Consider the following 42,500-nt stretch of genomic DNA (forward strand, 5'->3'; position numbering starts at 1 on the left):
GAAACAGCCCAGACCGCCAGCTAAGGTCCCGAAATCACGGCTAAGTGGGAAAGGATGTGGGAAGGCCATGACAACCAGGAGGTTGGCTTAGAAGCAGCCATCCTTTAAAGAAAGCGTAATAGCTCACTGGTCTAGTTAAGCCGGCCTGCGCCGAAAATGTATCGGGGCTCAAGCCGTGTACCGAAGCTGCGGATGTGATCTCTGATCACGTGGTAGCGGAGCGTTCCGTAAGCCTGCGAAGGGTCCCCGCGAGGGTGCCTGGAGGTATCGGAAGTGAGAATGCTGACATGAGTAGCGACAAACAGTGTGAGAAACACTGTCGCCGAAAGTCCAAGGGTTCCTGCGCAAGGTTAATCCACGCAGGGTGAGCCGGCCCCTAAGGCGAGGCCGAAAGGCGTAGTCGATGGGAACCACGTTAATATTCGTGGGCCAGCGGGTGTGTGACGAATGGGAAAGCGTGTCGGGCCTTATCGGATTGGCCCGGCTGGGGACCCGTTCCAGGAAACAGCCCCCGCATCAGACCGTACCCCAAACCGACACAGGTGGACTGGTAGAGTATACCCAGGCGCTTGAGAGAATGGTGTTGAAGGAACTCGGCAAATTGCCCTCGTAACTTCGGAAGAAGAGGGCCCCGTCGCGGCGCAAGCCGGGGCGGGGGGCACAGACCAGGGGGTGGCGACTGTTTACTAAAAACACAGGGCTCTGCGAAGCCGTACAAGGCGACGTATAGGGTCTGACGCCTGCCCGGTGCCGGAAGGTTAAGAGGAGGGGTTCACGCTCCGAATTGAAGCCCCGGTAAACGGCGGCCGTAACTATAACGGTCCTAAGGTAGCGAAATTCCTTGTCGGGTAAGTTCCGACCTGCACGAATGGCGTAACGACTTCCCCGCTGTCTCCAACACCAACTCAGCGAAATTGAACTCTCCGTGAAGATGCGGAGTACCCGCGGTCAGACGGAAAGACCCCGTGCACCTTTACTACAGCTTTGCAGTGGTGCTAGGGATCTCATGTGTAGGATAGGTGGGAGGCTAGGAAACCCGGGCGCCAGCTCGGGCGGAGCCATCCTTGAAATACCACCCTTGAGGTCTCTGGCATCTAACCGCGCTCCGTCGATCCGGAGCCGGGACCCTGCATGGCGGGTAGTTTGACTGGGGCGGTCGCCTCCCAAAGTGTAACGGAGGCGCGCGATGGTGGGCTCAGAGCGGTCGGAAATCGCTCGACGAGTGCAATGGCATAAGCCCGCCTGACTGCAAGACAGACAAGTCGAGCAGAGACGAAAGTCGGCCATAGTGATCCGGTGGTCCCACGTGGACGGGCCATCGCTCAACGGATAAAAGGTACGCCGGGGATAACAGGCTGATGACTCCCAAGAGTCCATATCGACGGAGTCGTTTGGCACCTCGATGTCGGCTCATCACATCCTGGGGCTGGAGCAGGTCCCAAGGGTTCGGCTGTTCGCCGATTAAAGTGGTACGTGAGCTGGGTTTAGAACGTCGTGAGACAGTTCGGTCCCTATCTGCCGTGGGTGTCGGAGTTTTGCGAGGATCTGTCCCTAGTACGAGAGGACCGGGATGGACATACCTCTGGTGCACCGGTTGTCACGCCAGTGGCATGGCCGGGTAGCTAAGTATGGACGGGATAACCGCTGAAAGCATCTAAGCGGGAAACCCACCTCAAAACCAGAACTCCCTTGAGAGCCGTGACAGACCATCACGTCGATAGGAGGCATGTGGACGGGCGGCAACGCCTGAAGCTGAGCCTTACTAATCGCTCGATCGGCTTGATCCTTCCCAGCAGGATGCCCGCGCGCAGCGGCAAGCCCTGGGCGCACGAGCCAACACCGCAAGACCAAGAACGCAGACGTCCTCACTTAACGAAACCCGCCCGTCCGGTCCGGATGGTTCGCGTGTGCCTTGGTGACCTGGTGGTCATGGCGAGGCTCCCAACACCCGATCCCATTCCGAACTCGGCCGTGAAACGCCTCAGCGCCAATGGTACTGCGTCTTAAGACGTGGGAGAGTAGGTCGCCGCCAGGTCACCACGGCACACGCCAAGCCATCAAGGACTTGGATGGATGGGTTTCAACCACACTCGACAATCGTCATTGCACTGCCGGTTCCCAGCAGCCCAACACCCGCGGGGTGGAGCAGCCCGGTAGCTCGTCAGGCTCATAACCTGAAGGTCGCAGGTTCAAATCCTGCCCCCGCAACCAAATCACCTGTTCGCCAAGGCCGGTTCCCATTCGGGACCGGCCTTTCGCGTTTCCTGGCCGCAGGTCCGATCAAGGCGCTTCGGGTCGTGAGGCCGCATCGCCAGCCTCGTCGACAATTTCCGATGCTTGATCTGGCTTGAGGGGCGGACTGCACCCGGATAGCGCCAAAGCCGCCGCATATTTCCGCCTTCTCAGCCAAAACCGAGAGTCCAGCCCCTGAAATGCGCGGCTTTTCCACCCGCGCGGCCCCTCATCGGCATGAACCCGCTCTCAGGGGCGGTTTATCGAGGTGCTCATATGGCCGGCGCAGGGCGAACCAAACCGTTGGACAAAAGGACAGAGCGCCCCGCACAGTGTCCACCATCATGATTGGATTGCGTGCTTTTGCCAGGCACCTCGTTGCCGCTCTTGTGCTGGTCCCGTTCCTGCCGCCGGGTATCGCGGTGGGGCAGGACACGGATGCCGCCGTCACCGTGCTGACATCCTTTCCCGCGGCCTTTTACGAACCTGTGCGTGAAGCGTTCGAGGCGACCCACCCGGATTGGCGCCTGCGCATCGTCAACACGAAGACCACCGCGGCGATCAGCCAGTTGCAGGAGCGGAGTGACGGTGGCGTTGACGTCTTCTGGGCGTCCGCTCCCGACGCCTTCGAGGTGCTGAAAGCGGCCAACCGTCTGGAGCCGGTCGCCCCGCCGCCGACGGGAGCACCGCCAACCATCGGGAACCAGCCCATCAACGATCCGGACGGGGCCTATCTCGGTTTTGCGCTGTCGGGCTATGGGCTGCTGTGGAACCCGCGTTATCTCGACCGGCACGGCCTGCCGACGCCGAAGCGGTGGGAGGATCTTCGCCACCCCATCTATGCCCGGCATCTCGGCATCACCGCCCCGTCGCGCTCCGGCACCATGCATCTGATGGTCGAAACCGTGCTGCAGATGCAGGGATGGGAACGCGGATGGGCGACTTGGCTGGAGATCGCCGGGAATCTCGCCACCGTGACGGCGCGCAGCTACGGCGTGGTGGACGGCATCGTCAAAGGGCGCTTCGGCGTCGGGCTGAGCATCGATTTCCTTGGGCAGTCCGCCGGGTTGGAGGAGGACGATCTGCGCTTCGCCTATCCCGCCGATAGCCTGTTCCTTCCCGCCAGCGTGGCACTGCTGCGCGGCGCGCCAAACCCGGACGGAGCGCGCGCCTTCATCAACTTCCTGCTGTCCCCGGCCGGTCAGGCGCTGCTCGTCCGCCCGGACATCCAGCGGCTGCCGGTGCGGCCCGACGCCTACGCCGCAGCCCCCGCCGGCTATCCCGACCCCTACCGTACGGAGACGGGGGACGACCTGTTCCTGTTCGACCGCGCCCTGTCCGGCGCCCGCTACGAGCTGGTGAATCTGCTGTTCGACGAGCTGGTGACCTTTCGGGTCAAGACGCTGAACCGGGTCTGGCTGCTGATCCACGAGGGGGAGGCGCGCCTGCACGCGCTCTACGGTTCCGCAAATCATGAGCCGGTCGCGGCGGACCTGCTGCGCGCCGCGCGGGCGGCGGCCACCGCGGTCCCGGTCTCCGCGGCGGAGGCCACCGACCCCACCTTCTCCATGGCGTTGCGCCGCCCGGTGCGTGGCCTTCCCGTGTCGAGCCGGCAGGCGGAACAGGAAGCCGCATGGCGCACCTTCTCCCGGCAACGGCTGGACGAGGCGCTCGCCCTGGCGGAGCGCGCGCTGATCATCCTGCGCGTGGCCGGCGGCGAAGGGGTCTGGCCGTGAGCGCGGACGCCGTCGCCGGGCAGGCTCCCGGTCCCGTGCGGTTCGGCATCCGGGCGCGGCTGCTGCTGGCCTTCGTCGCGGTGGCGGCGCTGTCGGTGGTCGCCTGCGGGCTGGGCTGGCTGTCCTACGACCGGCTGGGCGGCACGCTGGACGAGTTCGCGGAGAGCCATCTGCCCGCCTTGGGCCTTGCCGCGCGCTTGGCGGAGGAGGGCGGCAGCATCATCGCCACCGCGCCGATCCTCGCCAACGCCCTGACGGAGCAGGAGCTGGGCACCATCCGCGACGCTCTGGGCCGCCGGCTCGCCGCGCTGCGCCTGCTTGCGGCGGAGGGGGAGCGCGGGGTCCCTGGGTTGCGCCCAATGGTCGACGCGCTCGGCCACAACCTGACCGACCTCGACGCGACCGTGCGGCACCGGCTGGCGCTGGCCCGCCGCAACCAGGAAAGCATCGAGCGGCTGCGCTGGCTGCACGCCGATTTCCTCGACGAGATCGAGCCGCTGGTCACCGACGCCCGCTTCAACATCCAGAGCGCGCTGGGCTCCGTGGAAACCGGCACCCGCTCCGCCGAGGCGGTCCGCGTGCTGCGCGAGGAGAGCCGTCGCAGCGAGGCGGTGCTTCAGATCGGCGCGAACGGCAACCTCGCGGTCGGGCTGATCGCGCGGGCCGCGACTCTCGCCACCACCGAGGCGCTGGACGACAACGCGGGATTCCTGGAGGAAACGGCCGACCGGTTGCAACATGATCTCGCCACGCTGAAGGACTGGGCGGACGGCGTGTCGCTGGGGCAGGTGGTCGCCCGCCTGCTGGAGCTGACCCGCGGCGAGGGCAGTGTCCCGGAACTGCGCCGCGCGGAACTGGCTGCGGCCGACCAGGGGCAGGGCCTGCTGGCCGAGAACCGGACGCTGGTGGCCCGGTTGAACGGCCTGATCGCCCAGCAAGTGCAGTCGGTGGAAACCACCTCGCGCGCCGCCGCGGCGCGATCGGCCCAGGCCATCGCCGAGGGACGGTCGGCCTTGCTGGCGAGCGCGCTGGTCAGCCTGCTGGTGGCGGTGCTGGTGGCTTGGCTGTACGTCAACCGCAGCATCATCTCCCGCCTGACGCGGCTGGGCAGCGCGGCACACGAGATCGCCGCTGGCAACCTCCAGGCCGACATCCCGCTGGGCGGCAACGACGAGCTGTCGCAGATGGCCGCGGCGCTGCTGGTCTTCCGCGACACCGCCATCGCGGTGGAGGAGGCCAACGCCCAGGCCATCATCGACAACGCCCAGGCCGGGCTGGCGACCACCGACGCCGACGGGGTGATCGAGTTCGTCAACCCGCTGGCCGCCGCCCTGATCGCCGCGCCGGAGGGCGGCGCGGACGGGCGGCTGGCGGACCGGCTGGAGCCCGCCGGCGCGCGACGCGTGGAGGACTTCTTCCGCGAGGTCCGTGAGGTACCGGACGAGGCAGCGCCATCCCTCTCCATCCTGACCGCCGGGCGGCGGCCGAACGGTCGTCCGGTGCCGGTGCAGGTCGGTATCCGCCCCTTCCGGCGGCGCCAGCAGCAGCGCTTCATCGTCACCCTGACGGACATGACGGAGCGGGTGGAGGCGCAGCAGCTTCTGGAACGCACGGTGGCGGAGCGCACCGCCGACCTGCGCACCATCAACGCGCGGCTGGAGCGGTCCATCGCCGAGCATCAGCGCGCCGAGCGCGACCTGCGCGATACCCAGGCGGAGCTGGTGCAGGCCGGCAAGCTGGCGGCGCTGGGCCAGCTGGCCGCCGGGGTGGGGCACGAACTGAACCAGCCGCTGTCGGCCATCCGCTCCTACGCCCACAACGGGCGCAAGCTGATCGCGCTCGGGCGGGTCGCAGAGGCGGAGGGCAACCTCGGCAAGATCGCCGACCTGACCGCCCGCATGGCCAACATCACCAACCATCTGAAGCGCTTCGCCCGTCGCCCCGACACCCGGTTGGGTGCGGTGGAGCTGGCGCCGGTGGTGCAGGGCGCGCTCTCCCTGTTCGGCGACCGGCTGCGCGAGGAGTCCGTGGAGCTGGCCGTGGCACTGCCGGAAGAGCGGTCCAGCGAGCCGCTGCGCGTCCGCGCCGAGGAGGTGCGGCTGGAGCAGGTGCTGGTCAACCTGTTGAGCAACGCGCTGGACGCTGTGGCCGGCGCCCCGCAGCGCCGCGTCGCCATCGCCGCGGAGGCGGCGGACGACACCGTCCGCATCACGGTGCGCGACAGCGGCCCCGGCATTCCCGACGCGGTGGCCGGGCAGGTGTTCGACCCCTTCTTCACGACCAAGCCGGTGGGCGCCGGACTCGGCCTCGGCCTCTCGATCTCCTACAACATCGTGCGGGACTTCGGCGGAGCCCTGTCGGTGGCTGACAGCGGCCCCGGCGGAACCGCCTTCCTGCTGACCCTGACCCGTGCCTGAGCGACATCGCATGACCGTTCTTCTGATTGACGACGACGACGAGGTGCTGGACGCCAGCCGCCAGACGCTGGAGCTGGAAGGCTTCGCGGTGGAGGCGACGACCCGGCCCGAAGACGCCTTGGACCGGCTCGGCCCGTCCTGGCCGGGCGTGGTGGTGACCGACGTGCGCATGCCCGGACTGGACGGCTTCGCCCTGCTGGAGCGGGTGCGCGCCGCCGACCCGGAGGTGCCGGTGGTGCTGGTGACCGGGCACGGCGACATCGCCATGGCGATGCGGGCGGTGCGCGGCGGCGCCTACGACTTCATCGAGAAGCCGGCCGAGCCCGGCCATCTGGTCGAGGTGGTGCGCCGCGCGCTGGAGCACAGGCGGCTGGTGCTGGAGAACCGCAGCTTGCGCGCCCAGCTGGCCGGCGGCGGCGGCTCGCTGGAGGCCCGCATCATCGGCCGCTCGGCCGCCATCGAACGGCTGCGCGCCGCCGTGGCCGGGCTGGCCGACGCGGAGGTGGACGTCCTGCTGTTCGGCGAAACCGGAACGGGCAAGGAGCTGATCGCCCGCAGCCTGCACGACGCCGGGCGGCGGCGGTCCGGCAACTTCGTCGCCCTGAACTGCGGCGCGCTGCCCGACACCATCATCGAGAGCGAGCTGTTCGGCCACGAGCCCGGCGCCTTCACCGGCGCGCAGGGGCGGCGCATCGGCAAGCTGGAACACGCCGACGGCGGCACGCTGTTCCTTGACGAGATCGAGAGCATGCCGATGCATCTCCAGGTCAAGCTGCTGCGCGTGCTGCAGGAGCGGGTGATCGAGCGGGTCGGCGGCAACCGGCCGATCCCGCTGGACCTGCGCGTGGTCGCCGCCACCAAGGTCGATCTGCTGCGGCTGGCCGGGGAGGGCAAGTTCCGCGAGGATCTCTACTACCGCCTGAACGTGGTGACCGTTCCGCTCCCGCCCCTGCGCGAGCGGCGGGAAGATGTGCCGCTGCTGCTGCGCCATTTCCTCGACGCCGCCTCGGCCCGCGCCCGCCGCCCGGCGCCGCCGGTGGACGCGGCGGCGTTGGCCCGTCTGGCTGCCCATGGCTGGCCGGGCAACGTCCGCGAGCTGCGCAACGTCGCCGAGCGCATGGCCCTGGGCCTGGGAGATGGTCTGGCGGGCGGAGCTGTGACCGGGGCGGGCGGCAGCGGGATCGAACCCCTGGCCGAGCAGATGGACCGCATCGAGAAGCAGTTCATCGAGGAAGCGCTGGCCCGCTGCGGCGGGCGGGTCGGCGAGACGGCGGACAAGCTGGGCATCACCCGCAAGACCCTGTACCTGAAGATGCGCCACCACGGTCTCCAGCGCGGCGACTTCACCGAGGAATGAGGGTGGGCAGAGGCGGTCAGTTGGGCTTCGTCTTGCCGTCCGGTGTCTTCCCGTTCTGCCGTTGCGTTTTGAACTCCTCGTAGGACTGGTCGGCCATCCCGCGCAGCGAGCGCCCGATCGCCGCGTACTCGTACTCGTTCAGATTGGCCAGCGAGACGCGGGCGGCCGGCTGCTGGGTGCCGAAGCCCTTGCCCGGCAACAGGACGATGCCGGTCTCTGCGGCGATGCGGAACAGCAGATCGTTCGGAACGAAGTTCGCTTTCACCCAGGCAGCGTAGTCCGGGCCGTAGAGCTTGAGCGCGATCTCCTCCAGATCAAGGAGGGTGTAGTAGTCCACCGCGTTCGGGTTGGGCTGCGTCGGCAGGCCCAGCTCGCGGTACAGGGCGGCCTCGCGCCGGTGGATGACCTTCTTCAGCTCGGCCTTGTAGCCGTCCTGCTCGTCCATCAGGGCGAACAGGGAGAACAGCACCATCTGCACCTGCTGCGGCGTGGACAGTCCGGCAGTGTGGTTCAGCGCCACGGTGCGGCTGTCGGCGACCAGCCGGTCGACGAAGCGCAGGCCACGCGCGTCCGGCACCAGCGAGCCGTACCGGCGATCAAGCGCCGCCTTCCGTTCCTCCGGCAAGCCGGCGATCCGCTGGTCGCAGACATTCTGCTTGTGGGTGGCGATCACGCCCAGGCGCCATCCCGTCGCTCCGAAATATTTTGAGAAGGAATAGACCAGCATGGTGTTCTCGGGGCAGACGGCGAACAGCGACCGGAAATCGTCGGCGAAGGTCCCGTAGACATCGTCCGTCAGGATGATCAGGTCCTTTCGCTCGTTCTTCACGATGGCGGCGATGCGGTCGAGGCTGCGGTCATCCATCTTGACCGAGGGCGGGTTGCTGGGGTTGACGCAGAAGAACACCTTGATCGCCGGGTCCTTCAGCTTGTCCAGCTCGGAGTCCGGATACTGCCAGCCCTTGGTCGGGTCGGCGTTGATGGCGACCTCTGTCAACCCGTACTCGTCGAGTTCCGGGATCTCGATGTAGGGGGTGAAGACCGGCAGGCCGATGGCGACCTTGTCGCCGCGCTCGACCAGCCCGTTCTGCTTCATCGTGTTGAAGATATAGGTCATCGCCGCGGTGCCGCCCTCGACCGCGAACAGATCGACGCTGCCGGGCGGCAGGAAGCCGCCGACCATCTCCTTCACCAGATAGTGCCGGACGACGTCCTCGCTGATCGCCAGCATGCGCGGCGGCACCGGGTAGTTCGCCCCCAGCACCCCCTCCACCATCTCGTGCAGGAAGCCGGAGCCCGGCAGGCCGAGCTGGTCGCGCACGTAGCTCAGCGCGCGGCCGAGAAACACGACGCCCTCCTGGTCGCGGTGTTCCGAGACGTAGCGCTCGAACCGGCCCTCGATGCCCTCGATCCGCGGCAGGCCGCCGACGCCGTTCGGCATGTAGGAGAAGGACAGCTCGGCCTCGGCGACGGCGAACAGGCCCAGCCGGAAGAAGGCCCGGCGCGGCAGGGTCGCCAGAAAGTTCGGGTTGCCGCGCCCCGCGTTCAGCATCAGCCGGTTCTCGCGGCCGGAGGCGAGCTTGATCAATTCGTCCTTCAGTTCGAAGGGACTGAGCTTCGCGTATCGGCTGTAATCGACAGAGTCCATCAGGGGATCTCCTCGCATGGATTACACGAAGGCCACCACCAGCGGCCCCAGCAGGGTCAGGAAGACGTTCGCCAACGCGTAGGTGATGGCGAAGGGAACGGTCGGGATGGAGTTGCCGGCCTTGTCGAGCACCTCGCCGAAGGCGGGGTTGGCGCTGCGCGACCCGGAGAGCGCGCCGGCGAAGATGGCCGCGTTGTCGTAGCGCAGCAGGTAGCGCCCGACGAACAGGGTGATGATCATCGGCACCAGCGTCACGACCACGCCGACCAGGAAGATGCTCAAACCGCTCTCGGCCACGGTGCTCACGGCCTGCCGGCCCGATTGCAGGCCGACCACGGCGACGAAGCCGGCCAGACCCAGGTCGCGCAGCAGCGTGGAGGCCGGCGTCGGCATGTTGCCGATGGCGAGGTTGCGGGTGCGGTACCAGCCGAACAGAAGGCCGGCCAGCAGGGCGCCGCCGCCGCTGCCCAGAGTCAGCGGGATGTCGCCGATGCGGATGACGGTCAGACCGACGAGCAGGCCCAGCGCCAAGCCCAGCCCGTGGTAGATGAAGTCGGTCTTGTCGCTCGCGATGACCTCCGTCCCCACCGAAGTGGCGACGCGCTGCACGTCCTCGGCGGTGCCGTAGAGCGTGACGACGTCGCCGGCCTCGATCACCGTGTCGGGGGCGAGCGGCAGTGGCCGGTCGCTCCGCTTGAGGCCGGTCACATAGACGCCGTGGTACAGGTTGGCGGAGGACAGCTTGCGGATTTCGGCGACGGTGCGGTGCACGAAGGCGGGGTTGGTGATGGCGACGTCGCGCACCAGCATGATGAGGTCCATGCCCTGTGAGGATTGAAGCTCCGGGCCGAGCGTGTCGGCAAGGCCGACGACCCCGGACCGCCGTCCGACCAGCAGCACGACGTCCCCGGCCTCCAGCCGCAGGGCCGGCTGCATCCCGATCAGCGCGTTGTTGCGCTTCACCCGCTCCACGCTGACCGGACCGTCGGCGGAGTCCGCCTCGATCTGCGCCACCGTCCGCCCGGCCGCTCGCTCGATCCGGTACAGGCGCCCGACCAGGGGCGGCATGGCGTATTCCTCGCCCCGTGCCAGGAAATGGGCGCCGGCCAGCATCGCGGTTTCTGCCTTGATGGCGTCGTCACGGATGCCGCGCTTCATGATCCAGGGCAACAGGTTGACGCAGACCAAAATGGCGCCGAACGACCCGAAGATATACGTGACAGCGTAGCCGACCGCGACGTTGCCCTGGAGGCGCTGCACCTCCTCCGCCGGCAGCCCGAGCTTGCCGATGGCCGAACTGGCCGTGCCGATGATCGCCGACTGGGGCAGCCCACCGGACGCGATGCCCGCCGCCAGACCTTTGTCCAGGCCGGTCAGGCGGGCCATGATCACGACGGTGACCAGACCGCTGATCGCCAGAACCGCCGCCAGGATGATTTCGCGGATCGACTGCCGGCCGAGCGATTGAAAAAACTTCGGACCGCTTTCAAAGCCGACCGCATAAATGAACAAAGCGAACAGAACGGCTTTGACGCCATTGTCGATGGACACGCCGATTTGGCTGATCACCACGGCGACCAACAATGATCCAGCGACGCCGCCAAGCTGAAATTTGCCAAATTGAAATTTACCGATCCAATAGCCGCCGGCCAGGGAGAGAAATAACGCAATTTCTGGGGATTGATTGACGATCGAATGGAGCCATGACATGGGGATTCCTTCAAAAATTCATTTTGTGCGCGCATCGTTGATCGGAAAGGCCGTCAAGTGAAATAGCAATCGCAATCGGCGGTCAAGGTGCGAAAATCTGCTCCATAAATGACAATATTTTTTGGAATACGATTGTGTTTTAATTGGGTGGGTGAGTTCTATTGTTTGGTATCAGCGGTTTGCGGGCTGTGTGCCATTAGATTTTGTTTTAAATATTCTGTTGGGTCACTGATGCGCCGCACAATCCCATTCAAGGAGAGGCTGGATACTTTGAAAGGCGGTAACGCTTTTGGCCGCGGCGTCGCCTTCTTCGTTGCCGGGCTTTGCCGCCGTGCGGGGCTGATCTCCGAGCCAAGGTGACGAGGCCCTAAGACCGGGCCTCGCTGTTCCCGTCGTTACCCATCGCAACCGCCCGATGTTACCGGCTTTACCCATTCTTCCAGCGCGGCCCCAGTGAATTCGCCTGCGAACGGTCTGGCACGCGGATTGCTGAAAGATCACGCAGAAAAACACTGGGAGGAACCATACCTATGTCTCGCACGCTGCACGGCGTCGCGGCCGCCCTGGCCGTCCTGCTCGCTTCCAGCACCGCCGCCTTCGCCCAGGACCCGTCGGGCAAGCTGGTCGTCGTCACCTCCTTCCCGAAGGACCTGACCAGCGCCTTCCAGCAGGCCTTCCAGAAGGCTTATCCGAAGGTCACGCTGGAGGTTCTGAACCGCAACACCAACGCGGGCGTGAAGTATCTCCAGGAGACGGCGTCGAACAACGGCACCGACCTGTTCTGGGCCTCCGCCCCCGACGCCTTCGAGGTCCTGAAGGGCGCCAACCTGCTGCAGGCCTACAAGCCGAAGGTCGAGGGCATTCCGGAGAAGGTCGGCGCCTACCCGATCAACGACCCGGAAGGCATGTACGCCGGCTTCGCCGCCTCGGGCTACGGCATCATGTGGAACAGCCGCTACATGAAGGCCAACGAGCTGCCGGCCCCCAAGGAGTGGTCGGACCTCGCCAAGCCGGTCTATTACGACCACGTCGCCATCTCCGCCCCGTCGCGCTCCGGCACCACGCACCTGACCATCGAGACCATCCTCCAGGGTGAGGGTTGGGAGAAGGGCTGGCGGACCAACAAGGAGATCGCCGGCAACTACCGCACCATCACCGAGCGCAGCTTCGGCGTGCCGGACGGCGTGAACTCCGGCAGCTTCGGCATCGGCATCGTGATCGACTTCTTCGCGCTGTCGTCCCAGGCCTCGGGCTTCCCGGTGGAGTTCGTCTATCCGACGGTCACCACCATCGTGCCGGCCAACATCGGCATCGTGAAGAACGCCCCCAACAAGGCCGCCGCCGAGACCTTCGTCGACTTCATCCTGTCGCCGCAGGGCCAGGAGGTCCTGTTGCAGCCGGCGATCCGCCGCCTGCCGGTCAACCCGGCGACCTACGCCAAGGCGCCCGCCGACTACCCGAACCCGTTCAAGGACACCTCGCTGGGCTCGCAGGTGAACTTCGACGTCGAGGTGTCGCAGGCCCGCTACAACGTGGTGGACGCGCTGTTCGACCAGCTCATCACCTTCCAGCTCGATGGGCTGAAGGCGGCGACCCGCGCCATCCACCAGGCCGACGCCGCGCTTGCCAAGAAGCCCAACGACAAGGCCAAGGCGCTGCTGGCCGAGGCGCGCGACCTCGTCGCCGCCATGCCGGTGACCGCCCAGGAGGCCGCCGACCCGCAGCTTGCCGGCGCCTTCACGGTGGAGCGCAAGAGCGCCACCGACGCCGTGCCGGAGCGTCAGGCCCAGGTCGAGCAGAAGTGGGCTGCCTTCGCCAAGGACAACTACGCCGCCGCCCGCAAGAAGGCCGAAGAGGCCCTGGCGCTGGCCCGCTGATCCGAGCGTGACGGGAGGGGCGCCCCGCGCGGGCGCCCCGCCTCGCCTTCCCCCGATACCATTGGGCTGAACCATGACGTCTCTTGCGCTCACGCGCGAAAGCATCGCGCGCGTGCGGCCGGGGCCGGCGGTTGCGGCTGTGCTGATCGCGCTGTTCCTGCTGCTGTTCCTCGTCGTGCCGGTCGTCCAGGTCATCTTCGTCGCCTTCCAGGACAAGACGACCGGGTCCTTCACCCTGATCAACTTCGCCGACTTCTTCCGCAACGACCTGTTCATGCGGTCGTTCTGGAACTCCTTCTACGTCTCCGCCATGTCGGTGGTGGTGGCGAGCGCGCTGGCCCTGCCGCTGGCCTATCTGACGACGCGCTTCGAGTTCCGCGGCGCCGTGCTGATCCAGAGCCTGGGCATCATCCCGCTGATCATGCCGCCCTTCATCGGCGCCGTGGCGATGCAGCTCCTGTTCGGGCGCAACGGCACGGTCAACCTGCTGCTGCGCGACCATTTCGGCATCTCCATTCCGTTCATGGAGGGGCTGAACGGCGTCATTTTCGTGCAGAGCATCCACTATTTCCCGTTCATCCTGATCAACCTGTCGGCCAGCCTGAAGAACATCGACCGGGCGATGGAGGAGTCCGCGCAGAACCTCGGCTGCCACGGCTTCCGGCTGTTCCGCCGCATCGTCTTCCCGCTGGCCATGCCGGGCTACGTCGCCGGCGCGTCGCTGGTCTTCATCAAGGTGTTCGACGACCTCGGCACGCCGCTGCTGCTCAACGTCAACGACATGCTGGCGCCGCAGGCCTACCTGCGCATTTCCTCCATCGGCATCGCCGACCCGATGGGCTACGTGATCTCGGTGGTGCTGATCGTCTGCTCGCTGCTCGCCCTCTGGGTGTCGGCGCTGGCGATGAAGGGCAAGGACTACGCGACCGTCCAGCGCGGCGGCGGCGGTCTGGCGCGGCGGCGCATGAAGCCGCTGGAGCTGGTCGCGGCCTACGCCGTCGTTCTGCTGATCCTGGTGCTGGTGCTGGCGCCGCACATCGGCCTGACGCTGCTGTCCTTCGCGACGATCTGGTCCTTCAGCCCGTTCCCCGACGCCTTCACGATGAAGCATTACGGGACGGTCTTCCTGGAGAGCGGCCAGTACATCACCAACACGCTGCTCTACGCCTCGCTGGCGGCGCTGCTCGATGTGGTGATCGGCACGGCCATCGCCTATCTGGTGCTGCGCAGCAAGCTGCCGGGCCGGCAATGGCTGGACTACATCGCCATGGCGGCGCTGGCGGTTCCGGGCGTAGTGCTGGGCATCGGCTATCTGCGCAGCTTCTACGACGTGCCCATGCCCTTCACCGGGCAGCCGCTGTCCGGCTTCTGGCTGATCCTGGTCTTCGCGCTGGCGATCCGCCGCCTGCCCTACGCGCTGCGCGCCTGCACCGCGGCCCTGCAGCAGGTCAGCAACTCGCTGGAGGAGGCGGCCGAGAATCTGGGCGCCACCAAGCTGCGCACCATCAGCCGGGTGGTCGTGCCGCTGATGTCCGGCGGCATCCTGGCCGGCTTCGTCACCAGCTTCGCCACCGCGGCGGTCGAGCTGTCGGCGACCATCATGCTGGTCCATTCACAGAGCGACGCGCCGCTAGCCTACGGCCTCTACGTCTACATGCAGTCGGCGGCCGGGCGCGGTCCCGGGGCGGCGCTGGGCGTCTTCGCCGTCGTCATCGTCGGGCTGGGCACCTACCTGTCGCACGTCATCATCGAGCGGGGCCGGCGCGAGCGCGGCCAGGACCATTGAGGGGAACCGCACCATGAACCATCAATTCTCCCCCACCTCCCTGGCTGCCGGTATGGAGAGCGTCGGCGTCCGCATCGACGGTGTGGACCTGTCCTACGGCAGCCACCGCGTGCTGAAGGACATCCATCTCGACATCAAGCCGGGGGAATTCTTCGCCTTCCTCGGCCCGTCGGGCTGCGGCAAGACCACGCTGCTGCGGCTGATCGCCGGCTTCAACACGGCGCAGCGCGGGGCGGTGACGATCGGCGGGCGCGACATCTCGGGCCTGCCGGCGCATAAGCGCGACGTCGGCATGGTGTTCCAGAGCTACGCGCTGTGGCCGCACATGACGGTGCGCCGCAACGTCGCCTTCGGGCTGGAGGAGCGGCGCGTGCCGCGCGCGGAGATCGAGCGACGGGTGGACGCGGCGCTCGACCTCGTCGGGCTGAAGCATCTGGCCGACCGCCGCCCGTCGCAGCTTTCGGGCGGCCAGCAGCAGCGCGTCGCGCTTGCCCGCACCATCGTGATCGAGCCGAAGGTGCTGCTCCTGGACGAGCCGCTGTCGAACCTCGACGCCAAGCTGCGCGTGCAGATGCGCCAGGAGCTGCTGAGCCTTCAGCGCAAGCTGGGGCTGACCACCATCTTCGTCACCCATGACCAGGAGGAGGCCAACACCATCTGCGACCGCATCGCGGTGATGGAGGACGGCATCGTCCAGCAGGTGGGCACCCCGCAGGAGCTGTACGACCACCCAGCCAACCTGTTCGTCGCCGGCTTCCTCGGCACCGCCAACGTGCTGGAAGGGCAGGTGCGCACCGTGGACGGCGGGACGGCCTTCGTCATGGGCGGCGGCGTGCCGATCCCGTTGCCGCACGGTGTGGAGCCGGGGGCCGAGGGCAAGCTGATGTTCCGGCCGCAGAACCTCTTCATCCGCCAGGACGGCGGGCCGCCGCGCGCGGGCCATGTCCGGCTAATGGGCGTGGTGCGGCACCGCGAGTTCCTGGGCGCCTCGATCCGCTACGCGGTGGACATCGGGGGGCAGCAGGTGCAGGTTGACGCCCCGCACCAAGCCGGCGACGCGCTGCTGCCGACCGACACCCCGATCACCCTCGACCTCGCGGCCGACAAGGCCCGCTTCCTGCGCCGATAGGAGTCGCACTCCGGTGACCAGCCTTCCCAACCGCACGTCTTTCCGTGCTGTCGCCTTCGATCTCGACGGCACGCTGGTGGACAGCGCCGCCGACCTGATGCACGCCTCCAATGCCCTGCTGGCCGAGCTGGGCCGCCCGCCGGTCGATCTGCCGGCGGTGCGCTCCTTCATCGGCGACGGCGTGGCCAAGCTGGTGGAGCGGGTCCTGACCGCCACCGGCGGCTTGCCCGGAGCGGAGGAGACGGCGGCCCACACCCGCCGTTTCCTCGCCATTTACGAGGCCGACCCCAGCGCTCACAGCGCGCTCTATCCCGGCGTGGCGGAGACGCTGACGGCGCTGGCCGGGGCCGGGTTGAAACTCGGGGTATGCACCAACAAGCCGATGGGGGCGACCCGGCGGCTGCTCGCCGACCTTGGCATCGCGGACCGCTTCACGGCGGTGGTCGGCGGCGACAGCTTCCCCAGCCGCAAGCCCTCGCCGGAGCCGGTGCTCGGCCTGCTCAGCCTGATGGATGTCCGGCCTGAGGAGACGGTGTTCGTCGGCGACAACGAGCATGACGTGGCCGCCGCCCGCGGCGCCGGGGTGGCGCGGGTTCTGGTGCTGCGCTACGGCTACGCGCGAGTGCCGCTCGACAGCCTTCCCCACGACGGCATCCTGGAGCGCTTCGGCGACCTGACGGGGGCGCTGTCCGAGGGCTCCCTGGCATGAGCCGTCCCACGCTGGATCGGGTCGTTTTCTGTCGGCATGGCGAGACGGAAAGCAACCTTGGCGGCTGGCTGGCCGGGTCGCGCGACGTGTCGCTGACCGACCGCGGCCGGGCGCAGGCCCACGCGGCGGCGGCGGCGCTGACCGCCCAGGGGAGTCCGGTCGCGGCCATTCATTCCAGCCCGCAGCGGCGCGCGCTGGAAACCGCTGGAATCATCGGCGCGGCGCTGGGCCTTCCGGTGGCCGTTGTCCCCGGTCTGGAGGAGCGGCGCTGGGGTGACCTGGAGGGGGGCGCCGTGCCGGGGGACCTCCTGCGCGAGGAGGTGCCGGGGGGCGAAAGCCTGTCCGCCTTCCAGGCCCGTGTCACCGCGGCGTTGAGCGGGTTGCCGATTCCGGCGGACGGGCAGCCCCCCTTGATCGTGGCGCACGCCGGGACATGGCACGCCTTGTGCCGCTGGATGGGCGTCGACCCGGACACGCTCTGGCCGCCCAACGCGACTCCGGTCACGCTGACGCGCGGCCCCTGACCGGAGGCCGCGCGGAAAACCTCGGCTCGTCAGGCCAGGCGGGTCAGCAGAAGATCCAGCATGCGGTCGCAGGCCGCCAGCTGCTCCTCCGCGATGAACTCGTCCGGCTTGTGGGCCTCGCCGATGCTGCCGGGGCCGCAGACGACGGTGGGAAGCGACAAGCGCTGCTGGAACAGGCCGCCTTCGGTGCCGAAGGAAATCTTGCCCAGGCTGTTGCCGCCGGTGAGCGCCTTGACGAAGGACACCACCTCCGAGTCCCCGTCGGTGTCGAGCGACGGATAGCTGGACAGTTCGGCGACCTCGACGGCGGCGGCGGGAAAGGCGCTTCGTGCGCGCGTTTCGATGGCCGCCGCCTCCGCCCGCACCGCGTCGAGCAGAGGCTCCACCGGGTCCTGCGGCAGGTGGCGGATTTCCATGTCGAGGCGGCAATGGTTGGGCACGATGTTCAGCGCGCTGCCGCCCTGGATGACACCGGCGTGGATGGTGGTCCACGGCACGTCGTAATCGGCGTCGCGCGGGCCTTCGGTCTGCACCTGCTCCTGCAGCCGGCGCAGTCCCGTAAGCATGTCGCAGGCCATATGGATGGCGTTCATCCCCTGCGGCGCCAGGCTGGAATGGCATTCGACCCCGCGGCAGTCGATGCGCAGCGCCGTCTTGCCCTTGTGGGCCGTGACCACCTGCATCAATGTGGGTTCACCGACGATGCAGAAGCGCGGGCGGACCGGCAGGGCCGCCATCATGTCGATCAGGCGGCGCACGCCCAGGCAGCCGACCTCCTCGTCGTAGGACAGCGCGAGATGAAGGGGCTGGCTGAGCGTCCGCCCGGAGGCCCGCTCGGCCAGGGCCATCGCGGCGGCGACGAAGCCCTTCATGTCGGCGGTTCCCCGCCCATAGAGATTCCCGGCCCGGCGGGTCAGGCGGAAGGGGTCGCTGGTCCAGGCCTGCCCATCCACCGGCACCACATCGGTGTGTCCGGACAGCAGGACGCCCGGACGGTCGATCGGGCCGACGCTGGCGAAGAGATTGGCCTTGCGCCCGTCCTCGCTCGGCACCAGCCGCGTGGTGGCGCCGGCCACCTCCAGCCGCTCCTTCGCCCAGAGGATGAGGTCGAGGTTGCTGTCGCGGCTGACCGTGGGAAAGGCCACAAGCCGCTCCAGAATGTCCAGCGTCGCACCCATGGCGGGTATGGTCCTTCTTGGTCTTTCAGCGCGGGCTTTCACAAGCCAGCGCTGCCGTCAGGACGGAGGCGGCCGTCGGCCGGCCTCCTCCGTTCCTCGTCAGGCCGCGCCGCTCACTTGGCGTCGAAGTAGCCGGCCTGGATGGTCTTGCCGATCAGGTTGCAGATGATGCGCCCGGCGGTGATGGCGGTGATGCCGTTCACGTCCTTCTTGGGCGTGATCTCCACGATGTCCATGCCGACCACGCGGCCCTTCTTCACCAGACCGTGGATCAGCGTGCGGATCTGGGGATAGGTCACGCCGCCCGGCGCCGGGCCGTTGACCGCCGGCATTATGGTCGGGTCCATGCCGTCGGCGTCGATGGTCAGGTAGTAGCGCCCGCCGTCGGGAATGCGGTCGAGCACCGCCTTCATGCCGACGTCCTGCAGCTCCACGTCGGGGATCAGCACGGCGCCGTAGGCCTGGGCCGCCTCGACCTCCTCCGGCCGGGCGCTGCCGGCGGAGCGCAGGCCGATCTGGAAGATCTGGCCGACATGGTCCATCTCCGCCGCGCGGCGGATCGGGCTGGAATAGCCGCCGCGGGCGCCGTTCACATGGTCGCGCCAGTCGAGGTGCGCGTCGATGTGCACGAGCGTGATCGGGCCCTGGTCGTCGTAGGCGCGCAGCACCGGGATCGGGATGCCGTGGTCGCCGCCGATGATGATCGGCAGCATGCCCTTGGCGAGCATCGCCCGCACCACCGCCTCGGCGTTGCGGTAATGCAGGTCGAGGTCGCGCGGGTTCGCCTTCACGTCGCCGCAGTCCACGACCTTGATGTCCTTCCCGCCGAGCAGCGGACCGCCGATGTCGAAGTCCCAGCGCTCCAGCTGGCGCAGCGCCCGCTCGGTGTAGCGGCGGACCCAGGTGGGGGCGTTGGTCTGGTCGTTGGTCACCTCGTCGATCGAGTAGGGATCGCCGTAGGGGATGCCGAGGATGCCGATGTGGCCGTCGAGCTGGTCGAGATCCGTGCAGATCGGGAAATCGAGGAAGCTCTGCAGTTCACGGCGCGGCGGGTTGGTCAGGGTGCTGCTCATGGCGGGCGTTCCAGGTTTCTTCTGTGTGATACGGGAAATCAGGCGGCGTCGGGGATCACGGCGATGGCGTCGACCTCGACCACCCACTCCGGCCGCGCCAGGGCGCTGACGACGATGCCGGTAGAGACAGGATGGACGCCCTTCAGCCACTTGCCGATGGTGCGGTAGACCGGCTCGCGGTAGCGCGGGTCGGTGATGTAGACGGTGATCTTGCAGATGTGCTCCATCTTCGCGCCGGCCTCGTCCAGCAGCATCTTGATGTTGCTCATGGCTTGCTCGGTCTGGCCGGCGGCGTCGCCGATGGCCACGCTCTCGCTGGTGTCGAGGTTCTGGCCGATCTGGCCGCGCACGAAGACCATCGCACCGCGGGCCACGACCGTCTGGCAGAGGTCGTTGTCCAGCGCCTGCTCGGGATAGGTCTTCTTGGTGTTGAACTTGCGGATGCGGGTGTGGGTGGTCATGGGTCGGTTCTCTCTTGGGTGAAGGGGTGCGCCGGGCATGAAGAGGGCGTGTCCGGGGAGCCGAAAGGGCTCCCGGCCGTTACGCCGCCCGGAAAGGGTTGCGGATTAGACGGTCAGTGCAGGGCCGCCAGTTCGGGGAAGACCGACGCCCGTTCCGCCAGCTCGGCCAGCGGGATGTGGCAGGCGATGCGGTGGCCGTCGGCCGCCGTCTGCACCGGCGGCGCGCGCTCGTCGCAGATGGCGCCGAGCTTGCGCGGGCAGCGGCCGCGGAACGCGCATCCCCCGCCGCCGGGCGGTGCCGTGGAGTCCTCCAGCAGGATGCGTTCCGGCTCCGTCCCGTCCTCCGCTCCGCCCAGCCGCGGCACCGCCGACAGCAGCGCCTCGGTGTAGGGGTGGTAGGGCGGGCGCAGGACCCGGCCGATCGGTCCCTCCTCGCAGATGGTCCCGCCATAGACGACCAGCACGCGGTCGGCGATGTGCGAGACCACGGCGATGTCGTGGGTGATGAACAGGTAGGACAGTCCCAGCTCGTCCCGCAGATCGGCCAGCAGGTTGAGGATGTTCGCCTGCACCGAGACGTCGAGCGCCGACACCGCCTCGTCGCAGACGACGAATTCCGGGTCGGTGGCCAGGGCGCGGGCGATGTTCACGCGCTGGCGCTCGCCGCCGCTCAGCTCGTGCGGGTAGCGGTCGGCGTAGGCGGCGGGCAGGCCGACGCGGGTCAGCAGCGCCGCGATCATCTCCCGGCGCTCCGCCTCGCCCTGGCGGCCGGCGAGGACGAGCGGGCGCTCCATGGCCGCCCCCACCGTCTTGCGCGGGTTGAGCGAGGCGGCGGAATTCTGGAAGACCAGCTGGGCGCGGCGGCGCAGGTCGCGGTCGCCCTCCTTGGCCTGCTTGACGAAGTCGGCGCCGTCGAACAGAACCGTTCCGGCGGTCGGCTCGATCAGGGCCAGCAGCGAGCGGCCGATCGTGCTCTTGCCGCTGCCGCTCTCGCCGACCACGCCCAACACCTCGCCGCGCTGGATGGTGAAGGAGACGTCGTCGACCGCCACCGTGCCGTCCCGGCGCAGCCATGGCAGGACCGACCGGCGCTCGCCGAAGACCTTGCGCAGCGCATCGACCTGCACCAGCGGGGCGGAGCGGGCCGGCGCCGCCGCCGGCGGCCGGGACGCGGTCGACTCCTCCGGCCACGGGGTGCCGGACAGGGCCTCGGCCTTCCAGCAGCGCACGCTGTTGCCGGCGGCGTCCCCGCGCAGCGCCTGGGGCAGGCGGCGGCAGGTCTCCTCGGCGAACGGGCAGCGGGGCGCGAAGACGCAGGATTCGGAAGCTCCCGACAGCTTGCTGACCGTGCCGGGGATCGAGGACAGGCGGTGCCGGCGGTCCGTGGTGATGCGGGGCAGCGCCGCCACCAGCCCCTTGGTGTAGGGATGGACCGGCCGGGCCAGCACGTCGCGGGTGCGCCCGGTCTCCACGACCTCGCTGCCGTAGAGCACGCAGACCGAATTGCAGATGCGGTTGACGATGCCGAGGTTGTGCGAGACGAACAGGGCGCTCAGATGGTGGCTCTCGCACAGGCCGGCGAGCAGCTCGATGATCCGCGCCTCCACCGTGACGTCGAGCGCCGTCGTCGGCTCGTCGAGGATCAGCAGTTTGGGGTCGCAGCCGAGCGCGGTGGCGATCAGCACGCGCTGCTGCATGCCGCCCGACAGCTGGTGCGGGTAGGACTGCGCGATGCGCCGCGGCTCGCGGATGCCGACCTCGGCCAGCAGCTCCTCCACCCGCGGTGCGGCCTGCCGGGGGGTGAAGCCTTTGTGCTGGACCAGCGGCTCGGCGATCTGCCGCCCGACGGTCAGCGCCGGGTTCAGCGAGGTGAAGGGATCCTGGAAGACCGCGGCGATGCGGTCGCCGCGCAAGCGCCGGCGGTGCGCGGCGGACAGGCGGCGCAGGTCGGTCCCCTCGAACAGGATCTCGCCGCCGTCGATGCGCCCGGCCTCGCCCAGCAGGTCGAGGATGGCCATGGCGACGGTGCTCTTGCCCGAGCCGGACTCGCCGACCAGCCCCATGACCTCGCCCGGCCGGATCGCGAAGCTGACGTCGCTGGCGGCGCGCAGCGTGCCGCGCGGGCTGGCGTAGTTGATGGTGAGGTTGCGCACCTCAAGCAGGGCGCTGGCCGAGGCGGTCGCGGAAGCCGGGGTCGGGTCGGGAGACGCGGCGGCGGAAAGGGGCACGAGAGCGGTCATGGGGTCAGTGTCCTCCCGTGTTGCGGGGGTCCAGCACGGCGCGCAGTCCATCGCCCAGCAGGTTGATGCCGATCACGGTGATGCCCATGGCGATGCCGGGGCACAGCGCGATCCACGGCGCCTGCTCGACGAAGGGCCGGGCCTCGCTGATCATCAGGCCCCAATCGGAGGAGGGCGGCTGTGCGCCCATGCCGATGAAGCTGAGGGCGGCGCCCAACAGGATGGCGAAGACGACGCGCAGGCTGGACTCGACCGCCAGAGGCGGCCAGATGTTCGGCAGGATCTCGTGGAACAGGATGTAGGAGGTGCTTTCGCCGCGCAGCCGGGCTGCGGTGATGAACTCCTCCTGCATCAGCTCCAGGGTGATGGCGCGGGTCAGGCGGACCACCTGCGGCACGTAGACGATGCCGATGGCGACGACCGCCTTCCACAACGCCGGCGGCGTGACGGCCAGGACGAGGATGCCCAGCAGGATGGGCGGGAAGGACATCAGCACGTCCATGCAGCGCATGATGATCTCGTCGGTCCGGCCCCGGCCGTAGCCGGCGACCAGCCCCAGCGGCACGCCGACGAGCAGGCTGATGGCGGTGGCGGCGACGCCCATGACCAGCGAGTTGGTCGTGCCGACGAGGGTGCGGCTGAACACGTCGCGGCCGTACTCGTCGGTGCCGAACCAGAAGTCCGGCCCCGGCGGCTGCAGCCGGCTCATGATGTTCATCTCGTCGTAGGGGTAGGGGGCCAGCCAGGGGCCGGCCACGGCGACCACCAGCAGCGGCGCCAGCAGCGCGATCCCGAGCACGAGCGAGGTTGGCCAGCGCTTCGGCACGGCGTGAGGCGGGGCAGGGCGGGGCGGGGCGGCGGGGGTTTGGCTCGCGGCGGTCATGTCAGGCGTTCCCCATGCCATGGCGGATCTTCGGGTTGACGAACGCGTAGAGCAGGTCGGCCGCCAGGTTCGCCAGGCAGTAGGCCGTCGAGATGATCAGGATGGTCGCCTGGATCAGCGGCAGGTCGTGGCGCTGGATGGCGAACAGCAGCAACCGGCCCATGCCGGGGAAGGAAAAGACCGTCTCGATGACCACGACGCCGCCGAGGATCAGGCCGAAGTCGATGGCGAGCACGGTGATGGTCGGCAGCAGCGCGTTGCGCAGGGCGTGGCGGACGATCACCACCTTCTCCGGCAGGCCCTTGGCGCGGGCGTATTTCACGTAGTTGGTCTGTAGGACGTCGATCATGCTGGAGCGGGTCAGCCGCGCGATGCGGGCGATCAGCATCAGCACCAGCGTGACGACCGGCAGGACCAGATGCGACGCCCAGGGCACGAAGCCGTCGGAAAGCGGCGCGTAGCCGCCGGTCGGAAGCCATTTCAGGTAGCTGCCGAAGACCAGCACCAGGACGATGGCCCAGAAGAAGTCGGGAACGGCGATGCCGAGATAGGACACGCCCGAGACCATCTGGTCGGCCAGACGTCCGCGGCGCACCGCGGCCAGCACGCCGAGGCCGATGCCGATCACCGTCACCACCGCCAGGGCGACCACCGCCAGGACCAGGGACCGGCTCAGCGCCTCCATCAGGATCGGCGCGACCGGCTGCTCCAGCACCAGCGAGCGGCCGAGATCGCCCTGCAGGATGCCGGCGGCCCAGCGGCCGTACTGCACGATCAGGGGCTGGTCGAGCCCGAGCTTGACCGTGATGGCGTCGATCACCTCCTTCGAGGCGAACTGCCCGGCGATCATCGACGCGACGTCGCCCGGCATCGCCTGCGTCACGAGGAAGACGAGGATCGACATGACGACCAGCACCATCGCCAGATAGGCCAGCCGGGTGAGTGTGTAGAGGAGCATGCGGAGAGCTTCCCTTGGCCCGGGGCCGTCGGGAGCGCGGCGGGCGCTCCCGACGCCGTCGACGGCTCTACTGGCCGACCGAAACGTTGCGCAGGTCGAGGAACATCATCGGGTGGGAGGTGAAGCCCTGCACCCGCGCGCTCACGCCGTTGACGTGGTTGATGACGTAGGGGATGACGCCGGGGGCGTCCTGGACGGCCAGCGCCTGGACCTCGCCGTACAGCTTCTTGGCCTCCTCCTCGCTGGACGCCTGACGGGCGCCGTCGAGCAGCTTGTCCATCGCCGGGTTGGCGTAGTTCCACAGCGCGGCGTTCCACGACCCGCGCGAGTGGTACCAGGGGTAGACCGAGGTATCGATCGTCGGGCGGCTGAAGAAGCCGTCGATGTAGAAGCCCGCCTTGCCCTCGATGTCCTTCAGGAAGACGTCGAAGGGGACGCGCTGCACGTTGACGGTGATGCCCGCCGGCTTCAGCAGTTCGCGGACGGCCAGCCCCAGGCGCTCGCGGGTGGCGCGGCCGGCCGGGGTGTAGAGCGTGACCTCGAAGCCGTTGGGATAGCCGGCCTCGGCCAGCATCTTCTTCGCGGCCGCCGGGTCGCCCTTGGCGATCGGCAGGTCCTTGTTGAAGTAGGGATGGCTCGGCGGGATCGGCGAATGGGTCGGCGTGCCGTAGCCGAACAGGGCGATCTGGGTGATGGCCTGCTTGTCCAGCGCCGTCGCCACGGCGCGGCGGACGCGCACGTCGTCGAACGGCTTGGTCGTGCCGTTCATGATCACACCGTCCCAGGTGGAGGTCGGCACGGCTTCGGCCTTCAGGTTCGATGTCGCCTTGACCTTGTCCACCGCCTCCGGCGGCAGGTTCCAGGCGAGGTCCAGCTCACCCGTGGTCAGCGCCGCCACCTGGCTGGCGGTTTCGGGCAGGATGCGGATCACCACCTCGTCCAGCTTGGGCAGGCCGGCCTCGAAATAGGTCGGGTTGCGCTTCACCACCATGCGGTCGCCGGGCGCGAAGGAGACGAACTGGAAGGGGCCGGTGCCGACGGGGTTGGAGGCCAGCGTGTCGAGGGCGTCGCGCGGCACGATGCGGGCCTGACGCTCGCCGAACAGCTCGGCGAAGCCGGAGTAGGGGGACTTCAGCGTGAATTCCACCGTGTGGGAATCCACCGCCTTCATCGACTCCACGATCTCGAAGTTCACACGGGCGGTGGATCCGGTCGCCTTGTCCTGGATGCGGGTGATGGTGGCGAGCACGTCCTCGGCGTCCATCTCCCGGCCGCTGTGGAACTTCACGCCCTTCTTCAGGAAGAAGGTCCAGGTCTTGAGGTCTGCGCTGTGCTCCCAGCGCTCGGCGAGGTCCGGCTTCAGCGTCATGTCGGCGGCGATCGCCGTCAGGCCGTTGAAGAGGAGGTAGGCGGCCACATACTCCTGGCCGCCCTTCATCTTGGCGGGATCGAGAGTGTTCAGGTTCGAATCCACCGCCACCTTGAGCGTGCCGGCGGCGTGCGCGGACAGCGCGGTGCCGGAGAGGAGGAAAGCCGAGAGCACAGCCCGTGCCACCAACCGTTTCACCATGATGAAGCCTCTCTGCTTGCGGGGTCCGTTGTGGACCTTGGTTCCTGTTGCCTCGACGCTCTCACAGACCCGTCATGGGCGGAAAGGCCAAGACCATGCCGCCCGGCGGAGCAAGATATGCTCATAAATTAGGCGAATATGGTGTTGTGGACCATGTGCCTGATTTTCGATCACCGCTGAAGCCCGGAATTTGCTCGTAAAATTCCGTCCGTTGGGCTGACAATCTTGCTCAAAAATTAGGCTGGATTATGGACGTCTCGCCAGCACCATGAATGAATTTTGCAGGGACCATGAATGCAGGCGTATGCTTTCGCCCCGCATGTCAGCCGATCGAGACGTCCAGAAGCCCGTCCAGCCGGGGCAGAGCATCGATATCCAGCAACTTCCGATGGAGCCGCGCCGCTGCCTCCGATCCCATGGCGCGTCCGGCACAGTCATGGAACTTCCCGGCATGCTCCTGCGCCGACAGCGGCCGGGCGACGGTGCCGCGCGCCGAGGCGCAGAAGCGGCGGAACGTATGTCCGGTTGCGGTTTCCACCGTCACAGCGGCGCCTTCCGGGGCCAGCCGCGCCCGTTCGGGATCGGCGTTCCAGCCGGGGTCGGGCCGCATGCTCACACGTTCCATCGCTGCGCGCAGATGCGGGTCGGCCAGCGTCGCTGCGGTCAGGTGATCCAGAGTCAGGTCGCCGTGCAGCATCACGCAGGCCACCGCGAAGGGCAGGCTGAAGCGGGCTTCGCCGGGAGTGGTTGGGCGGTCGTAGGTAAGGTTGGCGGCCACCACGGGCGGCACGACGCAGCGCACCGCCGCGATGTCCGACGGAACCAGCCGGTGCTCCGTCATCAGGTCGCGCACCGCGTCGGCAGCCGCATGCGAGGAGAGGCAGACCGGATAGGCCTTAGTGTCGATGCCTGGGTCGAGCAGGTGCCACCGTCGGCCCAAGGCCGCCAGCGCCATGGGATCGAACCGGCCCTGCGCCACCAGCCGGGCAAAGCCTCGCGGGTCCTCCACCACGCTGTGCGGAACGGCCCCGCCACGCTTGGCCAGACGCGCCGCGCGCAGCCCGTTGGCGGCAGCCTGTGCGGCCAGCAGCGGCTTGGCGCCCGTGCCGAAGCAGGCCCGCATGCCGCCGGCTCCGCAGAGTGCAAAGGCAATGGCGTCGGCGGCCCGGTCGCCGTCCAACCGGAAGGCCTTGGCCGCCGCGGCCGCGGCGCCGACCACGCCGAACAGCGCGGTGGTCCACCAGCCGGCCTCATACACCCCGTTGCCGAGGGCGATGGCCAGCGCGTATTCCGCCTCCGCACCGGCAACCACGGCGGTCAGCAGATCGGCTCCGGTGCCTCCGGCCGCCTCCACCGCGGCCAAGGCGGTCGGCACCACCACGGCCGACCCATGGACGAATCCGGCATAGGAGTTATCGTCGAAATCCAGCGCATGGGCGGCGGTGGTGTTTGCGAAGGCGGCCCCTTCGGCGTTGAGGCGCCCGCCTCCCAGGAGGGTGGACGGGCCGGCGGCATGGATGTCCAGCGCGTCCTCCCGCGCCAAGCGGGCGGTGTCGGTGCCCACTCCGGCCAGAGCCACGCCCAGCGTGTCGATGATGCAGGCGCGGGCCGCCGCGGCGACGTCGTCGGGAATGCCGGCGCGCTCCAGGCCGGCCAGCCAATGGCCGATGAGTCGGGCAGCGGGCTGGGTCGCGGGCTGGCCGGCGGTGATGGAGGGGAGGGGAGGGATGGTCATGATGGGAGGCTCGCAAGGAATGACGACCCCGCGAGGCTGCCCACGACCGTTCCGTCCCGTCACGTCAAGAAATGACTTTCATGGTGGGGATGAACTGCGTTCATAATATGCCGCCACCCGGGTCTCCATCGGGACCTGCCCCACGACCGCCGGAAGACGAAGCCCGCTCGCCCCATGCGCCATCGCGACTTTGACCTCGACGCCCTCGAAGTGTTCGTGACCGTGGCGGAGCTTGGCAACATGACCCGAGCGGCAGGGCAACTGGGCTTGACTCAATCGGCCGTGTCGCATGTGGTGCGTCAACTGGAAACCGCCTTCGCCACGCAGCTGTTCGACCGAAGCATCCGCCCGATGGCGCTGACCGCCGCCGGTCACCGGCTCTGGCATTGGAGCAAGCGCATCCTGAACGACGCCCGCCAACTGCCGGCGGTGATCGGCGGCAAGGATGCGCCCTTCGTGCCGGAGCTGCGGCTCGGTTGCATCGACACGCTGGCCGCCCCGTTCATGCCGCGGCTGCTTCAGCAACTGCGCGACGGCGTGCCCTCCTTCAGCATCGCGGCGGGGCTGAGCCGGCAACTGCGGGAGCAGTTCATGGCGCGGCGCCTGGACGTCATCTTCACCAACGAGTCCTTCGACGACATGGATGAGGTGGACAGCGCCCGGCTGGTCACCGAGCCCTTCGTGCTGCTGGTGCCGCGCAACGCGCCGGAGGTCGCCGACGAGGCCGGGCTGCGCGCGCTTTCACAGGCGTTGCCGCTGATCCGCAACACGGCGGACAGCAGCCTTGGCCGGATGGTGGACCAGCATCTGCGCCGCCTGGGCATGGAGATCCCGCGCAGCTTCGCGTTCGACGCCGTCGACACCATGATGGCCATGGTGGCGGAGGAGATGGGGTGGAGTCTGCTTCCACCGACCGCGCTGGTGAAAAGCCGCCAGCATCTGGGTCGCCTGCGGGTTCTGCCCTTTCCGGCCGCGAGCTTTCGCCGGTCCATCTTCGTGATCGCCCGCAAGGGGGAGCTCGGCGCGCTTCCGGCCCGCATCCACAAGGTCGGCCGCGGCATTCTCACCCAGGGCTACTTCACCGAACTGTTCATCTCCTGGCCCTGGCTGAAGCCCATGATCGGGCGGTGAGAACGGCGTCCGCGGCAACGATGGAGTTGCGCGGACGCCGTTCTTCCTTCGAGCGGTGCCTCAGCCGACGGCGTTGAAGTCGTCCAGCAGGGCGGCGATGCGCCCGCTGTCGCTCTGGTCCATGATGACGCGGGCGCGGCGGGTGGCTTCCTGAAGGTCCAGCTTGCGGATGCGCCGCTTCACCAGGGGGATGGCCGGCGGGACCATCGACAGGTCGCGCACGCCAAGCCCCAACAACAAGGCCGTGTAGCGCGCGTCCCCGGCGATCTCGCCGCAGACCGACACCGGGATGCGGGCGCGCAACGCCGCCTCGATGGTGAACTGGATCAGGCGAAGAACCGCCGGATGCAGCGGGTCGTAGAGCGAGGCGACCTGCTCGTCGCCGCGGTCGATGGCCAGCGTGTACTGGGTCAGGTCGTTGGTGCCGATGGAGAAGAAGTCGGCGGCGTAGGCCAGCGCGTCCGCGGACAGGGCCGCGCCCGGAACCTCCACCATCACCCCCACCGGCGGCAGCGGATCGGCGATGGGGACGCCGCGGCGGCGCAGGCGGCGGGCCACCTGGCCCATCATCTCGCGCACGCGCTGCACCTCGGCGACCGAGCAGATCATCGGCAGCAGGATGCGCAGCGGCCCGTGGACGCCGGCCCGCAGCATGGCGGCGAGCTGCGTCTCCAGCAGCTTCGGCTCGCGCAGGCCCAGCCGGACGGCGCGCAGACCGAGCGCCGGGTTCGCCGGCTCACCGTAGCGGCCGGCCATCCAGCCGGCCAGCTTCTCACCGCCGACATCCATGGTGCGGGCGGTGACGGTGCGCCCGCCCATGCCCTCGATGATGGAGCGCAGGACGGTGTACTGCTCGTCCTCGTCCGGCAACTGGTCGCGGTTCATGAACAGGAACTCGGTGCGCAGCAGCCCGATTCCCTGCGCCCCGTTCTCCAGCGCGTGGTCGAGGTCGCGGGGCAGTTCCAGATTGGCCTGGAGCGTCACCGCGGTGTTGTCGCGCGTGACCGCCGGCAGCTTGCGCAGGCCCTTCAGCTGCTCGCGTTCGCGCTCGCGTTCGGCGCGCCGTTGCCGGTAGTCCTCCAGCACCTCGGGGGTGGGGTCGATGATGACGCGCCCCTGCACCCCGTCCACGATGACCGTGATCCCGTTCTTCAGCCCGGCCAGCAGCCCGCCGACGCCCAGCACAGCCGGAATGCCCAGCGAGCGCGCCATGATCGCCGTGTGCCCTTCCGCCCCGCCGAGCACGGTGGCGAATCCGGCGACGCGGCGCGGGTCGAGCAGGGCGGTGTCCGCCGGGGTCAGCTCCTCGGCCAGAATCACCGCGCCGGGGTTCAGCATGGAGAAGGCCTGATACTCGTGCCGCATCAGGTTGCGGATCAGGCGGCGCCCCACCTCGCGCACGTCGGCGATGCGCCCGGCGAGGTAGCTGTCCTCCATGCTCGCGAAGGTCTGGGCGATGGTGGCGATCTCCGCCTGGACCGCGGCCTCGGCGTTGACCAGCTCCTGCTGGATGCGGCGCTCGACGCCGCGCGTCAGGCGCGAGTTGGTGACCATCGCCAGATGCGCGTCGAGAAGGAAGCCGATCTCCTCCGACGCGGAGCCGGGCAGCGTCAGCGCCTTGGCCTTCAGCTTGCGGATCTGGCGGCGCGCCTTGCCGCAGGCATCGGCGAAGCGCGCGGCCTCGGCCTCCACCTGATCGGCGGCGAGCGTGTATTCGGGAACGCGGACGGCGCCGCTCTCCACCACATGGGCCGGGCCGATGGCAATGCCGGGCGAAACGCCCAGCCCGCGCAACGACCGCCCCTGGCCGGCGGCCGGAACGTCAGTCTTCATCGAACTTGCGGGTGATCAGATCCACGAGAGCGGCCATGGCGTCCTCGGCCTCGCGGCCGTAGGCGTACAGCTCCACCGAGGTGCCGGGGCCGGCGGCCAGCATCATCAGGCCCATGATGGATTCGCCCGAAACCTGCGTCTCGCCGCGCCGCACCTCGATTTCGCAATCGAAGGTGGCGACCAGCTTCACGAACTTCGCCGCCGCGCGGGCGTGCAGGCCGCGCTGGTTGCAGATGGTGACGGTCTGGCAGATTTCGGGGTTTCTCTCCGGAGTCCGCCCGTCAACGCCGGAAGCGCCCTGGGCGGGCGTCTTGTCGTCTGGAACGCTCATCGAGTCACCCGTCCGACAGCAGCGAGGATGCGACGTTGATGTATTTCTGTCCGGCCTCCCGCGCGGCGGTCACGGCGTGGGTCAGCGTTTCCTGGCGGCGGACGCTGGCCAGCTTGATCAGCATCGGCAGGTTCACGCCGGCGATCACTTCGACCTTCGCCTTGTCCATGATGGAGATGGCGAGGTTGGACGGAGTCCCGCCGAACATGTCGGTCAGCACGACGACGCCGGACCCGTCGTCCACGTCGGCCACGGAGTTCAGAATGTCCTGACGGCGCTGCTCCATGTCGTCGTCTGGGCCGATGCACACGGCCCGCACCTGCTGCTGCTCACCCACCACATGCTCCAGCGCGGCGATGAACTCTGCCGCGAGGCGCCCGTGGGTTACCAGAACCATACCGATCATGGGACATCCTTCAATTCTGGAGCCTCCCCCGAAGCCACATTCTTATTGCGGCACTTATGAACGATCCCTTATCCGGACCAATCAGCCCCTTGGGTCAGCCCCTCTGGCCAACCTTCAGCGGTCAGCCGGTGCGCGGGGCCTGCCGGTCCAACTCCCGATGGCTGATCCCGACCTTCAGCCCCAGCCCGCCCAGCCAAGCGGCCAGCCGTTCGGCGACGAACACCGACCGGTGCTTGCCGCCGGTGCAGCCGACCGCGATGGTCAGGTAACTCTTGCCCTCCTGGTTGTAGCGCGGCAGAAGCGGCTGCAACAGTTCCGTCAGATGACGGAAGAAGTCGGCGAAATCCGGATCGCCCTCCACGCGCGCCGCCACGCGGGGGTCCAGGCCGGTGAGCGGGCGCAGATCCGGATCATAATGGGGATTCGTCAGGAAGCGTACGTCGAACACGAGGTCCGCCTCGCGAGGCAACCCCATCCGGAACGAGAAGGAGGTGACGAAGACCTGGAGCGCCGCCTGGCTGTCGATCTGGAAGTTGCCGGCCAGGATGCGGCGCAGGTCGTGGATCGACAATTGCGTGGTGTCGATGGTCACGTCGGCCTGCTGCTTCAGCGGCAGCAGCATGGTGCGTTCCAGCTGGATGCCATCCGGAACCGGGCGGTCGATGGCCAATGGATGGCGGCGGCGCGTCTCGGTGAAGCGGCGCTGCAGCGTCTCGTCCCCGCAGTCGAGGAAGACCAGCCGCACGTCCAACCCGGCATGGGCCTTCAGCGCCTCGACCTCCTCCAGCATGGCGTGGGCGGAGAAGTCGCGGGTGCGGCTGTCGATGACCAGGGCCAGCGGCCGCTTGCGCGGGTCCGCCTGCTCCAGAAGCGCTGGGACCAGCGAGAGGCGCAGGTTGTCCACCGCTTCGTAGCCCAAATCCTCCAGCGCCTTCAAGGCGACGGACATGCCGGCTCCGGACATGCCGGTGACCAGCACGAGTTGACCGTCCGGGCCCATCGGCCGTTCCGTCAGCAGGTTTTCCTGGGAATGGCGGTCGGTCATGGCAGGTTTGGAACCTTTCCCAGCGAGCCGGCACGCGCCGCAGCGGCGGCCAACTTGAGCTTGGCCGGAGCCGAGGCGTCGAAGGGGCAGAGGGCGAGGCGCGGGACGGCCCGGTCGAGAAGATCCGCGGCCTCTTCCATGGGAAGACGCTCCACGGCGTCGCGTGGCACCAGATCGACGACCAGCCCGACCTCCGCCTCCGCGGCGGCGGGCAGGGGCATGATGCCGACGCCCCGCACCTCCAGAAGACCGGCCAGAGCCGCCGGCGCCGTCGCCATCAGCCTGTCCTGGTCGACGCGCAGTTCCACCTGGTCATCGGCAACCAGCAGCGCCCCCGCGTCGATCATCCGCAAGGCCAGATCGGACTTGCCGCTGCCCGACGGCCCCCGCAGCAGCACGCCGACGGGCGTTTCGCCGCGGTCGCCGCCACTCCGTATGCCGCCGCTACCGCCGTTTCCCTGGCCGTCATTCCATGTGCCGACCAGGACGCAGGTGCCGTGAATCGTTACCATGATCCCGCGAAGGTGAGGCGTGCCGCTGGTTCTGTCAATGGGATGCCGAAAATGCATCCTTTTCCCGCCCGATACGCCTCGAATGCGCCGGCGCGACCGCCGTGCTCCGGCCATAACCCGGCTGAGCCACGGTGACCGCCGCGCGAGTTCCGGCCTCAGGCCGGCCGGTCGCAGCCCGCGGTCAAGCCGATGCGCAGGCCGGGCCGGACGGTACGGCGGATGTCCGCCAGTTCGCTGGCCAGCGCGTCGCGCCGGCGGATCATCTCGTCCAGATCGTCCAGCTCCGCTGCCTCCTGGCAGGCCGTGCGGAAATCCTTCTCGCGGGCCAGCCGGGTCAGCAGATGGGTGTAGCTGTCGGCGATGGTCGCCAGATGCCGCTGGGCGCCCTGGAGCGCCTCCGCCAGCTGCGTCCGTTCGTTGGCCGATGCCCGCATCATCCGGGCCAGCTCGCCCTGCTGGACGCTGGCGTCGTTGATGAGGCGGGCCAGCCGATAGCGGCGGAAGTCGATTACCTTGGCCGAAGCCGCGGCGACCTCCTCGATCTGGCGAGGCGCGATCGGCTTGAGGTCGGGCTGGATGTCGGACATGGCCCTCTTCCGGTTGGTGACGTCCGGTTGTCGAAAGGCCAGCCGTCGCAGGCGCGGGAGTGACCGTAATCGAGCATCCGCCGCACCCACGACTTTGTCCATACGTCTTTTCTCAAATTGCAACTATGCCGCATCCGCCATGTGGAAATCCCTCACGGACGGGGCAGGCGCACGGTGAAGACGGCGCCGATCGTCTCCCCATCGCGGCCGAGACGGTTCGCGGCCCGGATGGTGCCGCCGTGGGCCTCGACGATCTGCTTGGAGATCGACAGGCCGAGGCCGGAATGGGTGCCGAACTTCTCGCCTGCCGGCCGCTCGGTGTAGAAGCGTTCGAAGATCGCCTCCTCCTTGCCCTCCGGAATGCCGGGGCCGTCGTCGCTGACCGTCACCTCGACCGCGCCGTCCGGGGTGCGTCGGGTGGCCAGCCGGACCTGCCCGCCGGGCGGCGAGAAGGACAGGGCGTTGGCGATCAGGTTCTGGAAGACCTGGGTCAGGCGCCCCTCCAGCCCCTTCACGGTCAGCGACCCGCCCCGCGGCGGCTCGATGACGACGCTCGGCGCGGCCTCCGCCCCGCCCTCGTCCTCCTCGTCCTCCGCGGTGGTGTGGTGGATGTCGGCGAGCGTGCGGAGCATCGCGCCGATGTCCACCGGTTCCAGAGCGGCGCGGGACAGCTCTGCGTCCAGGCGCGAGGCGTTGGAGATGTCGCTGATCAGCCGGTCCAGCCGCTGCACGTCGTCGGCGATGATCGCCATCAGCTTGTCGCGGCGGGCCGGGTCCTGGATGCGGCTGACCGTCTCCACCGCGCTGCGCAGCGAGGTCAGCGGATTCTTGATCTCGTGGGCGACGTCGGCCGCGAAGCGCTCGATGGCGTCCATGCGCGCCCACAGCGCCGCCGTCATGTCGCGCAGCACACCGGAAAGCTCCCCGATCTCGTCGCCGCGGCGGGTGAAGTCGGGGATCTCGGTGTGGCGCCCGTGGCCGGTGCGCAGCCGGTCGGCGGCCTGCGCCAGCTTGCGGATGGGCCGGGCGATGGTGCCGGCCAGATAGAGCGACATCAGGACCGTGACCAGAAGCGCCACCGCGAAGACGCGCAGAATGTCGGTGCGCACCGACCGGATGGCTTCATCGATCACCGTGCCGCTGCGCGACAGCAGCACCGCCCCCAGCACCTCCTTGTAGCGCTGTACCGGAACGGCGACCGTCAGCAGCAGGTTGGATCGGGCGACCGGCGAGGCCAGCCGCCACACCGTCGCGCTGTTCTCGCCGGCCAGCGCGCGCTCCACGTTGGGCGGCGGGGCCGCCGATTCGGCGGCGTGGCCCGGCGGCTCGCGGTAGAGCGGCAGGTTCTCCCGGCTCGGCACCACGTCGATGAAGCGGGCGTAGAACTCATTGACCGCCCGTGACGCCGGATCCCCGGAGGGCGGCAGCGGCAGCTCCTGGATCTCGATCTTGCCGGGCGAGCCGGTCAGCACGCGGCTGTCTGACAGCAGCCGTCCATCCGGGCCGTAGAGCCGGGTGTGCGTCTCCGTCGCCAGCGCCAGCCGGCGGATCATCTGGCGCCCCAGCTCCGGCGACAGCTCGTAGCTCTCCTGGCCCAGCTCCGGCTCGTCGGCGGCCCGCTGCACGGCGCCCTCGCCGAGCGCGGAGGCGAAGATCCGGGCCTCCGTCTCCAGCGCGTCCAGCTCCGCCTGGACCAGCCGGTCCTGGTAGCGGCCGAGATAGAGCAGGGCGCCGACCAGAAGCAGCAGCGCCAGCACGTTGACGGCGAGAATCCGCAGGGTCAGCGGCGACGGCACGCCGCGCACCCGGCGCCTGGACGCGGCGCGCGGCGTGGTTCCGGGGGGGACGGGGGGAGAGAGAGCGTGGTCCGGCGTGCGGACCTCACTCCCTGTATCGGTAACCGACGCCATAGAGCGTTTCGATCTGCGCAAAGTCGGAATCAATGGCCTTGAACTTCTTGCGGAGCCGCTTGATGTGGCTGTCGATGGTGCGGTCGTCGACATAGACGTTCTCGCCATAGGCGGCGTCCATGAGCTGGTCGCGGCTCTTCACATGGCCGGGGCGCTGGGCCAGCGCCTTCACCAGAAGGAATTCCGTCACCGTCAGGTCGATGGGCTGACCCTTCCAGGTGCAGGAATGGCGGGCGCCGTCCATGACCAGCGGGCCGCGGGTCAGCAGAACGCCGGGTTCCGGCGCGGTCTTGTCGCGGGTCGCCGCCTCACGCCGCAGCAGGGTGCGGATGCGCTCGACGAGCAGGCGCTGCGAGAAGGGCTTCTTGATGTAGTCGTCCGCGCCCATGCGCAGACCCATCAGCTCGTCCACCTCGTCATCCTTGCTGGTCAGGAAGATGACCGGCAGATGGCTGGTCTGGCGCAGGCGCTGCAGCAGCTCCATCCCGTCCATGCGCGGCATCTTGATGTCCAGCACGGCGAGGTCCGGCGGGCGCTGGGTCAGGCCGCGCAGCGCTTCGGCGCCGTCGGTGTAGGTGCGCACCTCGAACCCCTCCGCTTCCAGCGCCATGGCAACGGAGGTCAGGATGTTCCGGTCGTCATCCACCAAGGCTACGGTGTGAGACATGTCGTTCGCGTTCCCAATCACACACCCCGTTTTCGGCAACCGCCGGTGCCGGCGGCCAACTGAAGCGGATGGCCGGCCCGTTGATGTCGCTTACTACGGAAGAATGGTTTCGTCTTATTTCGAAATGCGGGCTTTCCCAATGCTCCACGACGACCTGCAGGCGGCGCAAAGGCATGAAAAGCCAACTTTTCGCTTTTCCCAACCTATTTGTCTGGGCCAATATGGCACCAATGCGGCGCCGGGGAAACGGTGCTGCGCGGGAGAACGCATTCGTTTCAGGGCATGACTTCCGAAGAGTCCCCCATCCGTCCGACCCCAACGGGGCCGGGCGCCGCGGCGTCATCGGACGTCGGCGGCCGAACGGGAGGCGCCGCAAGGCGCCTGATGCGTGGTGCCGGTCTGGCGGCGCTGTCCACCGCCTTGCGCGGGGATGGTGCCCAGCGCGATGACCGGCTGAATGGCGATAGCGGCTGGCCCTATCCTTCGCTGGTCCAAGTGGCCTTCGACCTGGACGGCACACCCCTTCTCCTTCTTTCCACCCTTGCCGACCACACGAAGAACATCGCGCGGGACCCGCGCGTCGGCCTGCTGTTCGACGGAACGGCTGGGCTGGCGGAGCCGCTGTCCGGGCCGCGGCTGTCCGTTCTCGGGCGGGCCGAGCGCTCGGAGGAGCCGCGCCACCGCGCCCGCTTCCTGGCGCGCCATCCCGGTGCGGGTCTCTACGCCGGCTTCGCCGATTTCAGCGTTTACGCCGTGTCGGCGGAGCGCGCCCATCTGGTGGCCGGATTCGGCCGGGTTCGGTGGCTCGACCGCGCCGAGTTGATGTTGCCCGCCGTTCCCATGGCGCTGGCCGAGGCTGAGAAGGCCATCCTGAGCCATATGAACGCCGACCACGCCGACGCCTTGCGGCTGTACGCCACGGTTCTGGCCCGGCGGTCCGCCGACGGCGCCGAGCCGTGGGTGATGACCGGCATCGACCCCGACGGTTGCGATCTGCGCCGCAGCGGCGAAATGGCGCGGGTTGATTTCGATCACAGCGTGGAAAACCCCGAAGACGCTAGGGTCACTCTCGCCGGCCTCGCCCGGCAGGCTCGCCGGAGCGCACCCGGCGCGGCCGACGGCTCAGTGGATTCGGATGATCGTGACGGCTAACCACGACGCCGCGGCAAGCGGCGCGCAAAAAGAGCGCAACCAGGAGAAAACGTCAGTGGACCATAACGGACCAACCCGTTGCCGTTTTGGGTTTGTGGCCCTCGGGCCACCCCTCTCTTGCCAATCAGGACATCGGGCGCGCCCGGGGGGCGCGTCGGGATGACCGCCGTACGGCCTGCGGGCCGGGCTGCGGTGGTTTGAGCCGGCGGTAAGACACCGCCACCGAACGAGGACGGCTTCGATAAGGGCCGAAAAGGCCAGCCGTCCGGACCTCCGGGCACCGGACCCCGAATCCCAAGGGGGCGGCGAACCCGGAGACGAGTTGAGAGGCAAAGGATGACCGGAACAACGCGCACGCGGAACAAGAAGCTCCTGGCTTGGGTCGAGGAGATCGCGAACAAGTGCAAGCCCGAGCGGGTGCACTGGTGTGACGGATCGCAGGAGGAATACGACCGCCTGTGCGCCGAGATGGTGGAATCGGGCACCTTCATCAAGCTGAACGAGGCCAAGCGCCCGAACTCCTACCTCTGCCGCTCCGATCCGGGCGACGTCGCCCGCGTCGAGGACCGGACCTACATCTGCTCCGAGCGCAAGGAGGATGCCGGCCCGACCAACAACTGGGTCGACCCGGCGGAGATGAAGGCGAAGCTGGACGGCCTGTTCGAAGGCTGCATGCGGGGCCGCACCATGTATGTGGTGCCCTTCAGCATGGGGCCGCTGGGCTCGGACATCGCCCACATCGGCGTGCAGATCTCCGACAGCCCCTATGTCGCGGTGAACATGCGCATGATGACCCGCATGGGTCAGAAGGTGCTGGACATCCTGGGCGACGGCGACTTCGTGCCCTGCCTGCACTCCATCGGCGCGCCGCTGGAGCCCGGCCAGCCGGACGTGGCGTGGCCGTGCAACGCCGATCACAAGTACATCGTCCACTTCCCGGCCGATCACTCGATCGTCTCCTTCGGCTCGGGCTACGGCGGCAACGCTCTGCTCGGCAAGAAGTGCTTCGCGCTGCGCATCGCCTCCTCGATGGGCCGTGAGCAGGGCTGGTTGGCCGAGCACATGCTGATCCTCGGCGTGGAAAGCCCGGAGGGCGAGAAGACCTACGTCGCCGCCGCCTTCCCGTCGGCCTGCGGCAAGACCAACTTCGCCATGCTGGTTCCACCGGCCGAGTTCGAAGGCTGGAAGGTCCGCACCATCGGTGACGACATCGCCTGGGTGAAGCCGCAGCCGGACGGCACGCTGCGCGCCATCAACCCGGAGGCCGGCTTCTTCGGCGTCGCGCCCGGCACCAGCATCAAGTCGAACCCGAACGCGCTGAAGACCCTGAACGCCAACGTCATCTTCACCAACGTCGCGCTGACCGACGACGGCGACGTGTGGTGGGAGGGTCTTACCGAGGAGGCGCCGGCCCACCTCATCGACTGGCAGGGCAACGATTGGACCCCGGCGTCGGGCCGTCCGGCCGCGCACCCGAACTCGCGCTTCACCGCCCCGGCGGCGCAGTGCCCGTCGATCGATCCGGCCTGGGAAGACCCGGCGGGCGTTCCGATCTCCGCCTTCATCTTCGGCGGCCGCCTGTCCAAGACCTTCCCGCTGGTGTTCGAGGCCTACAACTGGCGCGAGGGCGTCTACTGGGCGGCGACCATGGGCTCGGAGGCGACGGCCGCCGCCGTGGGCCAGGCCGCCATCCGCCGCGACCCCTTCGCCATGCTGCCCTTCTGCGGCTACAACATGGCCGACTACTGGAACCATTGGCTGGCGATGGAAGGCAAGGTGGAGAACCTGCCGCGCATCTACCGAGTCAACTGGTTCCGCAAGGACGAGAACGGCAAGTTCGTCTGGCCGGGCTTCGGCGACAACATGCGCGTCCTGCGTTGGATCGTCGACCGCGTCCGCGGCCGTGCGGTGGATGCGGCGGAGAGCCCGTTCGGCTACATGCCGCGCTACCAGGACCTGAACTGGGCCGGTCTGGACTTCGCCGAGGACAAGTTCCGGAAGATCATGGACATCGACCGGAAGGAAGCCGAGGCCGAGGCCAAGGATCAGGAGGAGCTGTTCAACCGCTTCGGCAGCCATCTGCCGGACGAGATCGAGCAGCAGCGCGTGGCGCTTCTCAAGCGGCTGGAGGAGGCTCCGGACACTTGGCGGATCGGCTGATCGGGCCGGCGCCGGGTCGTCCGAGCGTGTAAAGAGGGACCGCCCGCAGGCGGTCCCTTTTCTTTTGCGCATGTGGCTGCGGCGAGGGTGCTTTTCGGGTACTCCTTTCGTGACACAATCCGTTGTCACGGCTAGGATCGCGTCAGACGCCGGGAGATTTACAAAAACTCAAGGGATTGCTGCGTCACTGGGCCGGCAGAACGCAAGCACGCCCGCTTGGCCGGCTTTCCGCGGAGCGGAGCGGTCAAGACACGGAAAATGACGCTGGAGGACGGAAGACATGTTCGTGATGATCGGCTTCGGCGTCGTGGTGTTCAGCGTCTTCGGGGGCTACGTCCTGGGCGGCGGCCACCTGGGCGTGCTGTGGATGCCCTTCGAGTTCATGATCATCCTGGGCTCCGCCGCCGGCGCGTTTTTGATCGGCAATCCCAAAGCGGTGGTCACCCACACCGGCAAGGAACTCGGCCACCTTTTCAAAGGGCCAAAATACAAAAAGGATGACTTCCTCGAACTTCTCACCATGATGTATCAGGTCTTCAAGATCGCCAAGACCAAGGGGCTGCTTGCGCTCGAACAGCACATCGAGAAACCCGAGGACTCACCACTCTTCCAGCAGTTTCCAAAATTCTACGGCGACCACCACGCCATATCCTTCCTCTGCACCTATCTTCGCCTGATGTCGCTCGGGGCCGACAACCCGCATGAATTGGTCGACCTGATGGACGAGGACATCGAGACCATGCACCACGAGCACCAGCGGATCGCCGACGCCATCCAGGCGGTCGCCGACGCCGTGCCGGCGCTGGGCATTGTCGCGGCGGTGCTGGGCGTGATCCACACCATGGGATCGATCACGGAGCCGCCGGAGGTCCTCGGCAAGCTGATCGGCGGCGCGCTGGTCGGCACCTTCACCGGCATTCTCGTCGCCTATGGCTTCCTGGCGCCGATCGCCAGCGGCCTCAAGAACATCTATCACGCCGAAGGGAAATACTATCAGGCGATGAAGATCGGCCTGATCGCTCATCTGTCCGGCTACGCTCCGGCCATCTCCGTCGAATACTCGCGAAACGTGCTGGAGCCCGAATACCGGCCGAGCTTCGCCCAGTTGGAAGAGGCCACCTCGGCCCTACCGCCCGCCTGACGCCGGATCATCCTCCATGCCAACCTCGTCCGAAGGCGCCGTCACCATCCTGTGGAACGAGGGAACGGTGGGGGAGTGGGCCTCGCTCTTCGCCCGCGTTCCCCGCTCCACCCTGCCGCAGTGCTTCGCCTATGCCGGCGCCATGGGGCGCACCCATGGCTTCGTGCCGCGGCTCGGCGTGATACAGCGGGACGGCACGCCCATCGGGATGGTGCAGCTCCTGGAGCGGCGCATGCTTCGCCTGTTCCACCAGCGCCAGATCCACCGCGGCCCGTTGTGGCTCGACGGGGTGGAGCCGGATCCAGCGACCCAGGAGGCGGTTTTCCGCCTGCTGCGCCGAGCCTGCCCCGACAACCCGCTTAGCCGGGCCAGCCTGCTTCCTGAACTGGCCGCCGGCCCGGAGGCGGAGGCGATGCTGCGCCGTTGCGGCTTCCGCCCCTTGGGTCCCGGTTACCGCACGGTGTGGCTCGACCTCTCCCGCGGCGAGGAGGATTTGCGCGCGGCGATGGCCCGCGACTGGCGCCAGCGGTTGAAGGGGGCGGAGAAGGCCGGTCTGGTCATCGATCTGGACTGGGAGGCCAAGAACTTGCCTTGGCTGATGAAGCAGGAGCATGAGCAGGCCCTGACCAAGCAATTCCGCCCGATGACCGGAGCGCTGGCCGTGCGCATCCGCAACGCGCTGCTGAAAGGTGGAGGGAAGGGCGACGGGGTGCTGATGGTCGCCGCCCTGGAAGGTCGCCCGAACAGCACCGTTCCGGCGGCGAGCGCGCTCTTCTACATCCATGGCGGCTCGGCCACCTACCAGATCGGCTGGTCCAGCGAGTCGGGGCGCAAGAGCGGCGCGATGCGACTGGTCCTGTGGCGGGCGGCGCTGGCGCTCAAGGGGCGCGGCGTGGGTTGGCTCGACCTTGGCGGCATCAACCCGGACAGCGCGCCAGGCGTCACGGAATTCAAATTGGGGACCGGCGGCCAAGCGGTGGAGAGCGTCGGCCTGTTTCGCTGACGCCGGCTTCGAATTAGCGAGGGCCGTTGCAACACGGCGCCGACTGTCTCATCCTGATTGCAAGCGGAGGGAGCACGCCATGGCCGACAACGATATGAAACCGGAAGAGGCGCAACTGGCCATCGCCAAGGCGGCCCAGATGAAGCCGCAGGTTCAGGCCATGCGCGACCGCCTCCGCAAGATGGCGGACGACGAAGAGAAGGGCGTCCAGATTCTCGCCAGCGCCATCCGCCGCCTCCTTCACCAGGAATAGAAGGCGTCGGGAACGCGCTGGAACGGTTTCAGCAGGTGGTGGCCTTGGTGCACCCCTTATCCTCATGCGACCCTGGGGTGCGGGCGAGCTGGAGGCCGCTGCGCGCTTGCTCGAAGGTCTTGTCCAGCGACCGCACCGTCTGCTCGAAGGCTTGCATCTCACGGCCTTCCAGCTTGTCGCCGGTGGGAAGGTCGATGCTCTTCGGGTTGATCTGCTGGCCGCTCTTCAGCACCTCGTAATGCAGGTGCGGGCCGGTGGATCGTCCGGTGGTGCCGACGTAGCCGATGACGTCGCCCTGGTCGACGCGGGCGCCGCGGCGCGTGCTCTTGGCGATCCGGCTCAGATGGGCGTAGGCCGTGGCGATCTGTGTGTTGTGGCGGATGCGGATGTAATTGCCGTAGGCACCGTTCGGCCCGACCTCTTCGACCACGCCGCCGCCCGCGGCGTAGATCGGGGTGCCGGTCGGCGCGCCGAAATCCATGCCCTTGTGCATCTTGCTGAAGCCCAGGATCGGGTGATGCCGCATGCCGAAGCCCGAGGTGATCCGCGCGCCGTCGATCGGTGTTCGCAGCAGCGCGCGGCGGATGCTCTCGCCGTCGCGGTTGTAGTAGTCGATCCGCCCGTCCCGGCTCTTGTGCCGGTAGATCGGGTACTCCTTGCCGCTCAGCACCAGCGCGGCGTAGAGCACGTCGCCTTCGCCGGCGCTCTTGCCATCCGCGGTGACCAGCCGCTCATAAAGGACCTCGAATTGATCGCCCGGCTGAAGGTCGCGCTGGAAGTCCACGTCATAGGAATAGTCGCGGATCAGCGCCATCATCACCGACACCGGCACGCCGGCGGCGTTGCCCGCTTCGAACAGGCTCGACCGGATCACCGTCTGCGCAGCGACCGGCTGGCGGGTGACCGCCTTCTCCGATTCGCTCGACGTGAAGTCGGTGTCACCCTTGCGGGACACGGAGACGGAGCGCACCACGTCCGGCAGGAATTCCAGCCCCACGAATCGTTTGGTCCCGCCGCGGCGTGGCTCGAACAGGATGGTGACCTGTTGGCCAACCTGCAGCTTGCGCGGGTCATAAACCTTGCGCAGCGCCGCGATGGCGTTGGTCGCCTCGTCCGCCGGGACGTCGGCCCCGGTCAGCATGTCCA

The 42,500-nt window shown here is 68.1% G+C and carries 33 protein-coding genes, 1 tRNA gene and 2 rRNA genes (2 of these 36 running past the window's edge); 17 read left to right on the forward strand and 19 right to left on the reverse strand.

All coding sequences use genetic code 11. The features are described 5' to 3' along the window. From H1Q64_RS26955 to H1Q64_RS26980, 6 genes are all read left to right on the forward strand, one after another. Nucleotides 1-1,787: ribosomal RNA gene (locus H1Q64_RS26955) — 23S ribosomal RNA — on the forward strand (it extends 960 nt beyond the left edge of the window). Nucleotides 1,788-1,919: 132 nt separating this feature from the next. After that, nucleotides 1,920-2,035, forward strand: a 5S ribosomal RNA gene (rrf, locus tag H1Q64_RS26960). Between the two features lie 99 nt (nucleotides 2,036-2,134). Next, nucleotides 2,135-2,211, forward strand: a tRNA-Met gene (locus H1Q64_RS26965). A gap of 410 nt (nucleotides 2,212-2,621) precedes the next feature. Continuing rightward, on the forward strand, nucleotides 2,622-3,968 hold the full coding sequence (locus H1Q64_RS26970) for an ABC transporter substrate-binding protein (RefSeq protein WP_237907515.1): 1,347 nt from the start codon (nucleotides 2,622-2,624) through the stop codon (nucleotides 3,966-3,968). Then, nucleotides 3,965-6,385, forward strand: coding sequence for an ATP-binding protein (locus H1Q64_RS26975; protein ID WP_237907516.1), 2,421 nt, complete (start codon nucleotides 3,965-3,967; stop codon nucleotides 6,383-6,385). Before H1Q64_RS26970 ends, H1Q64_RS26975 begins: the two co-directional genes overlap by 4 nt. Nucleotides 6,386-6,395: 10 nt before the next feature. Next, nucleotides 6,396-7,742 carry a sigma-54-dependent transcriptional regulator gene (locus tag H1Q64_RS26980; RefSeq protein WP_237907517.1) on the forward strand — a complete coding sequence of 449 codons (1,347 nt, stop codon included), beginning with the start codon at nucleotides 6,396-6,398 and terminating at the stop codon, nucleotides 7,740-7,742. 16 nt (nucleotides 7,743-7,758) lie between these two features. Here the strand turns inward: H1Q64_RS26980 and H1Q64_RS26985 are convergent, their stop codons facing one another. Both H1Q64_RS26985 and aspT read right to left on the reverse strand, forming a co-directional pair. After that, entirely contained in the window at nucleotides 7,759-9,390 is a 1,632-nt protein-coding gene (locus tag H1Q64_RS26985) for a bifunctional aspartate transaminase/aspartate 4-decarboxylase (protein ID WP_237907518.1), read from the reverse strand. 21 nt (nucleotides 9,391-9,411) lie between these two features. Further along, on the reverse strand, nucleotides 9,412-11,100 hold the full coding sequence (gene aspT, locus H1Q64_RS26990; RefSeq protein ID WP_237907519.1) for an aspartate-alanine antiporter: 1,689 nt from the start codon (nucleotides 11,098-11,100) through the stop codon (nucleotides 9,412-9,414). Between the two features lie 530 nt (nucleotides 11,101-11,630). Between aspT and H1Q64_RS26995 the strand changes: the two genes are divergently transcribed. The 5 genes from H1Q64_RS26995 (at nucleotide 11,631) to H1Q64_RS27015 (ending at nucleotide 17,125) form a co-directional block, all read left to right on the forward strand. After that, nucleotides 11,631-12,977 carry an ABC transporter substrate-binding protein gene (locus H1Q64_RS26995; protein ID WP_114858613.1) on the forward strand — a complete coding sequence of 449 codons (1,347 nt, stop codon included), beginning with the start codon at nucleotides 11,631-11,633 and terminating at the stop codon, nucleotides 12,975-12,977. Nucleotides 12,978-13,050: 73 nt separating this feature from the next. Beyond that, nucleotides 13,051-14,763, forward strand: a complete 1,713-nt coding sequence (locus H1Q64_RS27000) for an ABC transporter permease (RefSeq protein ID WP_035674852.1) — start codon at nucleotides 13,051-13,053, stop codon at nucleotides 14,761-14,763. A 13-nt stretch (nucleotides 14,764-14,776) separates the two neighbouring features. Further along, complete coding sequence (locus tag H1Q64_RS27005) at nucleotides 14,777-15,892, forward strand: ABC transporter ATP-binding protein (protein ID WP_237907520.1); 1,116 nt, start codon at nucleotides 14,777-14,779, stop codon at nucleotides 15,890-15,892. Between the two features lie 13 nt (nucleotides 15,893-15,905). Beyond that, nucleotides 15,906-16,601 (forward strand): phosphoglycolate phosphatase, encoded by a 696-nt coding sequence (gene gph, locus H1Q64_RS27010; protein WP_237907521.1) that lies wholly within the window; start codon nucleotides 15,906-15,908, stop codon nucleotides 16,599-16,601. Continuing rightward, nucleotides 16,598-17,125, forward strand: coding sequence for a histidine phosphatase family protein (locus H1Q64_RS27015; protein WP_237907522.1), 528 nt, complete (start codon nucleotides 16,598-16,600; stop codon nucleotides 17,123-17,125). Before gph ends, H1Q64_RS27015 begins: the two co-directional genes overlap by 4 nt. A gap of 29 nt (nucleotides 17,126-17,154) precedes the next feature. Here the strand turns inward: H1Q64_RS27015 and argE are convergent, their stop codons facing one another. The 8 genes from argE to H1Q64_RS27055 all read right to left on the reverse strand — a co-directional run bounded on the left by argE (nucleotide 17,155) and on the right by H1Q64_RS27055 (nucleotide 27,223). After that, nucleotides 17,155-18,303 carry an acetylornithine deacetylase gene (gene argE, locus H1Q64_RS27020; RefSeq protein WP_237907523.1) on the reverse strand — a complete coding sequence of 383 codons (1,149 nt, stop codon included), beginning with the start codon at nucleotides 18,301-18,303 and terminating at the stop codon, nucleotides 17,155-17,157. A 113-nt stretch (nucleotides 18,304-18,416) separates the two neighbouring features. Further along, on the reverse strand, nucleotides 18,417-19,376 hold the full coding sequence (locus H1Q64_RS27025; RefSeq protein WP_014199764.1) for an agmatinase: 960 nt from the start codon (nucleotides 19,374-19,376) through the stop codon (nucleotides 18,417-18,419). Nucleotides 19,377-19,414: 38 nt separating this feature from the next. Beyond that, on the reverse strand, nucleotides 19,415-19,837 hold the full coding sequence (locus tag H1Q64_RS27030; protein WP_094303833.1) for a RidA family protein: 423 nt from the start codon (nucleotides 19,835-19,837) through the stop codon (nucleotides 19,415-19,417). A 113-nt stretch (nucleotides 19,838-19,950) separates the two neighbouring features. Further along, entirely contained in the window at nucleotides 19,951-22,077 is a 2,127-nt protein-coding gene (locus tag H1Q64_RS27035) for an ABC transporter ATP-binding protein (protein WP_237907524.1), read from the reverse strand. 4 nt (nucleotides 22,078-22,081) lie between these two features. Further along, nucleotides 22,082-22,960, reverse strand: a complete 879-nt coding sequence (locus tag H1Q64_RS27040; protein WP_237907525.1) for an ABC transporter permease — start codon at nucleotides 22,958-22,960, stop codon at nucleotides 22,082-22,084. Between the two features lies 1 nt (nucleotide 22,961). Then, nucleotides 22,962-23,918 (reverse strand): ABC transporter permease, encoded by a 957-nt coding sequence (locus H1Q64_RS27045; protein ID WP_200487320.1) that lies wholly within the window; start codon nucleotides 23,916-23,918, stop codon nucleotides 22,962-22,964. Nucleotides 23,919-23,985: 67 nt separating this feature from the next. After that, nucleotides 23,986-25,488, reverse strand: a complete 1,503-nt coding sequence (locus tag H1Q64_RS27050; RefSeq protein WP_237907526.1) for an ABC transporter substrate-binding protein — start codon at nucleotides 25,486-25,488, stop codon at nucleotides 23,986-23,988. A 322-nt stretch (nucleotides 25,489-25,810) separates the two neighbouring features. Next, nucleotides 25,811-27,223: an MmgE/PrpD family protein gene (locus tag H1Q64_RS27055; RefSeq protein ID WP_237907527.1), complete on the reverse strand. Its 1,413-nt coding sequence runs from the start codon at nucleotides 27,221-27,223 to the stop codon at nucleotides 25,811-25,813. Nucleotides 27,224-27,397: 174 nt separating this feature from the next. Here H1Q64_RS27055 and H1Q64_RS27060 point away from each other — a divergent pair, with 174 nt between their 5' ends. After that, on the forward strand, nucleotides 27,398-28,354 hold the full coding sequence (locus H1Q64_RS27060; RefSeq protein WP_237907528.1) for a LysR family transcriptional regulator: 957 nt from the start codon (nucleotides 27,398-27,400) through the stop codon (nucleotides 28,352-28,354). Nucleotides 28,355-28,414: 60 nt separating this feature from the next. On the opposite strand, the gene ptsP is transcribed toward H1Q64_RS27060, so the two are convergent. The 8 genes from ptsP to H1Q64_RS27100 form a co-directional block, all read right to left on the reverse strand. Further along, a complete protein-coding gene (ptsP, locus tag H1Q64_RS27065) occupies nucleotides 28,415-30,187 on the reverse strand; it encodes a phosphoenolpyruvate--protein phosphotransferase (protein ID WP_237907529.1) in 1,773 nt (590 codons plus the stop codon). Further along, nucleotides 30,177-30,518, reverse strand: coding sequence for an HPr family phosphocarrier protein (locus H1Q64_RS27070; protein ID WP_145629264.1), 342 nt, complete (start codon nucleotides 30,516-30,518; stop codon nucleotides 30,177-30,179). Before H1Q64_RS27070 ends, ptsP begins: the two co-directional genes overlap by 11 nt. A gap of 4 nt (nucleotides 30,519-30,522) precedes the next feature. Then, on the reverse strand, nucleotides 30,523-30,924 hold the full coding sequence (locus tag H1Q64_RS27075) for a PTS sugar transporter subunit IIA (protein WP_114860323.1): 402 nt from the start codon (nucleotides 30,922-30,924) through the stop codon (nucleotides 30,523-30,525). Between the two features lie 121 nt (nucleotides 30,925-31,045). Beyond that, nucleotides 31,046-31,969 (reverse strand): RNase adapter RapZ, encoded by a 924-nt coding sequence (rapZ, locus tag H1Q64_RS27080; RefSeq protein ID WP_237907530.1) that lies wholly within the window; start codon nucleotides 31,967-31,969, stop codon nucleotides 31,046-31,048. Next, a complete protein-coding gene (locus tag H1Q64_RS27085; RefSeq protein WP_237907531.1) occupies nucleotides 31,966-32,481 on the reverse strand; it encodes an HPr kinase/phosphorylase in 516 nt (171 codons plus the stop codon). The genes rapZ and H1Q64_RS27085 overlap by 4 nt, the downstream gene beginning before the upstream one ends. 155 nt (nucleotides 32,482-32,636) lie before the next feature. Then, a complete protein-coding gene (locus H1Q64_RS27090) occupies nucleotides 32,637-33,068 on the reverse strand; it encodes a hypothetical protein (RefSeq protein WP_237907532.1) in 432 nt (143 codons plus the stop codon). A gap of 152 nt (nucleotides 33,069-33,220) precedes the next feature. Beyond that, nucleotides 33,221-34,978 (reverse strand): stimulus-sensing domain-containing protein, encoded by a 1,758-nt coding sequence (locus H1Q64_RS27095; protein WP_237907533.1) that lies wholly within the window; start codon nucleotides 34,976-34,978, stop codon nucleotides 33,221-33,223. Next, nucleotides 34,950-35,645, reverse strand: a complete 696-nt coding sequence (locus H1Q64_RS27100) for a response regulator transcription factor (protein ID WP_149167534.1) — start codon at nucleotides 35,643-35,645, stop codon at nucleotides 34,950-34,952. The genes H1Q64_RS27095 and H1Q64_RS27100 overlap by 29 nt, the downstream gene beginning before the upstream one ends. Nucleotides 35,646-36,029: 384 nt before the next feature. On the opposite strand from H1Q64_RS27100, the gene H1Q64_RS27105 reads away from it, so the two are divergent. From H1Q64_RS27105 to H1Q64_RS27125, 5 genes are all read left to right on the forward strand, one after another. After that, nucleotides 36,030-36,797, forward strand: coding sequence for a HugZ family protein (locus H1Q64_RS27105; RefSeq protein WP_237907534.1), 768 nt, complete (start codon nucleotides 36,030-36,032; stop codon nucleotides 36,795-36,797). Nucleotides 36,798-37,133: 336 nt separating this feature from the next. Beyond that, on the forward strand, nucleotides 37,134-38,957 hold the full coding sequence (locus tag H1Q64_RS27110) for a phosphoenolpyruvate carboxykinase (GTP) (protein ID WP_237907535.1): 1,824 nt from the start codon (nucleotides 37,134-37,136) through the stop codon (nucleotides 38,955-38,957). Nucleotides 38,958-39,237: 280 nt separating this feature from the next. Beyond that, a complete protein-coding gene (gene motA / locus H1Q64_RS27115; RefSeq protein WP_035682389.1) occupies nucleotides 39,238-40,098 on the forward strand; it encodes a flagellar motor stator protein MotA in 861 nt (286 codons plus the stop codon). Between the two features lie 16 nt (nucleotides 40,099-40,114). Next, nucleotides 40,115-41,101: a lipid II:glycine glycyltransferase FemX gene (locus H1Q64_RS27120; RefSeq protein WP_237907536.1), complete on the forward strand. Its 987-nt coding sequence runs from the start codon at nucleotides 40,115-40,117 to the stop codon at nucleotides 41,099-41,101. A gap of 79 nt (nucleotides 41,102-41,180) precedes the next feature. Further along, a complete protein-coding gene (locus tag H1Q64_RS27125) occupies nucleotides 41,181-41,354 on the forward strand; it encodes a hypothetical protein (RefSeq protein WP_237907537.1) in 174 nt (57 codons plus the stop codon). 28 nt (nucleotides 41,355-41,382) lie between these two features. On the opposite strand, the gene H1Q64_RS27130 is transcribed toward H1Q64_RS27125, so the two are convergent. Then, nucleotides 41,383-42,500, reverse strand: the 3' portion of a protein-coding gene (locus H1Q64_RS27130) for a peptidoglycan DD-metalloendopeptidase family protein (protein ID WP_237907538.1). 232 nt of this gene lie beyond the right edge of the window; only the last 1,118 of its 1,350 coding nucleotides appear in the window; its start codon lies off the right edge, out of view; the stop codon is at nucleotides 41,383-41,385.

The organism is Azospirillum brasilense (assembly GCF_022023855.1).
In the GTDB taxonomy this organism is placed as follows: Bacteria; Pseudomonadota; Alphaproteobacteria; order Azospirillales; family Azospirillaceae; genus Azospirillum; species Azospirillum brasilense_F.

What these genes read in the sequence shown, in the direction of transcription:
- H1Q64_RS26980 (WP_237907517.1), top strand. Translation starts at nt 6,396, where the DNA reads ATGACCGTTCTTCTGATTGACGACGACGACGAGGTGCTGGACGCCAGC.
- H1Q64_RS26985 (WP_237907518.1), bottom strand. Translation starts at nt 9,390, where the DNA reads ATGGACTCTGTCGATTACAGCCGATACGCGAAGCTCAGTCCCTTCGAA.
- aspT (WP_237907519.1), bottom strand. Translation starts at nt 11,100, where the DNA reads ATGTCATGGCTCCATTCGATCGTCAATCAATCCCCAGAAATTGCGTTA.
- H1Q64_RS26995 (WP_114858613.1), top strand. Translation starts at nt 11,631, where the DNA reads ATGTCTCGCACGCTGCACGGCGTCGCGGCCGCCCTGGCCGTCCTGCTC.
- H1Q64_RS27000 (WP_035674852.1), top strand. Translation starts at nt 13,051, where the DNA reads ATGACGTCTCTTGCGCTCACGCGCGAAAGCATCGCGCGCGTGCGGCCG.
- H1Q64_RS27005 (WP_237907520.1), top strand. Translation starts at nt 14,777, where the DNA reads ATGAACCATCAATTCTCCCCCACCTCCCTGGCTGCCGGTATGGAGAGC.
- H1Q64_RS27015 (WP_237907522.1), top strand. Translation starts at nt 16,598, where the DNA reads ATGAGCCGTCCCACGCTGGATCGGGTCGTTTTCTGTCGGCATGGCGAG.
- argE (WP_237907523.1), bottom strand. Translation starts at nt 18,303, where the DNA reads ATGGGTGCGACGCTGGACATTCTGGAGCGGCTTGTGGCCTTTCCCACG.
- H1Q64_RS27025 (WP_014199764.1), bottom strand. Translation starts at nt 19,376, where the DNA reads ATGAGCAGCACCCTGACCAACCCGCCGCGCCGTGAACTGCAGAGCTTC.
- H1Q64_RS27030 (WP_094303833.1), bottom strand. Translation starts at nt 19,837, where the DNA reads ATGACCACCCACACCCGCATCCGCAAGTTCAACACCAAGAAGACCTAT.
- H1Q64_RS27035 (WP_237907524.1), bottom strand. Translation starts at nt 22,077, where the DNA reads ATGACCGCTCTCGTGCCCCTTTCCGCCGCCGCGTCTCCCGACCCGACC.
- H1Q64_RS27040 (WP_237907525.1), bottom strand. Translation starts at nt 22,960, where the DNA reads ATGACCGCCGCGAGCCAAACCCCCGCCGCCCCGCCCCGCCCTGCCCCG.
- H1Q64_RS27045 (WP_200487320.1), bottom strand. Translation starts at nt 23,918, where the DNA reads ATGCTCCTCTACACACTCACCCGGCTGGCCTATCTGGCGATGGTGCTG.
- H1Q64_RS27050 (WP_237907526.1), bottom strand. Translation starts at nt 25,488, where the DNA reads ATGGTGAAACGGTTGGTGGCACGGGCTGTGCTCTCGGCTTTCCTCCTC.
- H1Q64_RS27055 (WP_237907527.1), bottom strand. Translation starts at nt 27,223, where the DNA reads ATGACCATCCCTCCCCTCCCCTCCATCACCGCCGGCCAGCCCGCGACC.
- H1Q64_RS27060 (WP_237907528.1), top strand. Translation starts at nt 27,398, where the DNA reads ATGCGCCATCGCGACTTTGACCTCGACGCCCTCGAAGTGTTCGTGACC.
- ptsP (WP_237907529.1), bottom strand. Translation starts at nt 30,187, where the DNA reads ATGAAGACTGACGTTCCGGCCGCCGGCCAGGGGCGGTCGTTGCGCGGG.
- H1Q64_RS27070 (WP_145629264.1), bottom strand. Translation starts at nt 30,518, where the DNA reads ATGAGCGTTCCAGACGACAAGACGCCCGCCCAGGGCGCTTCCGGCGTT.
- H1Q64_RS27075 (WP_114860323.1), bottom strand. Translation starts at nt 30,924, where the DNA reads ATGATCGGTATGGTTCTGGTAACCCACGGGCGCCTCGCGGCAGAGTTC.
- rapZ (WP_237907530.1), bottom strand. Translation starts at nt 31,969, where the DNA reads ATGACCGACCGCCATTCCCAGGAAAACCTGCTGACGGAACGGCCGATG.
- H1Q64_RS27085 (WP_237907531.1), bottom strand. Translation starts at nt 32,481, where the DNA reads ATGGTAACGATTCACGGCACCTGCGTCCTGGTCGGCACATGGAATGAC.
- H1Q64_RS27090 (WP_237907532.1), bottom strand. Translation starts at nt 33,068, where the DNA reads ATGTCCGACATCCAGCCCGACCTCAAGCCGATCGCGCCTCGCCAGATC.
- H1Q64_RS27095 (WP_237907533.1), bottom strand. Translation starts at nt 34,978, where the DNA reads ATGGCGTCGGTTACCGATACAGGGAGTGAGGTCCGCACGCCGGACCAC.
- H1Q64_RS27100 (WP_149167534.1), bottom strand. Translation starts at nt 35,645, where the DNA reads ATGTCTCACACCGTAGCCTTGGTGGATGACGACCGGAACATCCTGACC.
- H1Q64_RS27105 (WP_237907534.1), top strand. Translation starts at nt 36,030, where the DNA reads ATGCGTGGTGCCGGTCTGGCGGCGCTGTCCACCGCCTTGCGCGGGGAT.
- H1Q64_RS27110 (WP_237907535.1), top strand. Translation starts at nt 37,134, where the DNA reads ATGACCGGAACAACGCGCACGCGGAACAAGAAGCTCCTGGCTTGGGTC.
- motA (WP_035682389.1), top strand. Translation starts at nt 39,238, where the DNA reads ATGTTCGTGATGATCGGCTTCGGCGTCGTGGTGTTCAGCGTCTTCGGG.
- H1Q64_RS27120 (WP_237907536.1), top strand. Translation starts at nt 40,115, where the DNA reads ATGCCAACCTCGTCCGAAGGCGCCGTCACCATCCTGTGGAACGAGGGA.
- H1Q64_RS27125 (WP_237907537.1), top strand. Translation starts at nt 41,181, where the DNA reads ATGGCCGACAACGATATGAAACCGGAAGAGGCGCAACTGGCCATCGCC.